This window comes from Dyadobacter sp. LHD-138 (assembly GCF_030929615.1).
GTDB lineage: Bacteria > Bacteroidota > Bacteroidia > Cytophagales > Spirosomataceae > Dyadobacter.
In genome coordinates this window covers 1-57,671 of record NZ_JAVFVU010000037.1, presented here as the reverse complement: position 1 = coordinate 57,671, position 57,671 = coordinate 1, and the positions used below count along the sequence as shown (strand labels likewise).

The following is a 57,671-nucleotide window of genomic DNA, read 5'->3' as shown; positions in this document are numbered from 1 at the left end:
ATCGCTTCCTTTCCATTGACGACCAGCGTCACATCAATCAGCCAGGTTGTTAAATATTTATTGATCAGCAACGCATTGATATGATTATCTTCTGCAATCAAAACCTTTTTGCCAAAAAATGGGCTTAGACTTTTAAATGAGACAACGGGTGCCTTTTCACTCATTTTCTGATTAGCGTCTTTCAGCAACAGGGTAAAATAAAATTCACTCCCTTTTTGGAACTGACTCGTTACCCTAAGATCGCCGCCCATCAACAGCACCAGCTTCTGCGAAATGGTCAGACCCAATCCCGTACCACCATAATTATGTGAAGTTTCCTGCGTCGCTTGTCCATATTCCGAAAAAATCGCCGGGATACGGTCTTCCGAAATACCAATTCCTGAATCTTCTACCGCCAGTCTTATCTTGTGAAAAGAGCCTTCCATACCCTGGTATTCAATTTTCAATCGCACATGACCCGCGTGTGTGAATTTCAGTGCATTACCCACCAGATTCATTAAAATCTGATTGAGGCGCATGCCATCGATCAATACACTTCCCGGTATCTCTTCGTCATATTTCAGGCTCAGTTCCAACCTTTTCTCATCAGCCTTAAAGCGCATCAGGTCAATAATGCCTTTGCCAAGGACAAGCAGGTTCGTGGGCGTTGGCAATATTGAAAACTTCCCTTCATCAATTTTCGAGATATCAAGAATATCATTCAGAATATTTAAAAGCGAGCCCGACGAATTCAGGAGCATGTCCAGCAATTCCCGCTGGTCAGTTTCCAGTTCCGTAGCTTCAAGCAAATTGCCAATCCCGATAATACCATTCAAAGGCGTGCGGATTTCGTGACTCATATTGGCCAGGAAGGATTCCTTGACCTTTCTTGATTTATCGGCCAGACTTCTTGCTTCGACCAGCGCTAGTTCGTGCGCCTTTCTCTTTTCAATATCATGCAGGTTGATAAAAAGAAGCCGATTTTTGTACATAATCCGAAGTTCGAGCCAAACAGGCTGACTGAGTTTGCCTACAAACTGGTCTTCTACCACGATCGTCTCCCCACTCATATAACTCTGGTTCACAAGGACAGTCTGCAAGCCGGAACGGTTTGCTTCCACCAATAAATCCAGCATCGAAATGTTGATCAGCGAGGCTGGATTCAGGCCTAAAATTGTTTGTACAGACGGATTTATTGACAATATCCTTCCTGAATCCGGCGCAACCGTTGCGATAATATCAGGCGAATTTGTGACAATGGTAGCGTAGTTTTCAAGAAGTTTATTTTTCTCTCTTATTTCCCGCTGACTTCTTGCCACACGGATCAAAGAATCAACCTTGGCATTGGTGATATATGGATCAAGAGGTTTGTAAAGATAATCAACCGCTCCGGTCCTCAGACCACGGACGGCGTAGGTCGTTTCTTTTGAAATCGCCGTTACAAAAACGATCAGAATTTCCCTGGTTTTAGGATTTGAAGCTAGCGTTTCAGCAAACTCAAAACCGTCCATCCCCGGCATCTGAACGTCAACCAAAGCCACAGATATTTCATTTTCCCAAACGATACGCAACGCCTCATTGGGTGATGTGGTAGCGAAAATGGTAATATCGTCCCTGCTTAGAATCGCTTTCAGTGATAATAAATTTTCTTCCCGGTCATCCAGCAGCAGAATTTTCGTATTTTCCATTATTTAAGTTGAGTGGCTATATAGGATACTTCTAATTTCTTCAAACAGATTTTCTTCATTCAAAATTTGGTGTTTATCGTATGCATCGATGGCTGCCAAAGGCATTTTTTGTGCTTCCGCGAAATCGGGGTTCTGCACATAGGTACGAAAACCCGCTTCCGCAATTTGTCTGATTCCTTTTGCCCCGTCCTCACTGGCACCGGAAAATAACATGGCTGCCTTGATCGGTATGCCCGACTGGGCTGCGGAAATAAAAGTGGCATCAATGGAAGGACGCGAAAAAAAATCCTTTTCAGCTGCGTCTAAATAAAATCGCTGGTCCGGGCCAATTAACAAATGATAGTCGGGCACGGCGAAATAAATACAGTTTGTATCCAGTAAATCAAGATGCTGCGGTTCCTCCATTCTTACTTTTGTTTTTGAATTAAACAACACCGGAAGCTCTGACAAACTGGATTTTCCACGATGCAAAACAAAGATCAAAGCACAGGGTAACGGTTTTGTAACCAATTTTATTATTTCTTCAAAAAGCGCAAAACTCCCCGATGATCCTCCCATGAGTATCAGATTTAGAGGTTTTTTTTTTGCGGTTATCATTTGATTTTCTGGTAAATGTTTAGTCGGGTATCGATGACACGAAAATGCTCTTCATACCCAGAATAACGCAGGGTTTCACGTTTTCCGAGACATAAAAAACCAAACATAGCCAGACTTTCGTACAATAACCTAAAAACTTTCTGACGCTGTTCCAGGTTAAAATAGATCATTACGTTCCGGCAACTCACCATCTGAAACTCATTAAATACTCCGTCACCGGTCAGGTCGTGGAGCGAAAATACAAGGTTCTTCCGAAGGTCGGGAACCATCACCGCCTGACCATAAGCCACATGATAATAATCTGATAAAGAGTATTTCCCCTCTGCCAACAAATAGTTTTCCGAAAAAGTACGCATATGTCCCAAACTAAAAATGCCCTCGCGGGCGGAAGACAAAACGCGCTCGCTCAAATCAGTGGCGTAGATTAAGGAACGGTTATATAATCCGGTCTCCTTCAATAGAATAGCCATCGAAAAAGCTTCTTCGCCCGAAGCACAACCAGCGACCCAGATCCGGATCGCTGGGAATGATTCCAGATAGCTAATAACCTCGGATCTTAAACTGATAAAGAAATCCGGATCCCGGAACATTTCGGAATAATTGACCGTGAGTTCCTGAATGAAATCGTAAACTACTTTCCCGCCCTGTTCAAGGTGTACAATAAGCTCGGAAAGACTCATGGCATGTTTGGTTAGGTATCTCGCAGCCCGGCGCAGCAACGAGGGCCGCGCATAACCGGAAAAATCAAAGCCCGATATTTCACGAACCCTGACAATCAACAATTCCAGTTCCTGATATTCCAGTACGATCATGAATGTAACCAAACTTTTACTAATGACAATAATTTGTCCACGTCAACAGGTTTCGAGATATAATCGTTTGCTCCTGCTGCCAGACACAATTCACGGTCGCCCTGCATCGCCTTGGCAGTGACGGCGATAATTGGCAAATTGCTCCATTTTTGTTCCTTACGAATCCGTTTCGTCGCTTCGATACCATCCATTTCCGGCATCATGACATCCATCAAAACCAAATCAATATCATCGGTATCTCCGAGTTTCTGTAAAGCCTCGCGGCCGTTCATCGCAATAACAATTGAGAATCCGGCCTCTTCCAGCACAGCGCTCAGTGCAAAAATATTACGCATATCATCGTCGGCCAGCAACACTTTTCTGCCAATAAAAACACGATCGGCATGTACCACCGGGTTACTGAACAGTTGTGTTTTTTGAATCGAAGGCGCTGGCTTAGGCTGTATTTTTTTTAGGAACAGATTAACTTCATCCAGCAGGCGTTCATTCGATTTGCGCGTTTTCATCACCACCGGGTGTGAATACCGCATCACCCGGGTCAGGTCCTCCTGTGAAAGATCCTCCGCAGTATTCACGATCACTGGTATGCCCGCCCATTGCGGTTCAGCCTTGATCTGATCCAGTAAATCCAGACCGTTGATATCCGCTAATCGGATATCCAGAATAATGCCGTCAACAACTTCTCGTTCAAGCAACAGCCGCGCCTCTTCACCTGAATATGCGTAAAGCACAAACAGATTATTTTCTTCGAGAAAATCGCCAAAATGTTTGCTCTGGAACGCATCGTCCTCAACGAGTAAAATACGTTTCCGCTCTGTTTTTGAGCCTTCCAGCTTAAGCAGGTCAAAGATAATTTCCGCCGACTTCTTGTCTACCGGTTTTTGCATAAATCCGATCGCCCCCTCTTGCAGTACCTTCGCGATGCTTTCGTCGCCCGCTGAAACCGTATGGACAGGAATAAGCCGGGTTACAGGATCCGCTTTCAGTTCTTTTAAAACATCGTCGCCCGAAATATCAGGAAGGTGCATATCCAAAATAATCGCTGTGGGTTTGAAACTTTGAACCAAACTCAACGCTTTAAAACCCGTGCCGGCCACAACCACTTCAAAACCATTGTCACGTGCCTTACTGGCCATGTCCTCGGCAAAAATCGGATCATCCTCGATCAGCAACAGCCTGTTTATCCTTACATTTTCCGTGGACACGACGGGTTTTATTGGGGTATTTTTCATCTCCTCAACTTTTACAACCGGCTCAGCGATAACTTCCGGCACCGTATTTAACGCATCCTGCAATGGAATGATCAATGTAAACGACGAACCCTTTCCTTCTTCACTTTTTAAAGTAATAGATCCCTGGAAAATGTTGGCCAGCTCACGGCTTATCGATAAGCCCAAACCAGTTCCGCCATACTTCCGGCTCGTTGATCCATCGGCCTGCTGAAAAGCTTCAAAAATGGCTTTTTGCTTGTTTTCAGGAATTCCAATTCCCGTATCCCGAACCTCGAAATGCAGTTTGCCATCCCATTGAGAAATAATCAGCGATACCGTTCCCGGCGCTGAGGTAAACTTGATTGCATTGGAAAGCAGGTTGCGCAGGATCTGTAATATCCGGACATGATCCAGGAACAGGGTATCGGGGCAGTTTTCACCCCGGACAAGTTCCAGGTCAAGCCCTTTATTTTCAGCAATTTTTTGGAATGTGTTCCTGATCTCAACAATAAGCAATTCTGTATTAATTTCCTCGACATGCAGCTCTATCTTCCCGGACTCAACTTTTGCCAGATCCAGGATGTCGTTGATCAGTGTAAGCAGATCATTCCCCGAATTATTGATAACAGCAGCGTATTTCTGCTCTTCATCGCTCATCCGAAGCCCTTTATTTTCAGATAAAATCCTCGAAAGGATCAGAATACTATTCAAAGGAGTCCTTAGCTCGTGACTCATATTAGCCAAAAATTCACTTTTGAACCGGCCCGTTCTTTCCAACTCATCGGCTTTTCTTTGCACCTGATCGCGTGCTTCCTCGATCGTACTTTTTTGCTCTTCCAGTAAAAATGCTTTTTCTTCCAGCTCGGTATTGATCTGTTTCAGCTCCTCCTGCTGTACCCGAAGCTCCTCTTCTGACACCTGCAATAACGAGGTCTGTCTCGTCAGTTCTTCATTGGTAACCCTTAATTCTTCCTGCTGGCTTTCAAGTTCCTCCGCCTGGAGCTGTGTTTTATCAAGGAGTTCCTTCATCAGCTGACGCTCTCTGGCCGCTGAAAAAGCAATGGCTGCACCATCGGATATTCTTTCCAGTAACTGAATAACCTTATCATCCGATGTTCCCGGATAACCCAATTCAAGCAAGGCAACGACTTTACCGCCCTGTATCAGCGATTTTATCAAAACCGTTCCCGGCATTGCATTACCCAATCCCGTTTTAATTTTAAGATATCCCGGCGCAACTGCAAGTTGTTTAAGACTTCGTTTTTCATAAATTACCTGTCCCAAAACACCCGTGTCCTTTGTGACGGAATGCGGAAGCTCGTCATTGTGCTCCACCGAAAAAGTAGCCGCCAGATCCCAGACACTCCCCAAATGATTGACAACATAGAGCACACCCGTGGCCGCTCCTGTAACTTCGGCAATTCTCTCAATAAATTTTTTGGCCAGTTCCTCCTCCCCAGGCTCCCCTCTTATCACTTCACTCACCTCAACCGCCGCCGATAAGATCCAGTTTTTACGTTGATCTTCGCGTGAAAGAATAGCGAGTTCCTGATTAGCCTTTACGGTTCCCTTTTCCGAACTGATCTGGGCCATGTAGGTCTTCCTGATAAAATAGAAAAGAACAAAAATGACCAGCAAAAAAACAGTCGTTCCGCCAAGGATAATTTGCTTTGCACGGTCTGAACTGATCGCCGCCTCATCCTCACGCAGTTTCAGCAAAGTATTTTCCGTATTTTCTATTCTGTCGAAATAAAATTTCAGTTGTGAGGAAACTCTTTGCCCACTCAAAACCATGGCTTTCAGGGAGTCAGAAGTGTATCGCCCTTCTTTCAGCATTTCCAGCTGTGCGGACATTAAATCCAGCCTGTTTCTTATAATCGGCGATAAAGTATCCAGCCGGGCTGTTTGAGACGCATTATCAATGACAAGTTTCTGCAAAACATTAAACTGGCTCCAAACCTTTTCGCTTGCGTTGCTATGCGTTTTTTCAAAGTTGTCGTTTTTCAACAAGGCGAATCCCCTTAAATTTGTTTCAGCTGTCAGAAGCTGATTTCTGACCTCCGCCGATGCCTTTATTACATCCCGGGTATGATCCACCCAACCGGCATTTTCCTGATTCAGGATAATCGCATTAAAAGAAGTATAACCGACGATTATTACAAGCAGTATGGAGACAATGACGCCTGTAAAAACCTGTTGTTGGAAAGAAAAACGCATAAAACAATATTGGAACGAAGCGTCGTGAAATACAAAATCTCTAATTTTTCGTGAATATCACTAAAAATATGAAGTCGAACTATATTTCATCCGGTTTTCGCCTCATAAAAGCTGTGTTTTTCTGCATTCGCTGATAAGCTAACGTGACATAGAAACCACAGGGCTGAATATCGGAAATATTCTATTAAATGAAATACGCCTGATCATTTCCGGGGTCGGAATAAATCCTCAAAAAGTTAACAACCTAATCGGTTTTCTCCTATTTTTGGGAATCAACCTAATCACCGATCCGACAGATGAAGTTATCCGCCTCTGCTGTTTTCCATATCACGGATGGATATGAAGAATCTTTCAGTAAAAATGAAAATGGTCAAAAACTCACGACCGGCAAATTCTTTATTTTTTATGAGGGTGAGCTATCGGGGGAAAGCGTATTGATGGAACTCAAAAACTATCTGAACGAAAAAAAAGCCTCCGTTTACGGCCTGGAAAGATTTACCGGCGAGCTTGCCGGCAAATCCGGTAGTTTCGTCCTCGAACATTCAGGAATTTTTGAAAATGGGACGCTCACTTCCACAAAAAAAGTCGTTGTCGGAAGCGGCACCAATGAATTGGCCGGACTGCGTGGTGAAGCCGTTTTTAATTCAGGTAAAACCAAGGAATTTCACCTGAAGCTGGATTATTGGTTTATCGAATGAGCATTATTTAATTTCTTTAACCATCCATAACTCGCAGGCGTGATGACCGCTGTTGCCCAACGGCGCATCCAACAAACTGAATCCCAGCTTTTCATAAGCCTTGACCGCTTTTTCAAGCGCTGCCATCGTTTCCAGGTAAATTCTTTTAAAACCTTTGTTACGGGCTTCCTCAATACATTTCAAAATCAGGGTTTTTCCCAGCCCCTGCCCGCGCGCTTCGGGAAGAAGATACATTTTCACAAGTTCCAATGTATCTTCCGGCAATCCATCCGTTGGAAAAATACCGGCACCTCCAAGCACTTTTCCGTCCTGTATCGCCACAAAATACACGCTGTTCGCAACGGTAAACAGCTCACTTAGGTGATCCGTGCTGGCATCGTAATACACGGTACCAGGTTTGTCAGCTTTAAATTCTTTAAGCGTTTGCCTGATAACCAGCGCCAGTTCGGCATCGTCACTTGGTTGAATTTCTCTTATTTCAATATTCATAATTGCAATACATGATTTAAGCTTCATTTGAGGATATCCACTCAACGCCATCGTTTTCTAATGTAATCAAAACCGCTCTGGCCTGTTTTCCTTCATTTGAATATATTTTGACGAGTCTTTTTAAGTGATTGCGCGCCTGGTCGCTCCCGACACCTGCTATAAAAGTCATAAAAACGCAGCTTTCATCCGGCAGCTCGACAAGCCTGTCGACATGCAGCATTTTGCCGCCGGGCAGCAGCAGCTCTTTATTGATCTGCACTTTGGCATTTTCGTCGTACAGGCTGCTTATCGAGTCGTTTTTGAATAATTCGGTAAGTTGTACATACAGTATTTTCGCTTCTTCCCGCGTTACAATCCCGTCACGAACCAACTGACCCGCGGTTTGGGGTAAATCGCTTATCAGATTCATCCTGATCAGCAGGTGACGCATTTTTTGCAAATGATCCTTTTTACGTTCAAAGGTTTCAATATCAAAAATCCGATCGGCCATTCGCCTAAGTCTCAGCGACTCACTCCGGTCATTGCTGATCACTTGATCCATAACAAAAGATTCCGAATTGTTTTTCGAATGGGCATGAAAACATTGATCATCCCCCTGGGAAATAACATACCGCGTTTCGATCTCGTCATAAGTCGGCACTGACTCCGGCACGCTCAGATAGTCGTGCATCCAGGTACTCACCAAAGTCGATTGTTTCCAGTTTTTCTCGCGTTTAGCCAAAACATAAAGCCGCTGCACGGGTCGGGTAAATGCCACGTAAAGCAGATTCAGGTTTTCAACCAGCGTCCTTGTTTTTTCATCCCGGTATTGATCAGCCACCAGCGTATTTTCCAAGTCTTTAACGACGGAGACAAGAGAACTTCGTAATTTTTTATCCGGTAATTCCTCCGCACTATCGTCGGCGAGGCTCAATTCGTCGTAGGAAATCTCATCCAGATCGATCCATAGCCTGTCCAGTTTTGCATTCGGGGTCACTTTCCAGTTCGCATATGGAACGATAACCACGGGATATTCCAGGCCTTTTGACTTGTGGATCGTAGTGATTCTGAGGGCATCCGTATCTGCCGGAATGGTAATGGAAAGCTTATTTTTGGCCGTTTCCCAATGCTGAAGAAAATCACCCAGGTGATTACTTCGTCTCGTTCCGAATTCCAGCACGACGTCCAGAAACCTGAATAAATATTGGTTTTCTGTCTTATTCTCAAAAAGGCCAAAAGTTTGCATCAGCAACTCGCTTAACTCGAAAACGGTTAGCTGGCGCATGCGAAAGGCTGTCAGTTCCATTTCATATTTTGCGAAATAGGATAAAAAACTATCCAGGCCTTTTTGGGTGCAAAGCAAACGAAGCGCTTCATGTTCTTCCGCCGTTGGATTTTCCTTCCTTATGACACGGTGGAACAAATAAGCAGCTTCATAACGTTTCAAACGCTGATCCGTGTGAAGCACTTCCATGAAAGAAATCACAAAATGCACGGATCTTGAATAACCCAACGACAAAGCATCGTCGGAAATTAACGGATATCCGATTTCCTTTAAAGCATTCGCCAGTGACGTTGCTTCTTTCTTTTTCCTGCATAAAATAGCGATATCCCGCCATTGATAACCGCTTGCGCGTAATTCAGAAATCAATTCCAGGCTTCTCGTTACAATCGCATCGTTTTTTGTTTCAACCTCTGAAAAATCATCTCCATAGTCCTGCATATCCAGAAATTCAATTTGAACATGGCCACCTTCGTTAACACCGGGAGGAATTTCCTGTTTGAAATTTTCGTCATAAACCCCTTTGATCAGCGGATATTCCTCCCCTACTGTTTCTGAAATAAATCCAAAAAACTGATTATTGAAAGTAGTGATCTCACGGAAACTCCGGCGGTTGGTTCGCAGGTGATCTATCTCCAAGTGACTGTCAACGCTCCATAATCGCTCTTCATTGTAAATATTATCACCAAGGATTGGAACCAGCTGCATAACCTGATTTTGAGCGAGATGCAGGATAAGATCCATATCACCTCCGCGGAAACGGTAAATGGATTGTTTGGCATCACCCACGATCAGGTTAAAATAGCCATCAGCCAGCGCATTCTCGATCAGCGGCAGCAAATTGGCAAACTGCAATTTTGAGGTATCCTGGAATTCATCAACCAGAATATGATTATACTTTTCTCCAAGTCTTTCGAAAATAAAAGGAACCGGTTCTTTTGATACAATTTCAAGAATCCGCCTGTTAAAATCCGAAATATGGACCTGATTGTTTTGCCTCAAAAGTGCATCAAATTCCTTACGTATTTCCCCAAGCAGGGACAGGTTATACAGATGCCGGTCAAGCTGAAGGTATAACGTTATTTTTTCCGACTCTCCGTTTCTTATATTTTCAATCTCATGATATAGTCGTTCGAGTTCAACCCGGATTGACTCGATTTTATCTTTGATGGGTGCAGCCGCTTTGGCGCCATACCAGTTATCCTCCCCGATGGTTTTTCCGCTGACATAAGAGTTCGGGGCAGTCCATAAGTTTTTACGTTCGCTTCTATCCTTAAAATAACCATATATTCCACGTCCTCCCTGATAGAAATCCTTGTCCAACAGATATTCATTGACGATCAGTTCAAAACCGCTTGTCGCCAGCCTTTTTATCGCATCTTCCCTACCCTTTACAAATGCGCGCATCTGATTCCGGATTGCTACCCAGTCGCCCATTTGAAGCTCCGCCACACGCTGCATTTGCAAATAGCTCTGCTCGCTTAACAAGGTTCCGGCAGTCTCCCGGATCTGCATCGGCAAAGCAGCCCAGCTTTTTCCCTCTTCTGCCTTTTCGCGGTAATATCGCTCGACAATATCCGATAGTACTTCCTCACCCTCCTGGCCGATTCTTGCCAGCACCCGGTCCACGGCCTCGTCCAGCAAATCGCCATCGAGCTGTGTTTCAAAAACAAATGGAATACCCAACTCATCGGTAAAACTGCTGATAAGCCGCTGGGTAAATTTATCAATCGTCATGACCGAGAAATCCGAATAACGATGCAAAATCTGTCTAAAAACCAGCTGGGCCCTTCCTGAAATAAGTTCTTTTGCACCGGCATAAAGTTCCGGGTCTTCCAGGGTAGACGGGTACAATTCCGTAACCACATCACGAAGCATCGGATGTTCGGGATCCGGCGAAGACATCGCGCCCGAAAATATCCTGAGCATCAATAAAATACGCTCTTTCATTTCGTTGGCAGCAGCATTGGTGAACGTTACAGCCAGAATTTGCCTGAAATAGGTATCCGAATTGGAATGCAGGGCAAGTTTGAGATATTCCTTGGTAAGGGTGTAGGTTTTACCTGAACCAGCCGATGAGCTATATACTTTGAACACGTTGGAATTTACTTATTTTGAGGAGTAAAAATGGCATTTATAAATGACCAGAACCAATTTACAAAAAAAGCAGGCTTAATGCCTGCTTTTCCTTTTATCTTATTTAAAAAGTTCAGACGCTACAAGTTAAATCTGATACCTCCTGATATATTAGGACTAAAAAAGAATGGAGCCGGAATGACCTCTACATAGGTACCTCCTTCAAGAAACACCGAAATACGGTTGTTAGGGATAAAATATTCAACACCACCGATCGCCGAGCCGCCTAAAGAAACGGCACCGTTGGTCTTTTCGTTGCGTTTGGTATAACTTCTGCTGTTGACCTGCCCGCCTAAACCGTAATACACGTGAACGGATTCAGAATTAAACAAAGGTGTGTGCCACAAATAGTGAACCTGTACCGACAAGCCGACATTTGGTCTTACTTTGTCATTCCTATAACTTTCTTTCAGCATGCCATAGGTACCAATCGTTACATCGATGGCATTGATGTTATTGAAATATTTACGGATATTCACTCCGGTTGGCTCTCCCAGTTTAAAGCCAACAGCCCAGTTGTCATTTTGTGCCTGTGCGAATCCAAAGCAGAGTGTACAAATAAAGATTAGTGCTAGTTTCTTCATAGTTTAACAGTTGGTGCGGAAAATAATTAGTTATAGTGTGAATGAAAGTGTTTTACGCAATTACGCTATTTTGTTTAAATTTCTTCAAAGATTCCACCAAAAGCTCATTTTCCTCTTTCGTACCCACCGTAATCCGCAAACATCCTTCACATAGATGTACCCGGGAACGGTCCCTGACAATGATCGCCTCATCGATCAAATAAGCCATCACAGACTTTGCATCGTCAAACTGCACAAGCAGGAAATTGGCATCCGATGGAAATACTTTATTCACCAACGATAAATTTTCCAGCATCGTACGTAAATAAGCTCTTTCTTTCAGAATTTCTTTAACCATTTCATCTTTTTTCTCCACCGCACTTAAACCTTCCAATAATGCACGCTGTGCGGGCAGACTGATATTATAAGGCGATTTAATTTTATTCAGAATCTTAATCAGCTCGGCAGAAGCGAAACACATCCCCGCACGAAGCCCTGCAAGTCCCCAGGCTTTAGAGAAAGTTTGCAAAACCACCAGATTCGGGAACGCGTCAAGACGCCCGATCCATGAAGCGGAATCCGTGAAATCAACATAGGCTTCGTCCACAACAACCAGGCCGTTAAAGTTATTCAGGAGCGTTTCGATTGCGCTATCCTGCATCACATTTCCGGTCGGGTTATTTGGCGTGCAGACCCAGATAATTTTGGTGTCCGGTGTAATCGCTTTTAAAACCGCATCCACGTCAATTTGATAATCTGTCGTAAGAGAAACTTTATCAATCTGCACGTTATGGATTGAAGCGCTTACTTCATACATCCCGTACGTTGGCGGCAGGATAATCACGTGATCCTTTTCCGGCGTGCAGGTTGCTCTGATCAGTAAATCGATTGGTTCATCACTTCCGTTTCCAAGAAAAATACGGTTCGTACTGATATTTTTTATCGGGCTTAATTTCGCTTTTATTTCCGCCTGATACGGGTCCGGATATCGGTTATAATGCGCTTCGGTAACAGATCCGTGTGGATTTTCATTGGCATCCAGAAATATACCTGCATGACCGGTGTATTCATCACGTGCAGAAGAATACGGAGCCAACGTTAAAATGTGGGGGCGAATGACCGAGTTCAGGTCGAAAGAGTTATTCATTTGTATTGCTATTTGAGAGCATCAGGCCGGCAGCTGCGGTTGATCTCATTGATTATTAAAACAATCTTTTGTCAAACTGGAAAGGTTCAAGATGGATGACCTTCACCGAAGCGGCCTCGGGATGTGCCGGGTTAATCAGATAATTTTTTTCGGCAGGCACAATAGCTGAGGGCACGCGCATCAGTAACGACTCATTATTCTGAAGCCACAAATCCCCTACTTCCTTGCTCCATTGCTGATCCTGATACCAGTCGGTCGGAGGATATGTCAGGTTGATCACCGATGCCGTATCCGGTACAAATAACACCACCACCACATAACCCTGCGGAGGACTCGGCTGTTGCCAGTGCACAATTATTTCCAGCATTGCCAGCGATCTCCGTGAAGCCGTATACAGCATCGAATTTTGCGGAGTATTCCACCGGCCACCATGATAATATGCCCCGATACCGCTTAAATCATTCTGATACTCCGATCTGGTTATCCTGAATAATTCCATTTATGCAAAAATACCGTGTTCGATACGCCCCAATTCAGTTTTCACCAATTCAATTCCGGCGTGTGTACGGAGGAACTGAATTGGTTTTTCACTGCCAAGAGCCAGAATATCGCGGTTCAGCCAATCCAGAAAATATTCCCTTCCCAGCACCCGGGTGCCTACGGAAAAAAGATCTGCCAGCGCAATAAGATGGTCAGAAACCACATTGCTCAGCAGATCAGTATCATTATAACGTTGCAAATTCCTTGGCGTTACGGGCAGAAGTAAAATAATATCCTTCAATTCCAAACCAGCGGAATCAGCAAGGTGCTGTATTGCCGCTTTGGGAATGCCGTTTTCAGCAAGGTATGCAAGATCGAAATCATTTTTCACAGCATGTTTAAGGACATTATAGCCCCCCAAACGCTCATTAACCATAAATGCTGTCATCTTTTCTATCAATTTAGAAGACGAGAAATTAGTCTTCCAAATATACGACATTTTTCCGTGCGTTATAATTTTTCGAAAATTATAATCACAAAAGGGCATTTAATCTGATGCTGACCGCTCTTTTATGCGCATCCAATGATTCAGCCTCGGCCATCGCTTCGACCGTCGGGCCAATGTTTTTAATTCCGGCCTCGGTAATATGCTGAACCGTAATTTTTTTCACAAAACTATCCACGGAAACACCGCTGTATGCACGGGCATAACCGTTTGTTGGCAGCGTGTGGTTCGTACCGGACGCATAATCACCGCAAGATTCAGGTGTATAGTTGCCAAGAAAAATAGAGCCCGCGTTAAAAATTTTATCAGAAACCAGTTCTGCATCTTTCACACTCAGAATCAAGTGTTCGGCGGCATAATCGTTCAGGATATCGATCGCTTCGTACGCTGAATTAACCAGGATTGCCTTACTGTTTTCAATCGATTTCGAAGCCAGTTCACGCCGTGGCAACTGTTCCAGCTGTGTGGTCAATTCATCATTGACAGCGCTTAAAAATTTCTCACTCGTAGAAACCAGAAGCACCTGACTATCAGCACCGTGTTCGGCCTGAGATAATAAATCGGCCGCTACAAAAGCAGGCACCGCTGTATCATCCGCATACACCGCAACCTCCGATGGTCCCGCAGGCATATCAATAGCAACACCTTCTTTGCTGATCAACATCTTAGCCGTAGTAACATACTGATTACCAGGGCCAAATATTTTATAAACTTTTGGCACACTTTCCGTCCCATAAGCCATCGCTGCAATCGCCTGCGCACCGCCAATTCTGAAAGCAGACGTAACACCGACAAGTTTTGCCGCAAATAAAATAGCCGGATGATTCGAAGGCGTGCAAAGCACCACTTCTTTACAGCCCGCCAATTGTGCCGGAATTCCTAACATCAACACCGTACTAAACAAAGGCGCAGTGCCTCCCGGGATATAAATCCCAACTTTTTCGATGCCCACGCTGCGTCTCCAGCAGGTAACACCTGGCATGGTTTCAATCTTTTCAGCCGGCTGCAATTGCGCCTTGTGAAAAGTATAAATATTCTGATAAGCCTGGCGGATCGCTGTTTTCAGTGTTGAATCCAGTTGTCCCTCAGCCGCATCAAATTCTTCCTGTGAAAAAGCAAATTCTGATAAATCAATACCATCAAATTTCTTCGCCAGCTCACGTAAACCCTCATCTCCACGCGATTTTACCAAATCAAGAATTGGTAAAACCTTCCCTTCAATAGCCAAAGAATCCTGCACAGGCCGTGTCAGTAAATCCGGCCATTCACTTCTTTCAGGATAAGAAATTATATTCATAATTACTAGTATTCATCACCCAGCTGAAAGCCGATTGCTGCCAGCCGACAACATTTTAAAGAATCATTTTCTCAATTGGAATCACCAGAATCCCCTCTGCACCTGCCTGTCTGATCTTTTCGATATTTTCCCAAAAATCATTTTCATTGATCACCGAATGAATCGAACACCAGCCCTCAGTAGCCAATGGCATTACGGTCGGCGCCTTCATGCCCGGTAAATATTTAGTAATTTCATCCACTGCGTTTGTCGGGCAGTTCAATAAAATATATTTGTTATTTTTTGCAACCTGAACCGATTTGATACGGAACAAAAGCTGATCCAGTAACACCTGCTGCTCAGCCGTCAAATGCTTGCTCGCAATCATCACCGCTTCCGATTTAAAAATCGTCTGCACTTCTTTCAAACCGTTGCTCAGCAAAGTACTTCCCGAGCTTACGATATCACAAACTGCATCAGCCAGGCCGATACTCGGTGCGATTTCTACCGAACCACTAATTTCGTGGATCTGGGCGGTAACGTTATTTTCAGCAAGATATTTACCCAAAAGTTTTGGATAAGAAGTAGCAATACTTTTCCCTTCAAGATCCTGAACACCGCTGTAATCGTGCTCTCTTAAAACACCAATCGAAAGACGGCATTTTGAAAAACCCAGCTTATGCACCGTATTTACGTCTCTGTCCGACTCTTCCGAAACATTTTCTCCAACGATCCCCAGATGTGCAACGCCGTCTTCTACATAACCCGGAATATCGTCATCACGCAGAAACAAAATTTCAGCAGGAAAATTAGTAGCAGACGTTTTAAGTTTTCCGGCTCCGTTATCAAAACGAATACCACATTCCTTGATCAGTTTCAAAGAATCTTCACTTAACCGACCTGACTTTTGTATTGCAATTCGTAATATATTATTCATGATCTTTTTAAAATGAGCTGGGGTTTCGGCGGGGCAGTCCCGGCAGTCAGCTTATATGCTATTGTTTATTATTTATAAATCCGTCCGGTTTATTGTACAACCGCTATTAATTCCTCAACAGTTCCCTTTTGCTGCTCCCCTGTCTTCATATTTTTCAAAGTAAGCTGCCCGGTACTGATTTCGTCAGAGCCGATCAGGATTACAAAAGGGATATTCTTGCGATCCGCGTAATCCAGCTGCTTTTTCAGTTTCACCGAATCCGGATACATTTCGGTATTAATTCCGGCCTCGCGCAATTTTGGCAAAATAGACAAACCGTATTGAAACGCCTGCTGATCAAAATTCGAGATCATTACTTTCGTACTGATCGTTTGATTTTCCGGAAAAAGATTTAACTCTTCCATCACATCATAAATCCTGTCCACACCAAAAGATATACCAACACCCGAAATGCCAGGCACACCAAAAGTCCCGGTCAGGTTATCGTATCGTCCGCCACCGCAAATGCTGCCTATCTGTACATTATTGGCCTTCACTTCAAATATCGCCCCGGTGTAATAAGACAACCCTCTGGCAAGTGTCACGTCAAACTGAATGCGGGCATTTTTTAAGCCAAGTGCGTCAACCATTTGCCACACCTGCTCCAATTCGTCAATTCCTTTCAAACCGATTTCAGACGTGGCAAGCCAGGTCCGTAAGTCTGCAAAAGGATTTTCGCCACCGGTTAAAGAAAAAACGGGATCCAGCAACGCGATGCTCTCCTCTGAAAAATTACGCTCACGCAATTCATCGATCACTTTTCCCTTTCCGATTTTATCAAGTTTATCAATCGCAACGCATAAGGTTCCTTCCTGTCCGTGCGCGCCGATCATATCCGCAATACCGGTCAGAATTTTTCTGTTATTAATTTTAACCGTAAAATCTTCAATACCCAGCTGAGGCAAAATATCATGCAGCAGCAAAACAATTTCCGCTTCACAAAGTAACGACTCTGTGCCAACAACATCGGCATCGCACTGGTAAAATTCACGGTAACGGCCTTTTTGCGGACGATCCGCTCTCCAAACCGGCTGAATCTGATATCTTTTAAAAGGCATCACCAGCGTACCACGGTTCATGACGACATAACGCGCAAAAGGGACAGTCAGATCATAACGCAAACCTTTTTCCGAAATCTTGCTTGTCAGTGGCTTGTAACCCGCATGCCAGTCCGCATCCGTAAGTTTTCCGCTAAAATCGCCTGAATTTAACAGTTTAAAAAGAAGCTGATCTCCTTCGTCGCCATATTTGCCCATCAAAACAGAAAGGTTTTCAAAAGCGGGCGTTTCCAAAGGCTGGAATCCATAACGTTGGAAAGAGCGTCGGATGGTATCAAATATAAAGGTGCGTTTCACCATTTGTTCGGGACCGAAGTCACGGGTGCCGCGGGCAAGGCTTGGTTTACTCATTCTAATTTAAAAAATCTTCAAATAGTCAATCGCTGTTATAAATGTTTAGTTCCCGATATTTTCATTTTCCGCTTACTGCTCAGCGCCGAAGCCGAAAATTGTAACGGATAAAACGTATACATTCAGCATTTAAAAATGTAAAGTTAGAGAGGTTATGCAATTTTTATGACTATTCGCTACTTTATTTACGCATTTTTCCTTAATTTTGCGGCTCTTTCACAAAACTATAATTTTAAAAATGGGAGTTACGGAACTAAAACGTAAGAGTCGTAGAAATAAAGCTGTGGCAAATAATCGTACAGCAACAATCAAAAACCTTTTGCGTAAGCCAGAAGTAAGAAATGTCGACGTTGAGGCTATCAAAGCACAGTTTGAAGCTAACAAGCAGTAATCAAACGCCTCTCCGATACTATGTTATCAACAAGTCCCTGTCAATCTGTTTTGGTAGGGCTTTTTGTTTTTTTGTCGGATTTGCCTTTTCGGGCAGGTGCTTTACGGATTTCTTTGGCATTTACTTTACGCAAAAGCTGGCGCATGCTGCGTCTGGTTTCCCGGCGAACATCGAGTAATATACGAAACCTGAGTGCTTCGCCGAAAAAAATCAGTCCGGTGTTAATTAAGCCAAGGCTGTACAACCCGAGCAATACCCAAACCTGCGTTGGCTCTCCGATACGCCGCTGATGGGCCGCTTCGCTTAGTACCCAAAGGCCGCAACTGAATAAAATTAGTCCCAAAGGAGCCAGAATCAGCCACTTGGTACGTGTTGACATTCTTTTTATAAGTTGCTTGCCCGGTGGCTTTGGATTATGTGCTGGAATCATTTTTAGAGATTATTACTGAGTAAGAACATAAAATTATTAATTTTTAATCAATTGGTTTAATGAAAGCCATCATAAGTTTAGTTTTACGTTATATTCCGCGCCCTTATTTACAATTAATTGGTCATTGGGTAGCCCGTTTTCTTAGCGTTTTTTACATGGGCAGCAAAGTAGAATGCCCTGTTTGCAACAGCCAATACCGCCAGTTTTTGCCCTATGGAAGAAACACATCCAGCCGGGATAACGCCCTGTGTCCCCATTGTTTATCATTGGAAAGGCACCGTTTAATGGGACTTTATTTAAAACGCAAAACCAACTTTTTCACAGCCGATCTTAAAGTTTTACATGTTGCGCCGGAGTATTGTTTTATCGACCGCTTCGAGCACATGAAAAATCTTGACTATATCACCGGCGATATTGAATCGCCGCTGGCAAAAGTGAAAATGGACATTCATGATATCCCTTTTCCTGACAATACTTTTGATGTAGCCTTCTGTAACCACGTGATGGAGCACGTTGATGATTATATCAAAGCGATGAGCGAATTACACCGGGTTTTAAAGCCGGGAGGCTGGGCGTTGATCCAGTCGCCGCAGGACATGAAATACGCCACTACCTATGAAGACCCGACGATAACAGATCCGCGCGAACGTGAAATTCATTTCCTGCAAAATGACCACCTGCGTCTTTTTGGAAGAAATTATGGACGTGAACTGGAAAAAGGCGGATTTACTGTTAAGGAAGACCGTTTTGTCATGGACGAACTTACACCCGTCGAAGTGAAACGTTATTCCCTGCCCGGAGAAGAAATTGTATATTTTTGCCAGAAAACGGCATAAAAAAACCGGCAGCTTTTTATAAAACTGCCGGTTAAAATAAATTCATGAAGGATATTCAATCGTCGCGCCGGTTTCCCGGTGCGATTTTTTTTCCCATATCCTCGTCCATCCTTCCTGTATAAACCCAATACCGTAGCCAAAAAGCTGGACAAAAGCAGCCATTACACTCAAAACCGCTACTTCCAGGCTCTTCGTTGTTCTCACCGCATCGATAAATAAAAGAATTACATACACGGCCATTCCTGCAATCCCGAGGTAGAAAAAAGGTTTGAATACAAAAAACCAGACCGGAATACTGCTCACGCCAACTGTAAACAGCAGCGGAAAAGTATGCACAAGCTTTAATTCGTCCGGGTAAAACCGGGCAATATTGATCCTGGCCCGGCCGAAAAATTTCAGCTGCCTGAAAAACTGCGCAAATTCCGTCCGTCTTTTATGATAAATAAATGCTTCGGGAATCAATGCAGACTTAAATCCCAGACGCAAGGCGGCAATACTGAATAAAATATCCTCTCCCATCCGGCTCGTAAGAAAACCGCCCGTACGCTCCCAAACTGCCCGTGAAAGCCCCATGTTGAAGCTACGCGGATGAAAGGTTCCGCCCATGTTGTTCTTTTTCCCACGAATCCCGCCCGTTGTAAAAAAAGACGTCATGGAATAACTGATGGCTTTCTGGATCGGTGAAAAAGAAGGGTGATCCGTATCCGGACCACCATACAGATCAACATAATCCTGGTTCAGCTTCGCATCTACAATCGCCAGATAATCGGGCTCGATCAGCGCATCTGAATCCAGCAGGATAAAATAATCGCCGGATGCTTTTTCAAAACCCGTATTTCTGGCAAACCCCTGACCACCGTTTTCCTTATAAAAGTAATGGATATCCAGTCTGGTTTGAAAAGATGCAACCACCTGGTCCGCTTTGATCTTCGAACCATCTTCGATGATAATAACTTCAAAATTTCTGAAAGTCTGAACGCTCAGGCACGCCAATAATTCCTGCAACTCCTCAGGGCGGTTATAAACAGGAATTATGACCGAATATTTACGCATTATCTTATCCGATTACTTCTTTTAGAGATTCTTCATTGGCCTGTATAATGCGAGCGATGTGGCTGTCTTCCAAAGCTGTGGACAGGAACATGCTTTCAAACTGAGAAGGTCCCATGTAAATACCACGGTCAAGCATCGCATGGAAATATTTCCCAAACAACGGCAGATCGGACGTTTTCGCAGAAGGAAAATCCGTCACGGCTTGTTCGGTGAAGAACAAAGTGTACATCGACCCAATGCTGTTCATGGTATAATTCAATCCCAGTTTTTTCATCGAATTCGTAAATCCATTAACCAGTTTATGGCCCGATGCTTCCAGTTGGGTATATACTTCCGGATGCTCGTCCAGATAATGCAGCATCGTCAGCCCGGCTGCCATCGCAATCGGATTTCCCGATAATGTACCTGCCTGATAAACCGGTCCCAGCGGAGAAACCCAGTTCATAATTTCGGCCTTCCCGCCATAGGCACCTACGGGCATCCCGCCACCGATGATCTTACCGAGCGTTGTCAGGTCAGGTTTGATACCGAAACGCTCCTGAGCCCCTCCTTTTGAAAGACGGAAACCAGTCATCACTTCGTCAAAAATAAATACGATACCTTCCTGGTCACAGATCTTGCGCAGGCCTTCCAGAAACCCTTCGGCCGGAAGTACACAGCCCATATTTCCTACAACCGGTTCAAGGATCAAGGCTGCAATCGCCCCTTTATTGGCATCCACAAGCCTTTGAACAGCCTCCAGATCGTTGTAAGGAGCCGTTAAAGTATCATTAGCCACCCCTTTTGTTACACCCGGACTATCCGGCGTTCCAAAGGTAACCGCACCACTTCCGGCAGCGATCAAAAAGCTATCACCATGCCCATGATAACAGCCTTCAAATTTGATGATCTTATCGCGGCCGGTAAACCCACGTGCCACGCGAATCGCCGACATCGTAGCTTCCGTACCCGAATTTACCATCCGCACCTTTTCAATGGACGGCACCATGGATACGATCAGTTCGGCCATTTCCACCTCTCTTCTCGTGGGTGCACCAAAAGAAAAAGAATGCTGGATTGCATCTGCAACGGCTTTTTGTATCAAATCATGCCCGTGCCCCAAAATCATCGGGCCCCATGAATTGATTAGTTCTATATACTCGTTATCATCTTCGTCATAAACGTACGGTCCCTTCGCGGACTTAATAAAAACCGGAGAACCTCCTACTGCACGAAACGCGCGAACCGGTGAATTCACACCACCAGGAATAAAATTTTGCGCCTTTTCAAATAAGGCCTGACTCGTTGAAATATTCATATTTAAATTATCTAACCGGCACCCATTTGGCACCACTGTACTTTAATAAAGGTGAGATCTGGTTTTCACGTGATTTGGTAAAATCAAAACCTGAAAGGAGGTAGTCATCGTCATACTTTCTCATTTCCAATCCTTTTTTCAGGCCGTCTTTGTATTTGGAAAGCATACGTCCGAAAAACAATAACTGGTCGTATCCCTGATAAGAATATGACGACGGGAATGTATTCGTCTGCGTCCAGTACGCTTTTTGAAATTCACGTACTTTTTCTTTTTCCCGGTCTACATAATCAGTTTCAATCAGATATAACCTCGAACCATATTTGCCCAAACGCGACTGCTGCAAATTGAAGCTCGCAGAGTTAGCCACGACCGGAATGGATGTTAAGGTCCGTGCATTTAAAACTTCAATCAAAGCCGAACCCGCATTGCCGTCAGAAGCAAAAAGTGCCACATGTGCAGGTTTCTCGGTTGCAAATGAGGATATCTTTCCTTCCAGCCACTCGCGTTCTGAAATTATTTTCAACATTTCTATGACTTTACCGCCTCGTGCTTTCAGCTCACTGGCATAAGCAAAAGCCATCACCGAATCCTTCGCGTTGTTTCCGTAATAAATGGCGACAGAAGGGCCGGGAGCAACAGTCCGCATCCATTCTGCTGTCTTTTTGATTTGAAAAGCAATGGACGGATGCGCCAGAAACATATTGTCTCCGTGAGTCAGCAGGTTCCCGTCTGTCGACAAAGGATTTAACATAAACATGCCAGTATTAGCCACGTATTTGGCAGCAACATCGAAAGTGCCGGGATACAAGGGTCCAATAACCAGGTCGGATTGCTGAAAATCGGCGTTGCCTACAATCGCTATCATCGATTTATCGTCATTGCTGACGTCATAAGCCCAAAGATTAACCTTTACACCTTCTGTTTCCAATTGTCGTTTGGCCTCAACAAGCCCCAGATAATAGTCGTAAGCAAACTGATTTGAACGTCTTTTGGATGAGCTGAACTCGTCCAAACGAAATGGCAGCATCACCGAAACGTTCAGATACCCCTTTTCCCATTGGTTGGCTCTCTTGGGAATACTTTTTTGCGGACCAACTGCATTGGTCGCATTTTTCTCCTTGCTGCTCACCTTAAATTGTGCGATAAGCTGATCGGCCTGCATTTCATCGGTTTTCGTTGACGTCGGTGTGCGTTTAATGAACTGAATGAGCTCAATGGCAATGTCACGATCGTCAGGAAACTGCTTCTGGATTTCCTTCAGCTTGGCAAGATCCGTAATGGAACCAAAATAATGCTGTTTTAATCCCTGTATATCTTTGTTGTAGGACGAATCTTTGATGCGCTGTAAAAAGCCAAGCCCCTCCTTATACTGTTCCGTTTCCAAAAGATTCGCCCCCAGCAAATAGTATGCATCGTTGATTTTATTCCAGGCAGGATACCGACTAACCAGCTGAAGAAGCATTTGCTTGCTCTCCCGGTATCTTTTGAGGTTATAAGTCGCCAATCCATAGTAATAATGTGCATATGCCGAATACGGAGCCTGCACACTCGCGTTGGTCAACGGTGCCAGTTTCTCGACGGCCACGTTATATCTTCCCTGTTTAATGTCAGAAACAGCTGCTTTGTATTTGGTTTCATTTTGTGCAGGCGATTGAGCAAAAGATACCCTGCTCAGGCCCAGACAAATGAGTAGTATCAAAATAACGGAAAATCTCATTGGCTTTTCAGTCAGGTTAAATTTGGTGGGACAAATTACGAAAACCGTTTAAAGAGAAAAAGAAACGGGCAATGTTTCCCTTCCGAAACATTGCCCTTCCTCATTTAATAAAATACCTTTATTACTTCTTTTTCGCGCGTTTTTCCAATTCAGCCTGTTTCTTTTTGGCTTCATCAGCAGCTTGCAGCGACTTAGAAAGATATTGCTGGAACTTGGTTTGTTTCTTTTCGCCAGATGCGTTCTTCTTGCGGTTTTCTTCAAGAATATTTCTGATCTTATCTTCGTTCACAAACTTTTTGATCAACAACTGCTGACCGATCGTAACAACGTTCGATACAAAGTAGTAGAATGTCAAACCTGCCGGGAACGAGTTAAGCACGAACATAAACATCAGCGGCATGATGTAACTCAACATTTTCATATTAACCGGACCAGGCTGTGTCGGCGTGATCTGGTTGTTATAATAAGCATATCCGATACTGGAAATCGTCATCATGATCGTAAACAAACTTACGTGATTACCGTAAAATGGCAGAGAAAACGGAAGTTTGATGAATGAATCATAGGTTGACAAGTCGCCCGCCCAAAGGAAAGACTGCTGTCTTAACTCAATTAAGTTCGGGAACAAAAAGAAGAGCGAGAACAAGATCGGCATCGTCGCCAGGACGGGTATACAGCCACTCAACGGGCTCACGCCAACTTCCTGATACAATTTCATTTGATCCTGCTGCTGTTTCGCCATGTCATCAGGATTACGTGCTTTCAGCTCTTCAAGCTCAGGAGCAAGCAATTTCATCTTCGCCATGCTGATGTACGATTTGTAAGTCAGCGGCGTTAACAGCGTTTTTACAAACAATACAAGACAGATGATCAACAGACCATAATTCGAAATAAATCCTTCCAGGAAGTTAAACAACGGAACCAGAAAGAATTTGTTGATCGGCTTTAAGAAAGCATAACCAAGGTAAACGTTCTCTTCAAAATTTTCCGCCTGAATTTTCTGAACGATATGATAATCGTTTGGTCCGATGTAAAATTTGAAATTAGCTTCGTTTTTCTGAACTGCCGACATCGGGATCGATGCTGCCACATTCGCAGTTTTTACGATCGTCGTGTCATTGATGTTAACGTCAGCTTTTACATCAACATCCGTAAATGGATGTTTTTCAGAAATCAAGCCTGCGAGGAAATACTTGTGTTTAATCGTAAACCATTTAACAGGCTCCTCCGCTTTTGCTGCTTCGTTAGCCGTTGGGCTTTGCGTAAGACTGTGAAGTCCGTCCGTATAATAGTTGACCGTGATCGCCTTACGGTTCTCGGTCATATCATTTTCAAGCTTCAAAAGATCGTTTTTCCAGTCAAGCCGGATCGACTTGTCACCAGCCACAAGACTGTTGGATTTAATTCCATAGTCAATCACATAACCCGATCCGTGCACCACGTAAGTTTGCTCAACAAACTGGTTTTTACCCAAATCAGTACGATACGTGATGATCGCGGAATCTTTCTCCGCAAGGGTCTGGCCCGTTGCTGCGGTTGTGAAATATTGATTGGCTAAGTTGATATTTCCCGTTTGTGTAGGGAAATCAATTTGAAATTTATTGTGATTTTCAAGAATCAGGTAAAGCGGTTTTTTATCAAAAGTTTTGTATTTTTTCAACATCACTTCTTTCAAAACGCCACCTTTATTGGTAAAAACAATACGGGAATCAGTTGTTTCAATCACTAAATCCTGAGGGGTCATTTTAACAGCAGTCGAATCACCATTGGCCGAAATTACCTGAGCGGAATCCGTAACTGTTTCTGCTTGTGCTGTGGTCGCCTTGGCTGAGTTCGTACTCACTTGTTCTACCGGCGCAGGTTCAACTGGTTTCGGAACCAGAAACTGATAGCCTACCAGCATTAGCATGATGAGTACTAAGCCGATTACAAAATTTTTATCCATTCTTAACTTAAAATTATTGAGATATTAACCCCATCGGGAGGGCAAATGTAATAAGTTTTTCCTGATTGGCTTTCCTGCATGGCAGGAATAGATCAAATCAGGACACAAGCGAACGTTTTTCCTGAGAATAAGCCAACGCTGCTTTTACGAAATTGACAAAAAGCGGATGTGGGTTCATGACAGTACTTTTTAATTCCGGGTGAAACTGTACCCCAACATAAAACGGATGTCCAGGGAGTTCAACCATTTCAACCAGATTATTGTCCGGATTGATACCAGTAGCCAGAAGACCTTTTTCCTCAAAATCCTTCAAATACTTGTTATTGAACTCGTAACGGTGGCGGTGACGCTCTTTGATGTTCAATTTTCCGTAAATCCGGTTGGCAAGGGAATCCTTTTTCAAACGGCAGGGATAGGCTCCCAAACGCATGGTACCACCTTTATTGGAAACATCTTTCTGATCTTCCATCAAATGGATTACAGGAAATTCAGTAGCAGGGTCCATCTCAACAGAATGCGCACCTTCGAGTCCAACAACATTACGTGCATACTCAATAACGGCCATTTGCATACCCAAACAAATTCCAAAGAAAGGAATTCCGTTTTCACGAACGTACTGGATTGCTTCAATTTTACCGTCAATTCCTCTCTCTCCAAAACCTGGTGCAACCAAAACGCCATCCAATCCTGAAAGTTTTTCAACTACATTTTCAGGTGTCAGGCTTTCGGAATGGATCCATTCGATGGTTACCTTACATTCGTTTGCAGAACCTGCATGAATAAATGATTCAACGATCGATTTGTAAGCATCATGTAATTCAACATACTTTCCAACCAAGCCGATTTTAATCGCATCGATAGGATTTTTAAGTCTCGAAAGGAATGTTTTCCAGGCTTCCAGATCCACGTCTTTGTCATTATATATGTCAAGCATATACAACGCGCGCTGATCCAGTCTCTCCTTAAGCATTAACAAAGGCACCGCATAAATAGTGTCTGCATCCATTGCTTCGATAACCGAATTGATCTGTACGTTACAGAATAACGCAATTTTTTTACGCAGATCCGTTGGCAAAGGATGTTCGGTACGACAAACCAGAATATCCGGCTGAATACCAGACTCCTGCAACATTCTTACCGAGTGCTGGGTTGGTTTGGTTTTCAATTCGCCCGCCGAATTCAAATAAGGAATCAGGGTCAGGTGAATAATTAACGTATCGTTATGTCCCCGTTCAAATTTGATCTGACGCACGGCTTCAAGGAAGGGCAAAGATTCGATATCCCCTACGCAACCGCCTATTTCAGTGATTACGATGTCATAATCGCCGCTTTGTCCCAACAGCAGCATGTTTCTTTTTAACTCATCGGTAATGTGCGGAACCACCTGAACCGTTTTACCAAGGAAATCACCGCGTCTTTCAGCCGAGATTACATTATGATAAATCCTTCCGGTCGTAACGTTGTTTGCCTGAGAAGTGCGAACGTTCAAGAAACGCTCGTAATGACCTAAATCCAAATCCGTTTCAGCACCATCGTCCGTTACATAGCATTCACCATGCTCGTAAGGATTCATAGTCCCCGGATCAATATTAATATATGGATCAAATTTTTGAATTGTAACTGAAAGCCCTCTGGCTTGCAGCAATTTAGCAAGAGATGAAGCTATTATCCCTTTACCTAATGAAGATGTAACACCGCCCGTAACGAAAATGTACTTAGCGGTCTTTCGTGCTTTGGAAGCCATAAGACTTTGCTTTTTTTCTATGATTACGGGATACAAAAGTACAGCAAAAAAGGCAGAATTTAACATCAATGGCTTTAAATATTTCTATTCCTTTTCGTAAGCGATTGTAAGTCTATACGATTAACTGATAAAAAAATATTATTTGAACATTTCCGCGAATGCGTTTAACCGCATAAATAACCCACAAAATGCTATTTTTTGGATAACGATACCGATTTTGATGATGTTAAAAATGAATTAAAATCACTATTTTAGCAACCTGCTAAACCATATCTTAACCAAAAAATAATTTATGAAAAAATACCTGCTGCTCTGTTTCGGCTGTTTTTTATTCCAATTTACCCAGGGACAAGTGCAAAAAACAGAACCTTCACCCCCTATACGTGTTATTGTTTTTGGCGCACATCCCGACGATTGTGACCTAGGTGCTGGGGGGATTGCCAGCGTATATTCGTCCATGGGTCATAAAGTTAAATTTGTTTCACTCACGAACGGGGATAAAGGACATCAGGATATCGGCGGCGGAGAATTATCCAACCGGCGCCTGAAAGAGGCAAAGGAAGCCGGGAAGCGACTGGGTATTGCGTATGACGTGCTAGATAATCATGACGGAGAGCTGTTGCCAACTTTGGAAAACCGTTTGGCGGTTATTCGCCTGATCAGGGAATGGAATGCCGACATTGTGATTGCACCTCGTACCAATGATTACCACCCCGATCACCGCAACACCGGTGTGATTGTTCAGGATGCTGCTTATCTGGTAATTGTTCCCAATATTTTAAGCAGCGTTCCCCCACTAACCAAAAATCCACTATTCCTTTATTTCAGAGACCGATTCCAGCGACCTAATCCGTTCCGCCCGGATATCGCAATCGACATCACGACCGTTTTGCAAAAGAAAGTATATGGACTGGATGCGCATGTTTCGCAGTTTTACGAATGGCTTCCCTGGACCAGCCAGGATCTTGACAATGTCCCAAAGGATACTGAAGAGCGAAAAAAATGGCTTTTAACGGGCATGGAAAGAAGGTCATCCGTAACCCCCGAAATAAAAGTATCCCTGGATAAATGGTATGGCAAGGAGAAAGCGGAACAGGTGAAATACGTGGAGGTTTTCGAGATCTGTGAGTATGGAAAGCAACCATCCAACGAAGAAATAAGGCGGTTGTTTCCGATGATCCCTTAAATAAAAACTGACCTTACAGATGCAGATAACACCTGTAAGGTCAGTTTTTACTATGATAAACGGTCTTTAAAACTTTCGTAGCCGTAAGCGCGGATCAGCCGGAATGTTTGGTCCTTTTGCCAAATACCAATGGAAGGAAGGTTAACACCGTTAAAAGTGGTCGTTTTTACCATGGTATAATGGATCATGTCTTCAAAAATGATCTGATCGCCAATTTCCAGCGGTTTATCAAAAGAATAATCCCCGATAAAGTCACCAGCCAGACAAGTCATCCCGCCCATCCGGTACGTTGGTTTTCCCGGTTGCGCTTCATGATAAGCACCGCGAATCACCGGCTTGTAAGGCATTTCCAAAGTATCGGGCATGTGTGCGGCAAAAGACGTATCCAAAATGGCAACATCAATTCCCTGGCTATCCATGACATCCAGAACCGTCGTCACAAGCTCCCCGGTGCGCCACGCAATGGCCGAACCCGGTTCCAGAATAACCTCGATGTTATATTTCTCACGGATCTTTTGAACAAGGCTGATCAGTTTTTCAATATCATAACCTTCCCGGGTCATCAAGTGCCCACCGCCCATATTCAGCCATTTGGCCTGATGCAACAGATCCGCAAACCGTGATTCAAGCGCTTCCAGTGTCCTTTCCAGTGTTGACGAATCATTCTCGCAAAGTGAATGAAAATGAATGCCGTCTATTCCTTCCGGTAAAACATCAGGCAGCTTGTCGCGCGTTACGCCTAAACGGGAACCCGGTACGCAAGGATTGTACATATCCGTTTCCACCTCGGAATACTGCGGATTTACCCGAATCCCGCAAGATAAAGCATGATTTGGGTTCGTTGCCTTAAAATCCTCAACCCTTGATTTAAAACGCTCGCACTGACTGAAAGAGTTGAAAGTGATATGGCTGCTGCGCTCCATGATCTCCGTAAATTCCCGGTCCAGATAAGCCGGCATATAGGTATGGGCCCGGTATCCCATAAAATCGTTGATCAGCTTCACCTCGTTCAGAGAGCTGGCCGTTGCGCCGCTCAGATACTCCTTTACTATCGGAAACGCACTGTACATCGAGAACCCTTTCAGCGCAAGAATAATTTTGCAGCCGGCCGATTTCTGTACATGATCTATTAAGGTAAGATTTTTGCGAAGGAGCTCTTCCTCTAAAACAAAACAGGGAGATGGGATATTGGTGTAATCAATTAACATTTTTATATACAAATGAACGATGAATCAATGAGCTAAAAGCAATGTTTTTTTACATTTGCACACAAAAGTAAAAGATTGAATTGCCAAAAACGCATTTTACAATTTTCATTTCAAATTAATAATACAGAACTATGTCCTTCCTTGTACTTGATATTGAAATGACCGGCCCCGAGCCAGGCTGGAATGAAATCATACAGATCGGCGCCGAATTATTTGATGATCAGTGGCGTTCGCTCGGCACCTACCTGCAAAATGTTTATCCTGAAAACGAGGAAGCCTTCACGGCAAAGTCGGAGGAGGTGCACGGATTATCCATCGACGACCTGGAAGATGCCCCGATGATTTATGAGGTTATTCCCGAGTTTGAAAAGTGGATCAAGAAACTGAATGCCGGGAAACCGAATTTGTCCAACGTCATTATTTGCGGACAAAGTGTGATATACGACATCAATTTTCTGCGTTTCGCCTACCGGAAGGAGAAAATAAACTGGCCATTCTCCAATAAAATGATTGATTTGCACACGGTATCCTATTTATTTTTCATGATGCTGGAAAAAAACAGAAAATCAGTTCCGAGATCATTAAGTCTGGGTTCAGTAGCCAGCTATTTCGGTTTCGAAAGAGAAGACGAAACCCACAACGCTTTGGAAGATGCGCAGTTGACAGCAAGATGTTTCAAAGAATTCTTTAAATTGATAGACCAAGTCAAACTCATATGATCGATTACAACCCCAAGGACTGGCTTAAATATATATTTTACTTTCAAAAAGCTGATACGGTCAGGAAGCTTATGCCGCTCATTTTAGGCATTGGTGCTTATTCCACCGTTTTAGCCTATCTCATTCTCGTCGTGTGGCGGATTGGCGAAAACACGGACCTGAAGAATATTTCCTTAATGCATTCCCTGCTCGGGTTTGTTATTTCCATGCTGCTCGTTTTCCGGACCAATACAGCCTACGACCGCTGGTGGGAAGGGAGGAAACAATGGGGAGGGTTGATGAATTCCAGCAGAAATCTTTCTCTGAAAATAAGCGGACTGGTTGGAAAAGAGCACCCGGAAGAACTTGAATTTTTCAGAGTTATGATCCCCAACTATGCTTTCGCCTTCAAAAATCATCTGCGGGGCCGCTTCATTGCCAATGATTTTACGGAATTGCCTGAATTCAGACAGTCGGACCTACACCTGGACGACCATATCCCCAACCAGATTGCGGCCGCGCTTTTCAAAAAATCCATTGAATTACAGCGCAAAGGAATCATTCTGCCCGAACATGTTTTACTCTTAAACACCGAACTGGAATCCTTTACCAATATCTGCGGCGCCTGTGAAAGGATCAAAAACACTCCTATTCCATTATCTTATAGTTCTTTCATCAAGAAATTCATCTCGATGTACTGTTTAACCCTGCCTATCGGGTATGTTTTCAGTCTGCATTTTCTGGTAATTCCTTGTGTGATGTTCGTTTTTTACGTACTGGCTAGTCTTGAAGTAATTGCCGAAGAAATTGAAGATCCCTTCGGTGTGGATGCAAACGACCTGCCGATTGACCGGATATGCCAGGGTATACAAGCCTCTGCCAACGCATTGCTGAAATAACTTCGGTTTTAGTACAATTTCATGATCAATTCTTAAAAACTCATTAGAATTTCAGTCATTTTCACCTACCCTCCGAAGTGTTCTTTAAACCGAAATTCTCGGATTAAAACTTTTTTTTTACATTAATGGTAGTAAATCAAAAGACACTTCCGGTAGTTTTGCAATTTTCCGATAATTATTGCATTATTCTGTATCCAGTTATTTGAAATTTATAAAAAACCTCGATTCTGAGCAAATTAGGTACTTTCTAAAAGATAGTGTTACTTGCATATGATCCTTCGGGGTTGTTATTTATTATTCATCAGATAACCATCGATTCATATGTATAAGTCACCCTTCATCATAGCTTTTTTGTTATCGGCAGCATTAATTTTTAACTCTGCCAATGCACAATCGTCTAATCAGGTTGATCCGGGTATATCAACGCATAATTATAAACATCCTAATAAAGCGGCGAAAGCCAAGGCTCAGCGCACAGATGAAATTGTTGTGTCAAACATCAATACCATCGAAACGTACAGCAAGCAGCAAAATAAGCGTTACGTGAGCAAAACCCCTAAGTACGCTCCCCGTGCTACGCCATTGGTTATAAACAGGACCTATCAGAAAGAAGGTGTTGAGATTAACCCGCTGACATCCCCTAGAAATTATAAAACGACGAATATTTCAGATAAAAATCAAGAATCGTCTGTGCCTGATTTCGATAATAAAGCGGATTCACTGCTTAGCTCGACACAGAATTAAGGTCTGGAAAACTACAAAAAAACCGGTTCCGAAAGGTTCCGGTTTTTTTTGTGCCCTTATGGTTTGGGTGTCACTTTTCTATAAAATGTTCCCTCAAAACGAAACTTCTTTAAAAAGTACAAAATGTACCTTTTTTTATTATTGAAATAATGCAAAACAATGAAATTAAATTTGAACCAATAGCGTTTATTAATCAAGCAGAGGAGAATATAGCACTGAACCCTGATTAGATTAACACCATAAAGAAATTAACACCTTCTGCGAAATATTATATTTAAGAAGTATTCGCAGATAAACTTTAATACACATGTCATTTACTATTTTAGCGCCGTCCCAATCCCAGTCCAAAAAATATCTCCGGCTTGCCGTTGCTGCTTTTTTCTTTGTTCAGGGATTAAGTTTCGCCGCCTGGGCGAGCCGGATTCCGGATATCAAAAATATGCTGCACCTGACCGAAGGAGGTTTGGGAACTGTTTTGCTGGCCTTGCCACTTGGACTTATGGCCAGCTTGCCAATTTCCGGATGGATGGTTACCAAATACGGCAGCAAAAAGATGGTTCTGTTCGGAGCCATTCTTTACGCCATAACGCTGACCTTTATCGGTTTTGCCACCAGAACAGAACATCTGGTCATTGTACTTTTCGCTTTCGGTCTTTGGGGAAACCTCTGTAACATCGCCGTGAATACTCAGGCCGTTGCCGTTGAACAGGTTTATGGTAAATCGATCATGGCTTCATTCCACGGACTCTGGAGTCTGGCGGGGTTTGTGAGCGCAATGATCGGAACGTTCTTTATTTCGGTTAATATCCCACCACATATTCACTTCATGGTCATTGCAGTAGCTGCGTTTGCGATCATTTTTACTGCCTACAAGCACACGATGCCCGACAGCGAAAAAGGTCAGGGAGAAGAACAGCCGATGTTTGTAAAACCCGACCGTGATCTGTTAATGTTAGGCTTGATTGGTTTTTGTGCCATGGTTTGTGAAGGTGCGATGTTCGACTGGTCAGGCGTTTATTTCATGGAAGTGGTAAAAGTGCCGGCATCTATGAAAACCATGGGGTATGTTGCATTCATGGGCACCATGACGGGTGGCCGTTTCGCCGGTGACTGGCTTGCAAATAAAATCGGTAGAAAGAAAATGCTTCAGATAAGCGGCTTGTTCATGGCCAGCGGCCTGGCCACAGCGGTATTGTTTCCACACATGGCAACAGCCACTTTTGGATTCTTGCTGGTAGGTTTCGGGGTTTCGTCGGTTGTGCCGTTGGTTTACAGCGCGGCAGGGAAATCAACAACAATGTCGGCAGGTATGGCCCTTGCAGCTGTATCATCCATCAGCTTCATCGGTTTCCTGATCGGCCCACCGTTAATCGGGATTGTCGCTCAGTTTGCTGACCTACGTTTCTCTTTTGCTGTTGTGGGAGTCCTTGCTTTCTGTACAACGTTACTATCCTCAAAAGCAAAATTAATTCAATAGTATAAGGCGGGTTTAATATTAAGCCCTGGTTTGGTATATTTTTAGTAGCCGGAATGAGAACTTTTCATTCCGGCTACTTTTTTTAAACGAGGATATGAAAACGATACTGCTGACAACCCATGGCTAAAAATCATGTTGTGGTTTTCCTGACAGTCTCGAAAAATTCGTGTATTCCTGGTACGTTGACTAACATTTTTTGATTATCTGATTTGATTGGCCTATTTTTAGAATGGCTTTTCTTACCGCGATAACATCGGGGAGACAATCAGGTATGCACTTTTCTTTAATTTTGTACTTTTTTAAATATAGATACCTGCTTCATCACACCCATAAAATAGCCAGATCAACCTGACAAACCTCAACCTGTGCATATTCATTACCCTCTTTATGATTCATCATTTATATTTTAAGTTTTCCATTTTTCTTGCTTTACTCGTTATCAGCAGCTGTTTGGCAAAGTTTTACCTATTACCAAAAGAGACTAAATCTACTTCCTCACGTCCAACAATTTACCTGTTCTTTTTGCTGGCGATAACATTTTTGATCCGGCTTCCCTATGTTGTGGATGTCGAGCTCAATATTGATACCAGTACCTGGCTAAGTGCTGTAATCGCTATCAAACACTATCCAAACTGGCTCTGGACCTTCTTAAATTATACAGATTCCCGCCCGCTAACCGTTCTGCCGCTGCTGATCCTCTCATTTTCAGGCGTACATACAGGATATTATGTTTCTGAATGCCTGGGGATACTATGCTGGCTGGGTTCGATATGCTTCCTTTTTAAAACACTGAATCTGTTTCTCACAAAAAAAGCGAGTTTACTGGTTTGCTGGGGCCTATGCCTGTTGATCGGAACGATGTATCTGTCCGATTATACATCCTACAATTCCGAACAATTGGGCATTTTGATGTTGTCGGTGGCAATGTACGGCTATGTTAGTTACCTTAAAAAAATCCGGAATAACAATCTGTTGGTTTTAGGAACGGGTTTTATTTTAGGGAATCTGCCTTTCGTAAAATTTCAGAATGTACCCATGGGATTGTTGATAGCCGGATTTTTCCTATTGGAAATCATAAGCCGAAAAGAGTGGAAAAAGGCAATGCTGCTCGTTATTGGCGGCATTTTACCCGCCCTACTGATCAATATCTATTACATTTCACAAGGAAAACTGGGAATGTTCTGGAATAACTACTTTTGGAATTACTTCTATTACTCGTATACCACCCAATTTTCGAGTTTGTCTATCGGCGAGCGTTTTAACCCCATACGAATCGTTAAATTCATTTACAATTCGCAGAATTCCAGGATTTATCTGCTAACGGTTAGCACGCTTATCATAGCCTGTTTGTTTGCAGGTTATAAATCTGTTTTTTCTGCTAAGAATCCGACCAGAAAAGCACTACTTTTTGGCTTTCTTTTCATTTTAGTGAGTTTGTATTCCCTGTTTCAATCGGGTAATTCTTTTCAGCATTATCGGCTCTACCTTTTTGTACCGCTGACGTTATTCCTCGGCATTCTGGTTAGCATTTTATCGTACAACCGTCAGAAATTAATGCTTTTGATATTTCTGTCTTTATGTACCTTGATGGCCGGTATAAATATTTACGTCCGACCCGAAACCGTGGATATGTCACACGATGATCTGGACCGAAAAATTGTGCAAAGTATCCAAGCAAACTCTACCGAAAAGGATCCTATTGTCGTTTGGGGATGGCGCGACCAACTTTATGTCCGGGCAAACAGGCCCATGGGTTACCGCGATGCCCATACTTTTCACTTTTCTTTACAATCAGAATTAATCCCTTCATGGACAGCCGATTTGCTGGCCGACATGAAAACCAATAAACCGCTGCTATTTATCGACACCACCAAACCTGATGATTATTCTATATTCAGCCAAATTTTGGTTACACACGAAAAAATACCCACTGTCGGACAGCATGTTAGCCAGTTTTACCATTTAATAGAAACAATTGACGGAGCACGGATTTACAAAAGAAATAATTGATCCTTTCAAAAAATATAAATCCGCAATAACGGATTTACATTTCACTTTTTCCAACAGCGCTTCTTATCCCAAAAACTGTTTCAAGTAGTTCCGGCTGGTTAAAATCGCCGATTGAACATCCTGAATACTAGACTCATAGGCCTTATCCTCCACTTCAATCACAACCGGTCCTCTGTATCGTACATCCGTTAAAGCACCGAAAAATCCGCGCCAGTTAACATCCCCTAAACCCGGTAGTTTTGGAGAATGATATTCCAGCGGATTTGCCATAATACCGACACGATCGAGCTTGTCTTTATACAATTTCACATCTTTCAAATGAATGTGATGCAACCGGTCCTTGTAACCATAAATCGGTTTTATTTCATCCATCATCTGCCAGATCATGTGTGAAGGATCATAATTCAAGCCAAAAATACGGCTCGGAATGATTTCAAACATGCGATCCCAGACCGCAGGACTTATCGCAAGGTTTTTCCCGCCCGGCCATTCATCGTCGGTGAAAAACATCGGGCAGTTTTCAATACCCAGTTTAACATTATTTTCCTCAGCGACTTTCACGATCGCAGGCCAAACATCCGCAAACGTCGCCAGGTTATCCTTGATGCTCTTTGAAGGATCGCGGCCGATAAAAGTGGTGACAACCGGGATATTTAATTTGGCTGCCCCGCGGATAACCTGTTTGATGTGTTCCAGATAAAACTCAGACTTAACCGGATCCGGATCCATCGGATTTGGGTAATACCCCAGCGCCGAAATACTTATCTGCGCCTCATTCAGCGTATATTTAATTTCTGAAACCTTTTTATCGGTCAGATTATTGACATCAATATGTGTAACGCCGGCATATCTTCTGCTGTCAGCATTGTCGGCCGGCCAGCACATCATTTCCACACATGCAAAGCCATTGTGACTTGCAAATTTAACGACGTGGTCAAATCCGAAATCGGCTAATATGGCACTATTGAAACCTAATTTAAGCATAACAAAAGGGATTAGTATATCTCAAAATCTTATGGCCGTGAAATTAAGGATTACCTTTTAAATTTACGCCGATTACCGACACATTCCAGGCAAATACCGCAAAGGTTTTTTAGTAAACCTCCGGTTTCGTACATTTCAGAAAATTGACACCGATGAAAATATCAAAAGTCAGGATTCTCAGCCATATTTTTCTCATGATTGCTTTCCTGGCATTGCCCTACATCTTTGCTCCGACAGGCTTCCCCACTTGGGCAGAACTGGAAAGAAATGCCCATGAAAGAACCAACCTGGCTTCTTACATCCTGATGCTGGCATTTTTCTATTTACATTATTACGTGTTGCTCCCAAAATATTACTTCAATAAAAAGTATGTCATCTATGCGACCACCATTGTTTGTTCTTTTGTTGCGCTGATCCTGTTCATCCACCTGCTGGATAAACCACATGGTATGCCAAAGCCATTTCCCGGCCCTCCGCCACATGTAATGAAATTTGATAAACCGCCAGGTGCTTTTGAAAATAGCCAGACCATGTTCCTGTTTCTCGTTGGACTTTTTGTTTCATTCGCCCTGCGTATCAACGACCGGCTGAAAAGAGCAGAACGGGAAAAACTTCATACGGAATTGTCGTATCTTAAGGCTCAGATTAACCCACATTTCCTTTTCAATACCCTAAACAGCATTTATTCGCTGGCAATAGAAAAGTCGGACCGGACTGCCGACGCCGTTGTGATGCTCTCATCGCTCATGCGTTATGTGATACGGGATGCGAGTGAAAGTCTGGTGCCGCTGAATAAGGAAATCGAATACATCAGAAACTATGTATCACTCCAGAAATTCAGGTTGGACGATACCGTTTTGATCGAATTTCAGGTCAATGGCCTCCTATCAAACAAGCAGATTGCGCCACTTATATTGATATCCTTTATCGAAAATGCGTTTAAATATGGCGTTAACCCGGAGCAAAAGTCGCTGATTGAAATTTTCATTACCTTAAACAACGGACATCTCTTCATGCATGTTGCCAACAACAAATTGCGGGTGAGCAGCACCGACGAAGAATCGTCCGGCGGTATTGGCATTGGAAATACCCGTACAAGACTCGCACTGCTGTATCCTGCCAAACATGAACTGACCATTCACGACAATCCGGACAATTTCATCATTGATTTAAAACTTAACCTGTCATGATCCGAGCCATTGCCCTGGACGACGAGCCGCCAGCACTGCGCATTCTCACGAATTTCAGCAGCCGTATTGATTTTGTGGATCTTCAAAAAACATTCAGTAGGACAGACGACGCCATGCATTATCTTAAAAATTTCCCGGTAGACCTGATTTTTCTTGATATCAATATGCCGTCCATGTCCGGACTGGATTTTTATCAGGCCATTCCGCATGAAGCCATGGTGATTTTCACGACCGCCTATGCAGAACATGCCGTCGAAGGATTTAACCTGAACGCAGTCGACTATTTATTGAAACCTTTCACATTTGAACGTTTTCAGCAAGCTGCGAACAAAGCAAAAGATTATTACAGTTTTAAAAATCCATCTGAAACAGCAGCGTCCAAATTTTTGCTGGTCCGTGCGGATTATAGTCTGCACAAAATTGCGTTCGCTGATATATTGTTCATCGAGGGACTGGATGATTATCTGAAAATCCACATCCAAAATTCAAAACCGCTGGTGGTCCGCATGACGATGAAATCCATGCTTCAAAAACTACCGGAGCAGGATTTTATCCGCGTGCACCGTTCCTTCATTATCCCTTTTGACCGGATTGAAAATGTCCGGAATAAAACAATCAGCCTCGCTGGTGAAGAAATCCCTGTCGGGTCCAGCTACGAGGAAGCGTTTAGCAAACGATTTAAGTCATAACTTCCACAAGATTAACCTGCTAAATTGAGTAAATCTGACTTTCAAAAATGCCCGGGATTTTTTTGCCGCAAAATAAATTCATCAAGGAAAAATAACCTCCATCAATCCCCGCTACCATTTGTAACTATACTGCACTGATAAATCACCCGAATTTTAGTAATATTGACATAAGAAAGCGGAAAACCGGCGAAAATCCTGCCTTAAAGCGCTTTCCATAACGAGTGTCCACTAACAAATTTCAATTGAAACATGGCAGATTCTGAACCTGGTATCGGTAAAAAGATACTGAGCTTTTTCATCAATGAAAGTACAGAACCTACACAAGTTACACCGGTTCCTGAGCCCCAGGCCGAGCAGCCGAAACCGGCTGTGGCGCCAACCGTATCCAATGTTGCCGGAACGGCAAACATTGACCGTAAATTCGTCGAGCATTTTGTGGATTTGCTGGAAAAAGCCAACCTGTCCGGACCCGATTATTTCGAGTTCAAACAGGCACTTCAAAGCATGGACAGTCTGGGATTGGGAGAAGAAAAACAGTTTCAGGCGGCTTGGGCCAGCTTTAAAGCGATGGGCGGTATTAAGGATAATACCATTCTTAAAACATCGGCGGATCAATATCTTGCCATTTTAAATAAAGACCGGGAGTCGTTTTTAAAGGATGTCGAAAAGGCAATCAAAGAAAGAGTAGGTTCGCTGACGGACGAAGTGAAAAAACTTGAAGACAATAACCTGGCTTATGCGCAGGAAATTGCGAATCTTCAAAAAAAGATCGACGATAATAAAAATCGTTTGGGGCAGATTTCGGGTGAGGTCTCCGAACAAAGTGCCAAACTGAATGCCAACCGTGACAGCTTTGAGATTACCTATCAAAGCTTCGTGGAGCAAATAAATGCTGACCTCAATAAAATTAACCAGTACCTTAAATAGATACCTTCAACCATGGCATCACCAGACTTTACTCAAATCGGCGGCTCACAAGAGGACATTTCCAAGCGGTCATATTGGAGCAAACCGGAGGGGATTACTTCGCTGCTTTTTCTCGGCGGCCTCGGAGCCGCAGGGTTATATTATTGGAATAAACTCGCTGCATTTTTAATTGAGGTAACGCAAAACACGTTGTATCTCGGTGCCTTGCTGGCACTGCTTGCAGTTTTGGTCTTTCTCTTTACCAGCAAAGATGTTCGCACCGCAGTTTTCTTCCTGTTTAAAACGCTGATGCGTAAAATTACAGGCCTTATCATCAAACTTGATCCGATTGCGATCATGAAGATTTACATTGATGACCTGAAAGAGAAACGGGAAAAAATGCAGGGACAAATCAATATTCTGGCAGGACAACTGGTAAAACTGAATAGAAAAATCACCGAAAATAACGAAGAGATCAAGCAGAAATTTGCGGAAGCCAATAAGGCAAGTCAAATGACAGACCGTCCGGGTATGAAGGAAACGGCTTCATTGGCCACCATTGAAGGCGCCGGCTTGCAGGAAATGAACGAAAAGTTATTCCCGCTTCAACGCAATATGAAAACGATTCTTGAATTCATGGAGAAAGTGAACAAGAGTGCTGATTACATTATCAAGGAAACCGAAATCAAGGTAAAACTGAAAGAGGCAGAATACCGGATTGTTAAAGAAAGCTCTAATGCCCTGAGAACTGCGGTGAGTATTTTCAAGGGTAATCCTGATAAAAAGTTCTATTTCGACGAATCGATGGAATATATTCAGGATGATATGAGCCTCAAACTGGGTGAAATGAAACGCGCCATGGATCTTTCGCTTGACTTCATCAACGGCGTGGATGTGCAGAACGGGTTATTGTCCGACAAAGGTCAGGCGATGCTCGAGGCGTACAACAAGGGAGATTTTAAATTGATACAGCTGGACACGGCACCAAATCAACCTGCCCGTTCGATCGACCCGCCGAAAGGTTCCAGTTATAAAGGCTTGCTTGATTAACCCAATTCTAACCATTACATCTTTCAATTTACTAAAACAAACAATGAAAAGACTAACCGTTGCCGGAAGATTATTAATTACAGCCCTGGTTATAGGAGCCATTTTTGTTGGCTATAAATATTTTGGCGGCCAGCAAGCACTCGAAAAAGTAGCGCAGGAACAAAAATCAGAAGCTGGTGTGGCTGCTACAACTACGGAATCTACCGAAAGTTCAGAAGCCGCTTCAACAGACAATCAGGCTACTGACGCCGCAAAAGAAGCATTCAGCTATACCGCACCGGATCCTGTTGATGGGAAATTAAAAGGTGTTGTGGAACTTGGTGCCAGTGGATTTAACTCGTTCATCATCAAAGTTGACAGCCAAAAACGCTGGAAACTGGAAAAGTCAGAATTCGGGAACAGCCTTGTGACCGAAAACATGGCTACGGACGAAGATGTACGTATCGGTTTGAAAAAATACATTGGAACCATGCTTGATTTCGGTGTTGGCAAGAAAGATATTCACTTCGTGGTAAGTTCAGGCGCAGCCAAGGCCGATGTAACGAAGAAAATCACGGCTGCTTTGAAATCCCTTGGTTATGTAGTGAACCAGGTAACCGCCGAACAGGAAGGACAGCTTGCGCTGAAATCTGTGTTGCCAGCGGAATATGCCAGCAAAGCATTTGTCGTGGATATTGGCTCAGGAAATACAAAAATATCATGGATTGAGGGCAGCGGTATCAAAGCGATTGAATCTTATGGCGCCAAATATTTCCAGGACGGAACGGAAGACAAAAAAGTTTATGATGAAGTAAACGCTAAATCAAAACAAATCCCTTCCGACTTACGTAAAACTGCATTTATCATTGGTGGTGTTCCGTTTGAAATGGCTAAGGAAGTGCGTAAGGATAAGGAACGTTACACGGTTTTGAGCGCGCCGGCATATTATGCCAAATTGTCCAATGCAAAATCAAAAGCCGGGGTCAACATTTACAAGGCCGTAGGCGATGCCACAGGCTGTCAGCAATTTGTTTTCGACTGGGATGCCAACTTTACAATTGGTTTCTTATTAACTTTATAAAAATTATCACAATAAAGTGAAGGGAGGAATGGAGAAAAGGGTTGTCCCCTGCCCCATTGCTCCCTTTTCGTTTTTAAAATATACATGACACTTCGCGATTTATTTGAACAGGTTTCTTCCAATTACTGGCCGCTGGCTTCGTACTTTATCCTCCTGCCCGTTATTGCATGGCTCGTCGGACAGCTTGCGAACGGAAGCCGGGATGTACAATTCTGGGGTATTGTTTATGCGGTACTCGTTTACGCGGTTTGTATACCCGGGATTTTTGCAGTCACACTTAATATTTATCTTTTCCTGTTTGAAAGACAAAGTATCTGGCAAGCCAATATCATCATGCAGTTTCTGCCTGTAGTTTCAATGGCGCTCACATTGATGATCATCAAACAAAAAATCCCTTTTTCGGTCATACCGGGTTTCGGAAAACTATCCGGATTTTTAACGTTGATCACCGCACTTATTGGCGCGATGTGGTTTCTCGACAGAATACATCTGGTTGCGTTCACCTACGTACCTTTCGTCTATATCGTCGTTGGTTTTGTCGGCACTTTACTGCTCATTAGATTTGCGTGGAGCAAACTGTTTTGAACAATCGCTTTTACATACAAATCTCAGTCACTGACGAACAGAAGCAATATGCGCGTCAGCTGGTTGAGTATTCCCTCAAAAACCATCCGGTCGCCAATATCTGGGACCACCACGCCGACCGGTTATCCCAGACCAGAATGCTCCGTTACACAGGAACACTCGGTGAAGTTATTTTCGCGGACCTTTATCACCTGCCGCGCCCGCTCAAATCTTTTGGCGCCGTCGACGGGCAGGACTGGGGCCAGGATTTTCAGATCAAATCAGAAAACGAATCTTTTTCGGTCGATATCAAATCCATGAAAAGACGCTCCGGCAATTTGGCTGCCGATTTTGTTCTGAATATTCCCGCTCATCAGCTGCGCAAAACCGGCTCAAAAACATCTCACTATTTCTGTATATCGTTTCATCAGTCTGAAACGCGGGGCACGATCGCTTCGCTGATCGGCTTTTTGGATAAACTGGCTTTGGAAAAAGGGGAAGCTGGACAGCTTTACAAAGCAGGAACAAAACGAATCCGGCATGATCAAACCTCTTTTACCTTCTACGAAGACACGTATGAAATTTTACTGCAAGATATTGATTCACCGGTTGTAACGGATCATGTCCGGCGTGCGGAAGGATATAGGCTCTGTCATTTGATTACTTAAAACAAATTCAAATTAGCTTTTTAGAAAAAATGTAATTATTTCGCCACTTCAAATATTATTACCTTTAAGGCAAATAAATAGGATAAAAATTTACCGATACCCCCGGGGTAATTTTGTTAAAAAAGTTCTGGGCAAGAAAAATGGAATTGATTACTAGCAGTTAATGGCATCTCAAACCCGCACTTACGACAAAAAAAAATTACTCGGACAGGTATACACGCCGCTCCATATTGTAGAAAAAATCCTGCAAGACACCGGTTTTCATCAAATGGATTTCGGTAGACAGACGATTTTGGATCCGGCGTGCGGCGATGGCCGTTTCCTGATCGCGATCGCCCAATACATTATCGACAATTCCGCACCCGAAGATTTAAAACAAAATCTTGAAAATATAAATGGCTGGGATATTGACGAACAGGCCATAAATTTTTGCAGGCATAATCTCAACGAGCTGGTTTCGCCGTACGGACTGGAAATAAACTGGCAGCTCCGCCACCTGGACGCGCTCGAACAAATAGATAGCGATGAAAGGTTTGATCTCATTATCGGAAACCCGCCTTACATCAGGATACAGAACCTTCCCGCGTCCCAGCGCCATTTTGTTCAGAAAAAATATTCCTTTTGCTTTTCCGGTTCTACGGATGCCTATGTCGCATTTTTCCAGCTCGCAGGTTGTTTGCTAGCTAAAAACGGCATATGCGGACTTATAACACCCAATTCCTTTCTCAGTTCAGAGGCCGGAAAACCGCTGCGCACTTATTTTGTCGAGAACAAGAATCTGGTCCGGATTACCAATTATCGTTCGGTACGTATTTTTGGAAATACCGGCACTTATGCCGCTATAACCCTATTTGGAAAGCAGCCATCAAACACGTTTCACTATGAACTCAGCGATTATGAGTTCCAGTACGGGGGCAGGGACATTCCGTTTTCTGAACTCGAAGCGGACGGGCAATGGCACTTATCGATTTCCAAAACTTCGGTGCCCGATGGTATTGTCCTTGGCGAACTATGCCAGATTTCCGTAGGGATTACGACACTCTCCGACAATTTGTTCCTTTTCAAAATTCTCGGAGAAAACGGTAAGCATGTGGACGCATTAAGCAAAAAAGGAATAGTCAGCAAGCTTGAAAAGAGTATTTTGAAACCGGTTGTCAAGGGGTCAAAATTAAAAAAATCCACAGATCCAATTACCGAATACATCCTTTTCCCCTATGAAAAAGATGAATCCGGGAAACACAAAATCATCCCTGAAAAAGAACTCAGTGCTAAATATCCAAACGCGTACAGGTATCTGAAAAGTGTAAAGTCAGAACTTTTGAAACGGGACAATGGAAAAATAAACCCGGTTGGCTGGTACGCTTTTGGTCGCGCACAGGGGCTGGATTCGTCATTTGGCAGAAAGATCATTTTCTCGCCTATGAACCGTTTCCCGAATTTTGTATTGTATGACAATCCAGACTGCACCGTCTATTCGGGTTATTTCATCAAATACGACGGCGAATACGAATCGCTTTTATCGCAGCTTAATTCCCAGCGCATGGCTGATTTCATAGCCATAGCCGGACGGGATTTCCAGGGCGGATATAAAGGTTACAATAAAAAAGTCGTCGAAAATTTCATTATAACGAATATCACACAATGATCATCGTAACGGAATCACTCGAAAGGCTTCGCCATTTATGTGACATCATTCCTCCACGCCTGGAAAAAATTTCAGAGTCTGAGTTTGTATTTCAACCTTCTCCCGAAAAGTGGAATAAAAAACAAATTCTTGGCCACCTGATCGATAGTGCCGCCAACAATCACCAGCGTTTCATCAGGATTCAATACGAAAACGAACCCATTATTTTCTACAATCAGAACCAATGGGTCGACCTAAGTCACTACAAGGATATGGATACCGACCATCTCATCAGGTTCTGGACATCCTATAATCGCCATCTTGCAGAATGTATTAAATTTATTCCAGAGGAAAATCTGCGATTAAAGGGTGTCGGCGGTGACGGACGAAAATTCCCGCTGCATTTTTACATTCACGACTACGTTACCCATCTTGAACACCACCTTAAACAGCTGGTGACTTACTAGGCTTTTTCTTCCAACTCTTTTATGGTGCATTGGATCGCTTTCGGCCCGGTGCAAAAATATTTTCGATATATTTTATAAAAGAACGAACGTTCATTTATATTTGTATCCACTATGAGAAAAAGAGACATCAATAAGGAGATAATAATCAGAGAAAAAGCGATTGAAATGATTGTCCATCAGGGCTTTGATGGCCTGAGCATGCACAAGCTTGCCAAGGCATCAGGCGTGTCGGTAGCCACGATATACATTTATTTCAAAGACAGGGAAGATTTAATCCAGTCATTGTATACCGAGGAAACGAAGAAGATGGCGGAAGCTACTTTGGTAAACTTTGATCCCGAAAGTCATTTTGATATTGGTTTGAAAGTTCAGTGGCGCAACAGATTACAGTATTGCCTGAAAAATCCTTACAGCATGACTTTCATGGAACAGGTCAAACATTCACCATTGATCGACCGCTCCGTGATGGATCGAAGGTTTTTAGATGCCATGTCCACGTTTGTCCATACGGCGATTGAAAGAAAAGAACTGATCCCGCTGCCTGTTGAAATCTATTGGTCCATTGCTTTTGCTCCGCTATATCAGCTGGTCAAATTTCACATTTCCAAAACGAGTATGCCGGGCAGGGCACCGTTTGTATTCAACGAGGAAAGAATCGACCAGGCGCTGTCATTGGTACTAAAAGCACTAAAACCCTGAATATTATCAACTTGTTTAAAGTAATATGCCTCCTCATACGTCGTCCGGTTAAACGTTAATAATCTTCATTAATTTTTAAACTCATCAGTCATGGAAACGCAATATCAGGATAATAAACATGTGCTTGTATTTAAAACAAATCTTCATTTCAGGGATATGAAACGAATCGAACCGGTTTTAAATGCCGAAAGCATGATCATAAAATGGAATGTCGACCTAACAGATATAGATAATGTACTTCGGGTTGAATCGCATGTCCCACACACGGATCACGTGATAGCAATTCTTACAACCCAGGGATTCCATTGCGAAGAACTTATTGATTAAATATTCTAAAATCAGATGTATGCCAGAAACTTCGCCAAACACATTTACAGGTTACCAAAAATTCATTATTGCCATTCTTGCAATAGTTCAATTTACCGTTATTTTGGATTTCATGGTTCTCTCGCCTTTGGGAGCCATTCTGTTGAAAGAACTTTCCATCACAACCGCGCAGTTTGCTCTGGTCGTTTCCGCTTATGCGTTCAGTGCCGGCGCCGCCGGATTACTGGCAGCCGGATTCGCCGACAAGTTCGACAGAAAGAAGATACTGCTTTTCTTTTACGCAGGTTTCATTTTCGGCACCTTGCTCTGCGGTATCGCGCCCGACTATGAATTTTTGCTTATGGCCCGAGTCGTCACCGGTATCTTTGGCGGGGTTATGAGCTCGATCAGTTTCGCCATTATCACCGATTTATTTGCCATCCAGTTTCGCGGGCGCGTGATGGGATTTGTACAGATGGCTCTTGCCAGCAGTCAGGTTTTTGGCATTCCGCTCGGATTATTCCTGGCCAATTTGTATAACTGGCACGCACCGTTTCAGATGATTGTGGGACTGAGCATTGTCGTTGCGGTTGTCATTTTCATGTACATGAAACCGATCGACGCACACTTAAAGCTGCAAAACAAGGCCAATGCTTTTCAGCATTTAAAAGCAATATTCTCCAATCCAAACTACCTGAAAGCCTTTGCGGCAACGACCCTCCTGGCAACAGGCGGTTTTATGCTGATGCCCTTCGGCAGTGCTTATGGTGTACACAACCTCGGTATCGATATCACCCAGTTACCCTATCTGTACATGGTCACTGGCGTTTGCATGCTGTTTACAAGTCCTATGCTGGGAAAACTCAGCGATCAGATCGGGAAGTTTAAAATGTTCATCGCTGGTTCCGTCATCACGTCGATCATGACCCTCATTTATTGCAATCTTGGCGTTACCCCGCTTTGGGCAATCATGATCCTGAATGTATTATTGTTTGTAGGTATAACGGGACGAATGATTTCTGCCAGCGCCCTGATGACGGCTGTTCCTGAACCGAGGGATCGCGGCGGGTTCATGGGTGTCAATGCATCCGTGCAGCAAATTGCCGGTGGAGTTGCCTCCATTATTGCCGGACTTATCGTCAAAGAAACAAGTTCGGGATACCTTGACAACTACGACACTTTGGGAAATGTTGTGGTGCTTGCCGTTTTCCTTACCATTTTTTTAATGTATAACCTGCATAAATATATCCTGACCAAACCAGTTGCTGTTGTAACTGCTGTGCCAGAAACCAGGGAAACGGTATAAGCTAAGATTGTGATCGTATGAATGCATTAATCAAAATGTCTGTACAACTTATCCGGATTCTTGTCACCTTACTTTTTGTCAGGATCATGAGAAAGTGGTACTGGCAAAACGCAAAGAGCTAATTTCTGAAAAATATTTTCCTTAAAACACCTTCACTTCGGAGGTGTTTTTTGTTTTTAGCCAATACAAACAAAATCATAATTGACTATTTATCAGTAAACTACAAATCAATAATCGAAAATACATTTGTTACTTATTATATTTTTTATACTTTTTAATTATTTAAAACTTTAAAGACTTTTTATTTATAATGATTAGTTCTATCAATATTTTACCTTTATTTACAGAGAAAACAAATCATTAATTCTTAACTTTTAATACATATAATACTTTTAAATGAAAATCATCAGTATTGTTAACAACAAAGGTGGTGTTGGAAAGACGACTTCCGCACAGAGTATTGCAGCGGGTCTTGCTAAATTTGCTAATGCCCGTGTGTTGGTCATTGACCTGGACGCGCAGGCCAGTTTGACAAAAAGTTTTGGGATTACACACAGTGGTTTAAAAAAAGACAGCGGTTCATTTATTACCGGCGAATACACTTTTGACGAGATCGTGAACAAAGTAGGCGAAGTAGATATCTTACCGGGATCGGCTGAAATGAGCCACAAGGAAGATACCATCAAATCTGCTCCGATATTTCCGTTCAATTTAAAAATAGCACTGGAAAAGGTTAAGGATCGTTATGACTTTGTGATCATCGACTGCCCTCCTGCACTGAACGGGAACACCCGAATGGCGCTGGTTTCCTGTCATCAGTATTATGTTCCGCTTCAGGCAGAATTTTTAAGTTATGAAGGGCTCCGCAACTTCCTGGTTTATTCAGCCGAGATAAAAAAAATCAGCCCGACAACAAACCTTGGCGGCGTGTTTGCAACACGGTATAATCCAAAAATCAGAAAGAAAATCAGTCACGAACTTATCAGCGCCACGAAGGAGCAACTTGGTGACGTATTTATGAATAGCTATATTCGTGACAATATTGCTTTGTCTGAAGCGCAGGCGGGCGGAACTAATATCTTCGACTATGCCCCAAGCAGCAACGGAGCCGAAGATTATTATAAGTTAACCAAGGAAATTCTTGAACGTATAAACAATTAAAATATGGCAAAGGACAGGAAATTTGATTTTGCACCTCTTCCCATTGTCTCTGACATCAACGACGATTTTGAAGTAAATTCATCACTAACTGAAAGTAATTCCGCTCCCACTAAAGTCACATTTGACTGTGACTATGTTCTTCTGGAAAAAATGAAGGACTACGGTTATTGGGAGGGATTGACGCAGAAAGACATTATTCTCGAAGCGCTTACCCGCTACTTCGACTCAGCAGAAATCCGCCCACGTCCGGACAAGATCCGTAACAAGACGAAAGTAGGACGAAAACCCAAGTCACTGGTAGGCTGATAAACCCATCACTATTGCTGGAAACTTATTCCAGCAATAGTTTTCCAGCAGTTTCATTTTTCCCGTTCGACAGACTGTATACATAAATGCCTGACTCCAATTTGTGCAGGTTAATTTCTGTTGCCTGCACAAAAGTCTTCCTCAGCAACTCCCTTCCTGCCACATCATACAAGATAAAATTTGACGGTCCTGTTGGCTTTACTTTAATAAAAATACGCCCCTTTGCCGGATTGGGAAATACCTGAACGGAACTATGCAGATCATTGTCGGCAACCGGCAGCGCGTCAATAATGACCTGGGTAGACGCTGACGCCACGCAACCGGCCCAATTTCTTGTGGTCACGGTATAAATTCCCCGATTAACCGTGTCGGCGTTTTTAATAACCGGGTTTTGTAAAACCGATTTAAAATTATCCGGTCCCGTCCAATCATAACTGTCCGTAGCGTTGGCTTTCAGCTCTATCTGCGCACCTTTGAAATACGGTCCGGTATTTGAAGCTGAAACGATGGGCAGCGGACTTACAACGATCGTGATCCCGGCGGGATGTATATTATCCGTCCCGCGCTCATAACAGCTGACCGTAAAATCAGTGGACAATCCCGGCGTGGCCGTAATAACCTGAGTACTTTCCCCAGTTGACCAGTTTAATGTACCCAAACAGCCCTGCGCCGTAAGGGTGGTACTTTCACCTGCGCAAAGCGTATCCTTTGCGGCAACGATATGAAAATTCATCGGAATATCTTTTCGTTCCAGTTTCCATGTAACCGTTTTCGTCCGCCTGACCTTCCTGTCGTCCTGCCTGCTGATCAAAGTTGAATCAAATATCGAAGCCGTTAAATCCGTAATCCGGGTCGTTAATGCAGCAGAAGGAATATCGACATGATCCGTTTTTACGTCAAGCGGCTTCCCGCCCAGGCTCCATTCGACCATCAACGAATTTGGGACCGGTGCCAATAACCTGACCGCAAAAGACATGCCTTTTTCATGCATCACCACCGCTTCTGCATTGTCCGGGCTAAACTGCTCCACAGGATTGACCAACTCCAAAATCCTCTCTGCGGTAGCTTCCCTGCAAACCTTACAAAATTCCCTATGCAATACCTCCATCAGGCAATTCGTAGCTGTTGGTTTATACCAGTTTGACGCTTCACCATTACCATGCCTGAATACACCGATGTCGGGAGTGTTAAGCCAGTTTCTCCATTTTATCGTAGCGATATTGCTATTGGCAGTCATATTGGGCGCTTCCCAGCCGTATCCCGAACCTGCCCAGTACTCATCATTCAAATGCGTTAAGGTATGTCCTATTTCATGAACACCGATTTTATTGGCCTGTTCATGTAAGGTATGCACCGCAAAAGAGCCGCCCGAACCGCCATACCAGGGAGAATTGACCAACACCACGACGAGATCATAGGAAGGTAAATTCACGGCAAGTAAATTTGATAATACGGTGTAATTGCTAATGGTTACCAAACGATGCACACTGTTCCCGAATGACGCACCAAAATAAGTATCTTTCGCTTCCACCGGCTGGTCGGAATAAGCATCGAAAGCGGTTCCCGGATTGGTGATTCCACTTTCCTTCGACGGCGTACCGATTGAAAAAATATTGAAATAATTCCTGTAACGATTATACGGAGAATAACTCAGGAAGAAATCCGCAAATTTTTTCGATTCATTTAAAAACTTGGGGAGCTCCCCCTGCGTAAAACCGTCACCGAGGATCACGATATTGACCCGGTTGTCAATTGACCCGGCTTTGTAAATGGTATCCACAGGAAATTTCTGAGCCAATGCGCCAATGCTTACAAGCAACAAAGCTGTTATTGCGGTAAAAGATGTCTTCATTTTTTTACCAGCAGGCTATAAATTTTCACTGCTCCCTGATCAGGAGTAACGCTGTACAATTCTATTTTCTCCCGGGCCTGATCCTCCTGAAAACGGATGGAAAGAGTTCCCTGGCGGGCCGTATGCGTGCTTTTACCTAAGTTACCATCCTGACTAAAAACCTCGACCGTTCTAGATAACGGGTGCTCATAAAACATTTCTACCGGCGTTCTCCGATCACTGAAATAATGAACCGCTTTGATCTGATCGGGATGACCCCTGCCCGATCCCAAATCTTTCATTTTTCCGTTTCCCGCAATGGCGTTGATAAGTTCCGCTTTTACTGCCCCGTTTTCTTTCTCCCGTGTGATTTGAAAATCCAGAAAAAGAATGTGATTAATACTGTTTTTATCGTAATTGGGAAGCTCATGCGTTCTGACATACGACTTCGCCTGCCGGCAATGCACCAGCTGGGAACAAAAAATGAGCAGTAATATCGAAGAACGTCTTAGCATGTGTGTTACTTTTTTGAAGGTCTTTCTTAACAGACACTAAATTACAAAAAAGCGTTGCGATGTTCACGGATATTTTACCAAAATCCAATAAAGGGTTACAGCAGTTTTAAAGTTTCTTCCAGTTCCCGAATGGCAATATCTTTATCAGATGTCCTGTAATTTACAAAAGCGGTACGGATACACATTTCGCCGTTTAAAACCGTGGCTGTCATAAATACCTTTCCGCGTTTATTGTAAACATCTAAAAATCGGGCTGTTTTCTCTTTCTCGTTTAACCTGAAACAAACGACATTTAAACGCACCGGCGCAGTCAGTTCAAATTCAGCGCTGTCAGCCAGATAACGGCCAAATTGCTGCGCACAATCGATATTGTTTTCGACAATCCATCTGAAACCGGCTTTACCGTAAGCCATCAGACTGAACCAGGCGGGCAATGCCCGAAATCTTCTAGAATTTTCAGGGAGGAAGTTCAGGTATGAAAAATTTTCATCCGGATTTCCCAGATAAGGCGCGTTCGAATTCTGGAAAGTTTGCACCTGCAACTTCTGATGCGCCTTTTGCACGAGAAAAACGGCGCTGTCGTACGGAAGATTCATCCACTTATGGCAATCGATTGTAATACTGTCGGCAAATTCCCAGCCCGACACCAAATGTTTATAATGTTCAGAACAGGCAGCAAAACCGCCAAAAGCCGCATCCACGTGCATCCAGAATTTATACTTCTTTTTCAGCGACGAAATGGCAGCCAGATCATCAAAATCAACCGTATTCACCGTGCCGGCACTACAATTCAAAATGACTGATCTACCTTGCAGATCGATCAGTTTTTGTTCCAAGTCATACAGATCAATGGCTTCACGTCCCGAAAGGTTATTGACTGCAACGATGTTATTACTGCCAAAACCCAGCATTGACAACGATTTAATCACCGAAGAATGCGGCGTGGCGGCTAAAACGACAATTTCCTTGTCCATGCCGTCTCTTGCAATATCTTTACCCAACTGCATACCCGCCCATTGCCGCCCCACCGCCAGACATGAGAAATTCGACATCGTTGCGCCCGTTACAAATCCACCGTGGAAAGTATCAGGAAGTCCTAACAGCTGCGCCATCAGACGAATCGTTTCTAACTCTACAATCGCCGAGATGTCGCCGTTGCCCTGTGTGCTCTGCGTATTTTGGTCAAAAACCGGCGTTAGCCAGTCACCAGCCAGGGCCGCGGGAGTAACCCCGCCTACCACGAATCCCCAATAACGCGGCCCTGCGCTTGACACCATTAATTTCCTGCGATTATCGTTGAATAATGCCAGTGTTTTAGATGTACCAAGCCCGGCTTCATGCAGCGTGGCGGGCTCCACTTGCTGATCAATCCGCGTGGTCGGGATTTCATTAATTTCATTCAGATAGTCAACGCTGCTTCTTTTGATTTCTTCCAGGATTAAAGCAATATCATCCAGATCCGTTTTTAATGCGTCGTTCATTCCCCTAATTATAATGCGCTCTTACAAAATTTATTTTTCCTGCCTCATCAAACTGCATGAACTCGGCCGACTTTTTTTTATTGATGCTTGTGTAATACAAATCACGGAATTTGTCCCCGACAACACCTCATGCAGGTCGAAAAACAAATCGGGATACAGCGCCAACGCCTTTTCGAAATAACTTCTCAATTCGGTCTTGTTTTTTAAAACACCTTCCTGATTCACACCCAGATTCTGAATGACGGGCGAATAAAACTCGATATCTTCGGCATAATGTTTCATGATTTTGTCGATTTCCTGACTATTCCAGGCGCTAATCCATTCCTCTGAAAATTCTTTGGCGTTGACCATAACAGTTCTATTTAGCGTTGATAATTTATTATTGCTCACCCAGCATTTACAATTCTGCGGTGATAATTAATCTGTCCCGTGTGCCAGGCAAGGTGCATAGCCAAATGCGTAAGTTGCGTTGATCGTCAAAATATCGTGCGGATATTCATCCGACAATCTACCGTCAGACAACTGCCGGATCGAATCGGGAATGATTTCCAATAATACATCCAATTCGTTTACCAATTCTTCCTGTGAAAAAAGCCTTGCCGAAAATTCTGCATCCCGGTCCCGGACATAGGGATACCCGCCAATAGGCAGTCCGATATAAGTCCTCAAATTCCCGATCAGATGCTGGCAGATATTACCGCCGGAATTGATTGTCCCCGGAATTTTCACCCAAAGTGAATCCTCCGATGTATAGGCCATGGTCTCGTTTTTTAACTTTTTCAGGTCCCGTGTATAAAGAAAATCGAATACTGAAATCTCCATTTTTATAGTTCTTTTTGTAATTTTCGTTGTTGTAAAACGTAACCGGATTTCACCAGAAAAACGCCGCCCATGGTCACAATAAACGCTGCTGCTGTAAACCAGGTTAACTTTTCATTTAAAATAATAAATCCAAGTAAAATGGCTACCAAAGGATTGATATAGGCATACACTGAAACCAGCCCGGCCGGCAGTTTCGACATCGCGTACAGATAAGAAGCAAAAGCCAGAATTGAGCCGAAAATAATCAGGTAAAGCAATGCCAGAAAAGAGGTGTTATTCATTTCAGGAATATTATGCCAATCTTCATTCAGGATACTTAACCCCAAAAGTCCTAAACCACCCGTTAACATTTGTACGCCGGCATTGAAAAAAGCGTCCGACCCCGACCGGTACGTTTGGGTATACATGCCGCCAAGACACCAGAAAATACAGGAAACCAGCGCGACGATAATGCCTTTCAGCCCATTGGCATCGTGAACAAATTCCAGATTATCACCAAAAATCAGGGCTACACCGCAAAAACCGAGCAGCATACCCCCCAAAATCTGCCCGTTGACCCTTTCGTTCTTTTTAAACGTTAGATTCAGGATAATCGTGAAAATAGGTATCATCGAACAGATCAGGGCCGCCAGTCCGCTTGGGATAAACTTCACTGACCAGCCAACAATGCCGGTCCCAAACGTGATCATGCATAAACCAGGCACCACCTGTAAACCAGCATCGCGCCAGTTCAATTGCGCCCGCTGTCTGGTTAGAAACAGAAAACCCAAAAGTAAACTTCCGGCTGTTGTATTTCTGATCCCCATAAACATAAAAGCCGGAAAACCAGCCACGCCGATCCTGGCGACCAAATAGGTTGTTCCCCAGAAAAAACAAACCAAGACCAGTGCTGCATAAGCTTTAAAATGTGAATTCATGTGATATCCTTCAAAACCGGTGATAAATGATTTTGCAAAAATTCTGCATTTTTTAGTTTAAAAACAGATTCACTTTTTTAAATTATCAGCATAACAGATAACTTTACTCTGCTATACTGAAATTCAAGAACCCATGCAGGATACATTTACCAAAGAGGATTTTCTTTACACCGTCGTTGCAGAACGGCTTGAAAACCAGATTGAAAACAATATACTAAAAACGGGAGACAAACTGTTATCGCTGCGTGCGCTGAGTAAAGAACAGGGCATCAGCATCAGTACGGCCTACAAAGCTTATATCGAACTTGAAAACAAAGGGCTGATCGAAGCACGGCCCAAATCCGGGTATTTCGTCCGTTTCAGTCCTTCTCAATATCCAAAGACACCGCAAGCGCTTAAATCTGATTTTGTTCCTGTTAAGGCAAGTGTCGATGACATGTTAAGGGTTGTCTACAAGTCCATCAACCAGGAGGGAATCGTAAAGTTGTCGAGAGCTACGCCTTCGGGAGCACTGATACCAGAAGCCAAACTCAATAAAGCGATGATGGAAGCGATACGGCGGAGTCCGAACAGCTGTACCGGTTATGAAGAAATCCAGGGCAACCCGATCCTGAGAAAACAGATCGCGAAGCACGCCTTTAACTGGAATGGGAATATCAGGGAGGACGACGTTGTGACGACGCAGGGGTGCATGGAGGCGCTGATATTTTGTTTGCAGGCGGTGACAGAACCCGGCGATACGGTCGCGATTGAGAGTCCGACGTATTTTGGAATTTTTAACGTGATGAAAAGTCTGGGATTAAAAGTGCTGGAAATCCCAGCCGAGCCGGAAACGGGTATTAATATTGCGTATCTTGAAAAAGCGCTGGAAACGATTCCGGTAAAAGCCTGCCTGTTTGTACCCAATTTCTGCAACCCCGCTGGCGGTCTGATGCCCGATCAGCGAAAAAAACAACTGGTCGAACTGTTAGCAAAACAGCAGATTCCGCTGATCGAAGACGACATTTACGGCGAAATGTATTTTGGCAAAAACCGTCCGAAAACCTGTAAAAGTTATGATAAGGAAGGATTGGTGATGTTATGTTCGTCGGTATCCAAAACGCTGGCGCCGGGATATCGTGTGGGCTGGTGCATTCCGGGCAAGTTTATCGACAAGGTGATCAGTCTGAAACTGAATCACACGGTTTCTTCGGCAACACCCACACAAGCGGCGATTGCTCTCTTTTTTGAAACCGGACGCTATGATCTGCACATGCGCAAGCTTAGAAAAGCCCTGCACACACAATGCCTTCGTTACACCCAGGCCGTTTCCGATTATTTCCCCAAAGACACCAAAGTGAGCAGACCGCAGGGAGGTTATGTTTTATGGATTGAAATGAACCCGAAAATTGACGCGTTTGTGCTATTCGAAAAAGCTATCAAAGAAAAGGTTAGTATAGCGCCCGGGCAGATTTTCAGCACCGACGGCCGTTTTACCCATTACATAAGGATCAGTTTTGGCGCACCTTACGATGAAACGATTGATAAAAGTCTGAAAAAACTCGGAGCACTCGTTGCTGAAATGTATTGAATTGAACAATCTGAAAAACTGCTTTTAAAAAAAAATCAGCGAGGTCAACAATCCGTCGGCAAGTTTAACCCGCTCTGCATTAAATTTTTAAAGCCAATTTCAGGCGCAGAAAAACATTGCAACAATAGTGCAACTACTTGATTTTCAGCACATGTAACCCTGTTGCACGCATTTACCCGTTATCTTTGTCAGGCGTTAACCAATTGAAGTTATCAACATTAAACTAAAAATCAGATTGACATTTAAATCATTCCGATTTTTAATCCTGCACATGAAAAACGAAAGTAATCTTAAACCCGTCCAAGAGGGAGACAGCTGCTGCGGTTCCGACGTTGCTGCACCCCACAACCATACGCATAAACATGCTTCCAGCCATAGCCATGACCATGGTGATCATGAGCACGACCATGATCACGACCACGGAGGTGATCAAACCGGATTACTTCAAAGTCGCTGGACTTTATGGCTAAGCTTGCTCATACTGGCGGTTTTTCTGATAAGCAGCTTTGTCCTGCATATTGAGATCAATCGTTATGTGGAAATTGCACTTATGCTTTCCGCCTATCTTCTGGCAGGCTACAAAACGGTGATCAGGGCTTTTCAACGTATTGGTCGCGGGGATTTGTTTAATGAATTTACCTTAATGACGATTGCCACTTTTGGTGCTTTCTACATCGGTGAATTCAGCGAAGGTGTTGCCGTGATGATCTTTTACGAAATTGGCGAATTGATTCAGGATCTGGCTGTCAGCAAATCGAAACGTTCCATTAAAGCACTTTTAGACATTCGCCCCGAGGCAGTCACGGTAATCCGCGATCACAAAAATATTGTCGTTTCTCCCCTGGACGTGTTACCCGGTGAAAGGATACTGGTCAAAGCCGGTGAAAAGGTGGCTTTGGATGGCATTATGGTTTCGGATTCCGGGACATTTAACACCGCTGCGCTTACGGGTGAGTCAAAACCAAGTGTCAAAACCAGGGACGAATCGATTTTGGCCGGTATGATCAATGACGAAAAAACCGTCGAAATTGAGGTTAAGTCACTCTTCAAAGACTCCAAGCTATCACGTATATTGGAGATGGTTCAGGAAGCCACAGCAAGAAAGGCCCCTACACAACTACTAGTCAGCCGGTTAGCAAAAATATACACCCCAATTGTCTTTGGTCTGGCACTGCTCATCATCCTTATCCCCTATTTCTTCGTCCAAAATTACGACTTCCAGCAATGGCTATACCGTGGTATGGTCTTTCTGGTGATTGCCTGTCCCTGTGCGCTGACAATTTCGATTCCGCTGGGATATTTTGGCGGTATTGGACTCGCCTCAAGAAACGGAATTCTGGTAAAAGGCTCCAATTTTCTGGACGTTGTTACCAATATCAATACGGTTGTTTCTGATAAAACAGGGACGCTAACCAAAGGCGTTTTTAAGGTGCAAAAAGTTGAGACAAATCTTGACCGTGAGCAGTTCCTGACTTTTGCGGCTTCTCTGGAAAGTTATTCCACCCACCCGGTAGCCAAAGCCGTTGTGCAATATACGGATCACAGCTTACTGGTAAAACCTGTGGATGTGGTAGAATATGCAGGATTAGGACTAAAAGGAGTAGTCGAAAGCAAAATAGTACTTGCCGGCAATGCCAAACTGATGCAGAAGTTTTCAGTCCTCTATCCCGAAACACTGGAAAAAATTATCGAAACGATTGTTCTCGTAGCTGTGGATAACCAGTATGCCGGGTATCTCACCATCGCAGATGAAATCAAAGAAGATTCGACACAAACGATAAAAGACCTGAAAGCGCTGGGCATCGAAACCATCATGCTTTCAGGAGACAAACAGGCCGTGACTGCTGCCGTTGCTGCCCAACTTTCGATCGACAAAAGTTACGGTGATTTGCTGCCCGAGGATAAGGTGAGAATTGTCCAGGAATTAAAAGATCAGGGTAAGAAAATTGTATTTGTCGGTGACGGTGTTAATGACGCACCTGTGATCGCGCTGGCGGATGTGGGGATGGCCATGGGAGGACTGGGCTCTGATGCAGCCATTGAAACCGCGGATATCGTGATCCAGAACGACCAGCCTTCGAAAATCGTTTCGGCAATCAAAGCAGGAAAAATAACCAAATCGATTGTTTATCAAAACATTGGCCTGGCTATGGGTATTAAAATCCTCGTCATGATACTTGGCGCCGGGGGAATTGCTACGCTTTGGGAAGCGGTATTCGCCGATGTCGGGGTGGCGCTGCTGGCAATTTTGAATGCATTCCGGATTCAGGGAAAACGTTTGTAAGCGTTTCGCTTAAAAACAATTTATCAAAAAAACTACGCTCGAAGGTTGCTTGCAAGGTTTGAGATCTGGATTAGAGATTCTGTGTTAATAACCAATCACTTGTTAATTTATTTTTATAAATTTATGTTTTAGGCGGCACTATGTCAGCCTGTTTAGGGGTGGTCCATCGGGACTGCCTCTAACTTTTTAAAG

The 57,671-nt window shown here is 43.5% G+C and carries 51 protein-coding genes (1 of these 51 running past the window's edge); 24 read left to right on the top strand and 27 right to left on the bottom strand.

Annotation, left to right across the window (positions count from 1 at the left end):
* The 4 genes in view from RB622_RS23930 to RB622_RS23915 are tightly spaced (at most 35 nt apart) and all read right to left on the bottom strand, a layout consistent with a single transcriptional unit that may run on beyond the window.
* A protein-coding gene (locus tag RB622_RS23930) for a response regulator (protein WP_308049251.1) crosses the window boundary here: on the bottom strand, positions 1–1,667 show its 5' portion. Its footprint begins 259 nt before the window's first position; the window shows 1,667 of its 1,926 coding nt (coding positions 1–1,667); it begins with the start codon at positions 1,665–1,667; its stop codon lies beyond the left edge, outside the window.
* Between the two features lie 3 nt (positions 1,668–1,670).
* The gene (locus tag RB622_RS23925) at positions 1,671–2,225 is read right to left on the bottom strand and encodes a chemotaxis protein CheB (RefSeq protein WP_308049250.1); all 555 of its coding nucleotides are present in this window, start codon (positions 2,223–2,225) and stop codon (positions 1,671–1,673) included.
* Between the two features lie 35 nt (positions 2,226–2,260).
* Positions 2,261–3,076 carry a CheR family methyltransferase gene (locus RB622_RS23920; protein WP_308049249.1) on the bottom strand — a complete coding sequence of 272 codons (816 nt, stop codon included), beginning with the start codon at positions 3,074–3,076 and terminating at the stop codon, positions 2,261–2,263.
* Positions 3,073–6,504: a response regulator gene (locus tag RB622_RS23915; protein WP_308049247.1), complete on the bottom strand. Its 3,432-nt coding sequence runs from the start codon at positions 6,502–6,504 to the stop codon at positions 3,073–3,075. Before RB622_RS23915 ends, RB622_RS23920 begins: the two co-directional genes overlap by 4 nt.
* 296 nt (positions 6,505–6,800) lie before the next feature.
* On the opposite strand from RB622_RS23915, the gene RB622_RS23910 reads away from it, so the two are divergent.
* Entirely contained in the window at positions 6,801–7,202 is a 402-nt protein-coding gene (locus RB622_RS23910; protein ID WP_308049246.1) for a DUF3224 domain-containing protein, read from the top strand.
* A 3-nt stretch (positions 7,203–7,205) separates the two neighbouring features.
* Here RB622_RS23910 and RB622_RS23905 read toward each other — a convergent pair whose 3' ends face one another.
* From RB622_RS23905 to RB622_RS23860, 10 genes are all read right to left on the bottom strand, one after another.
* Complete coding sequence (locus tag RB622_RS23905; protein ID WP_308049245.1) at positions 7,206–7,691, bottom strand: GNAT family N-acetyltransferase; 486 nt, start codon at positions 7,689–7,691, stop codon at positions 7,206–7,208.
* 16 nt (positions 7,692–7,707) lie between these two features.
* A complete protein-coding gene (locus RB622_RS23900; protein ID WP_308049244.1) occupies positions 7,708–11,049 on the bottom strand; it encodes a UvrD-helicase domain-containing protein in 3,342 nt (1,113 codons plus the stop codon).
* 119 nt (positions 11,050–11,168) lie between these two features.
* Positions 11,169–11,672 (bottom strand): hypothetical protein, encoded by a 504-nt coding sequence (locus tag RB622_RS23895; protein WP_308049243.1) that lies wholly within the window; start codon positions 11,670–11,672, stop codon positions 11,169–11,171.
* A 52-nt stretch (positions 11,673–11,724) separates the two neighbouring features.
* On the bottom strand, positions 11,725–12,798 hold the full coding sequence (gene hisC, locus RB622_RS23890) for a histidinol-phosphate transaminase (protein WP_308049242.1): 1,074 nt from the start codon (positions 12,796–12,798) through the stop codon (positions 11,725–11,727).
* 55 nt (positions 12,799–12,853) lie between these two features.
* Positions 12,854–13,297: an RES family NAD+ phosphorylase gene (locus RB622_RS23885; RefSeq protein ID WP_308049241.1), complete on the bottom strand. Its 444-nt coding sequence runs from the start codon at positions 13,295–13,297 to the stop codon at positions 12,854–12,856.
* Positions 13,298–13,726 carry an antitoxin Xre/MbcA/ParS toxin-binding domain-containing protein gene (locus tag RB622_RS23880; protein ID WP_308049240.1) on the bottom strand — a complete coding sequence of 143 codons (429 nt, stop codon included), beginning with the start codon at positions 13,724–13,726 and terminating at the stop codon, positions 13,298–13,300. It lies immediately after the preceding gene.
* 85 nt (positions 13,727–13,811) lie between these two features.
* Positions 13,812–15,080 carry a histidinol dehydrogenase gene (hisD, locus tag RB622_RS23875; protein WP_308049239.1) on the bottom strand — a complete coding sequence of 423 codons (1,269 nt, stop codon included), beginning with the start codon at positions 15,078–15,080 and terminating at the stop codon, positions 13,812–13,814.
* Positions 15,081–15,135: 55 nt separating this feature from the next.
* Positions 15,136–15,996, bottom strand: a complete 861-nt coding sequence (gene hisG / locus RB622_RS23870; protein ID WP_254560389.1) for an ATP phosphoribosyltransferase — start codon at positions 15,994–15,996, stop codon at positions 15,136–15,138.
* An 89-nt stretch (positions 15,997–16,085) separates the two neighbouring features.
* On the bottom strand, positions 16,086–17,444 hold the full coding sequence (gene hisS, locus RB622_RS23865) for a histidine--tRNA ligase (protein WP_308049238.1): 1,359 nt from the start codon (positions 17,442–17,444) through the stop codon (positions 16,086–16,088).
* Positions 17,445–17,875: 431 nt separating this feature from the next.
* A complete protein-coding gene (locus RB622_RS23860; RefSeq protein ID WP_308049237.1) occupies positions 17,876–18,214 on the bottom strand; it encodes a hypothetical protein in 339 nt (112 codons plus the stop codon).
* A 110-nt stretch (positions 18,215–18,324) separates the two neighbouring features.
* Between RB622_RS23860 and RB622_RS23855 the strand changes: the two genes are divergently transcribed.
* A complete protein-coding gene (locus tag RB622_RS23855; protein WP_308049236.1) occupies positions 18,325–19,101 on the top strand; it encodes a class I SAM-dependent methyltransferase in 777 nt (258 codons plus the stop codon).
* Positions 19,102–19,143: 42 nt separating this feature from the next.
* Here RB622_RS23855 and RB622_RS23850 read toward each other — a convergent pair whose 3' ends face one another.
* The 5 genes from RB622_RS23850 to RB622_RS23830 form a co-directional block, all read right to left on the bottom strand.
* A complete protein-coding gene (locus RB622_RS23850) occupies positions 19,144–20,154 on the bottom strand; it encodes a glycosyltransferase (protein WP_308049234.1) in 1,011 nt (336 codons plus the stop codon).
* Positions 20,155–20,158: 4 nt separating this feature from the next.
* The gene (hemL, locus tag RB622_RS23845; RefSeq protein WP_308049233.1) at positions 20,159–21,451 is read right to left on the bottom strand and encodes a glutamate-1-semialdehyde 2,1-aminomutase; all 1,293 of its coding nucleotides are present in this window, start codon (positions 21,449–21,451) and stop codon (positions 20,159–20,161) included.
* A 7-nt stretch (positions 21,452–21,458) separates the two neighbouring features.
* A complete protein-coding gene (locus RB622_RS23840; protein ID WP_308049232.1) occupies positions 21,459–23,168 on the bottom strand; it encodes an ABC transporter substrate-binding protein in 1,710 nt (569 codons plus the stop codon).
* 121 nt (positions 23,169–23,289) lie between these two features.
* Entirely contained in the window at positions 23,290–25,113 is a 1,824-nt protein-coding gene (gene yidC, locus RB622_RS23835) for a membrane protein insertase YidC (RefSeq protein ID WP_308049231.1), read from the bottom strand.
* A gap of 97 nt (positions 25,114–25,210) precedes the next feature.
* Positions 25,211–26,857 (bottom strand): CTP synthase, encoded by a 1,647-nt coding sequence (locus RB622_RS23830; RefSeq protein ID WP_308049230.1) that lies wholly within the window; start codon positions 26,855–26,857, stop codon positions 25,211–25,213.
* 292 nt (positions 26,858–27,149) lie between these two features.
* On the opposite strand from RB622_RS23830, the gene RB622_RS23825 reads away from it, so the two are divergent.
* Entirely contained in the window at positions 27,150–28,043 is an 894-nt protein-coding gene (locus tag RB622_RS23825) for a PIG-L family deacetylase (protein ID WP_308049229.1), read from the top strand.
* 50 nt (positions 28,044–28,093) lie between these two features.
* Here the strand turns inward: RB622_RS23825 and nspC are convergent, their stop codons facing one another.
* Positions 28,094–29,251 carry a carboxynorspermidine decarboxylase gene (gene nspC, locus RB622_RS23820; RefSeq protein WP_308049227.1) on the bottom strand — a complete coding sequence of 386 codons (1,158 nt, stop codon included), beginning with the start codon at positions 29,249–29,251 and terminating at the stop codon, positions 28,094–28,096.
* A 131-nt stretch (positions 29,252–29,382) separates the two neighbouring features.
* Between nspC and RB622_RS23815 the strand changes: the two genes are divergently transcribed.
* The 5 genes from RB622_RS23815 to RB622_RS23795 all read left to right on the top strand — a co-directional run bounded on the left by RB622_RS23815 (position 29,383) and on the right by RB622_RS23795 (position 35,079).
* Positions 29,383–29,970: a 3'-5' exonuclease gene (locus RB622_RS23815; protein ID WP_308049225.1), complete on the top strand. Its 588-nt coding sequence runs from the start codon at positions 29,383–29,385 to the stop codon at positions 29,968–29,970.
* Positions 29,967–30,848, top strand: coding sequence for a bestrophin family protein (locus RB622_RS23810; protein WP_308049223.1), 882 nt, complete (start codon positions 29,967–29,969; stop codon positions 30,846–30,848). Before RB622_RS23815 ends, RB622_RS23810 begins: the two co-directional genes overlap by 4 nt.
* Before the next feature lie 321 nt (positions 30,849–31,169).
* Positions 31,170–31,592, top strand: coding sequence for a hypothetical protein (locus RB622_RS23805; RefSeq protein ID WP_308049222.1), 423 nt, complete (start codon positions 31,170–31,172; stop codon positions 31,590–31,592).
* Positions 31,593–31,899: 307 nt separating this feature from the next.
* On the top strand, positions 31,900–33,069 hold the full coding sequence (locus tag RB622_RS23800; protein WP_308049220.1) for an MFS transporter: 1,170 nt from the start codon (positions 31,900–31,902) through the stop codon (positions 33,067–33,069).
* A gap of 387 nt (positions 33,070–33,456) precedes the next feature.
* Entirely contained in the window at positions 33,457–35,079 is a 1,623-nt protein-coding gene (locus tag RB622_RS23795) for a hypothetical protein (RefSeq protein ID WP_308049219.1), read from the top strand.
* 63 nt (positions 35,080–35,142) lie between these two features.
* Here RB622_RS23795 and RB622_RS23790 read toward each other — a convergent pair whose 3' ends face one another.
* Positions 35,143–36,063, bottom strand: coding sequence for a sugar phosphate isomerase/epimerase family protein (locus RB622_RS23790; protein ID WP_308049218.1), 921 nt, complete (start codon positions 36,061–36,063; stop codon positions 35,143–35,145).
* 152 nt (positions 36,064–36,215) lie between these two features.
* On the opposite strand from RB622_RS23790, the gene RB622_RS23785 reads away from it, so the two are divergent.
* The 14 genes from RB622_RS23785 (at position 36,216) to RB622_RS23720 (ending at position 48,059) form a co-directional block, all read left to right on the top strand.
* The gene (locus RB622_RS23785) at positions 36,216–37,253 is read left to right on the top strand and encodes a sensor histidine kinase (RefSeq protein WP_308049217.1); all 1,038 of its coding nucleotides are present in this window, start codon (positions 36,216–36,218) and stop codon (positions 37,251–37,253) included.
* Complete coding sequence (locus RB622_RS23780; protein ID WP_308049216.1) at positions 37,250–37,942, top strand: LytTR family DNA-binding domain-containing protein; 693 nt, start codon at positions 37,250–37,252, stop codon at positions 37,940–37,942. The genes RB622_RS23785 and RB622_RS23780 overlap by 4 nt, the downstream gene beginning before the upstream one ends.
* Positions 37,943–38,191: 249 nt before the next feature.
* On the top strand, positions 38,192–38,869 hold the full coding sequence (locus RB622_RS23775; RefSeq protein ID WP_308049215.1) for a hypothetical protein: 678 nt from the start codon (positions 38,192–38,194) through the stop codon (positions 38,867–38,869).
* A 12-nt stretch (positions 38,870–38,881) separates the two neighbouring features.
* A complete protein-coding gene (locus RB622_RS23770) occupies positions 38,882–39,898 on the top strand; it encodes a hypothetical protein (RefSeq protein ID WP_308049214.1) in 1,017 nt (338 codons plus the stop codon).
* Positions 39,899–39,941: 43 nt separating this feature from the next.
* Positions 39,942–40,958, top strand: coding sequence for a hypothetical protein (locus RB622_RS23765; protein WP_308049213.1), 1,017 nt, complete (start codon positions 39,942–39,944; stop codon positions 40,956–40,958).
* Between the two features lie 84 nt (positions 40,959–41,042).
* On the top strand, positions 41,043–41,543 hold the full coding sequence (locus RB622_RS23760) for a hypothetical protein (protein WP_308049212.1): 501 nt from the start codon (positions 41,043–41,045) through the stop codon (positions 41,541–41,543).
* Positions 41,540–42,190 carry a hypothetical protein gene (locus RB622_RS23755; protein ID WP_308049211.1) on the top strand — a complete coding sequence of 217 codons (651 nt, stop codon included), beginning with the start codon at positions 41,540–41,542 and terminating at the stop codon, positions 42,188–42,190. Before RB622_RS23760 ends, RB622_RS23755 begins: the two co-directional genes overlap by 4 nt.
* Before the next feature lie 163 nt (positions 42,191–42,353).
* On the top strand, positions 42,354–43,835 hold the full coding sequence (locus RB622_RS23750) for an Eco57I restriction-modification methylase domain-containing protein (RefSeq protein ID WP_308049210.1): 1,482 nt from the start codon (positions 42,354–42,356) through the stop codon (positions 43,833–43,835).
* Positions 43,832–44,281: a DinB family protein gene (locus tag RB622_RS23745; RefSeq protein WP_308049209.1), complete on the top strand. Its 450-nt coding sequence runs from the start codon at positions 43,832–43,834 to the stop codon at positions 44,279–44,281. Before RB622_RS23750 ends, RB622_RS23745 begins: the two co-directional genes overlap by 4 nt.
* 111 nt (positions 44,282–44,392) lie before the next feature.
* Positions 44,393–44,980: a helix-turn-helix domain-containing protein gene (locus RB622_RS23740; protein WP_308049208.1), complete on the top strand. Its 588-nt coding sequence runs from the start codon at positions 44,393–44,395 to the stop codon at positions 44,978–44,980.
* Between the two features lie 90 nt (positions 44,981–45,070).
* On the top strand, positions 45,071–45,307 hold the full coding sequence (locus RB622_RS23735; protein ID WP_308049207.1) for a hypothetical protein: 237 nt from the start codon (positions 45,071–45,073) through the stop codon (positions 45,305–45,307).
* A 19-nt stretch (positions 45,308–45,326) separates the two neighbouring features.
* Positions 45,327–46,592, top strand: coding sequence for an MFS transporter (locus RB622_RS23730; protein WP_308049206.1), 1,266 nt, complete (start codon positions 45,327–45,329; stop codon positions 46,590–46,592).
* 396 nt (positions 46,593–46,988) lie between these two features.
* Positions 46,989–47,753 (top strand): ParA family protein, encoded by a 765-nt coding sequence (locus RB622_RS23725; protein WP_308049205.1) that lies wholly within the window; start codon positions 46,989–46,991, stop codon positions 47,751–47,753.
* A 3-nt stretch (positions 47,754–47,756) separates the two neighbouring features.
* Complete coding sequence (locus RB622_RS23720) at positions 47,757–48,059, top strand: hypothetical protein (RefSeq protein WP_308049204.1); 303 nt, start codon at positions 47,757–47,759, stop codon at positions 48,057–48,059.
* 25 nt (positions 48,060–48,084) lie between these two features.
* Here the strand turns inward: RB622_RS23720 and RB622_RS23715 are convergent, their stop codons facing one another.
* The 6 genes from RB622_RS23715 to RB622_RS23690 all read right to left on the bottom strand — a co-directional run bounded on the left by RB622_RS23715 (position 48,085) and on the right by RB622_RS23690 (position 53,625).
* A complete protein-coding gene (locus tag RB622_RS23715; RefSeq protein ID WP_308049203.1) occupies positions 48,085–49,911 on the bottom strand; it encodes a M64 family metallopeptidase in 1,827 nt (608 codons plus the stop codon).
* A complete protein-coding gene (locus RB622_RS23710; protein ID WP_308049202.1) occupies positions 49,908–50,405 on the bottom strand; it encodes a hypothetical protein in 498 nt (165 codons plus the stop codon). The genes RB622_RS23715 and RB622_RS23710 overlap by 4 nt, the downstream gene beginning before the upstream one ends.
* Before the next feature lie 95 nt (positions 50,406–50,500).
* A complete protein-coding gene (locus RB622_RS23705; protein ID WP_308049201.1) occupies positions 50,501–51,886 on the bottom strand; it encodes a pyridoxal-dependent decarboxylase in 1,386 nt (461 codons plus the stop codon).
* Between the two features lie 30 nt (positions 51,887–51,916).
* On the bottom strand, positions 51,917–52,237 hold the full coding sequence (locus tag RB622_RS23700) for a nuclear transport factor 2 family protein (protein ID WP_308049200.1): 321 nt from the start codon (positions 52,235–52,237) through the stop codon (positions 51,917–51,919).
* A gap of 66 nt (positions 52,238–52,303) precedes the next feature.
* Complete coding sequence (locus RB622_RS23695; protein WP_308049199.1) at positions 52,304–52,708, bottom strand: DUF1572 family protein; 405 nt, start codon at positions 52,706–52,708, stop codon at positions 52,304–52,306.
* 2 nt (positions 52,709–52,710) lie between these two features.
* The gene (locus tag RB622_RS23690; RefSeq protein WP_308049198.1) at positions 52,711–53,625 is read right to left on the bottom strand and encodes an EamA family transporter; all 915 of its coding nucleotides are present in this window, start codon (positions 53,623–53,625) and stop codon (positions 52,711–52,713) included.
* Between the two features lie 133 nt (positions 53,626–53,758).
* On the opposite strand from RB622_RS23690, the gene RB622_RS23685 reads away from it, so the two are divergent.
* Together RB622_RS23685 and RB622_RS23680 are read left to right on the top strand one after the other, a co-directional pair.
* Complete coding sequence (locus RB622_RS23685) at positions 53,759–55,195, top strand: PLP-dependent aminotransferase family protein (RefSeq protein ID WP_308049197.1); 1,437 nt, start codon at positions 53,759–53,761, stop codon at positions 55,193–55,195.
* 271 nt (positions 55,196–55,466) lie between these two features.
* Positions 55,467–57,479 carry a heavy metal translocating P-type ATPase gene (locus RB622_RS23680; RefSeq protein ID WP_308049196.1) on the top strand — a complete coding sequence of 671 codons (2,013 nt, stop codon included), beginning with the start codon at positions 55,467–55,469 and terminating at the stop codon, positions 57,477–57,479.
* Positions 57,480–57,671: the final 192 nt, after the last annotated feature.

Excerpts from the sequence above, each read along its gene's own strand:
- hisS (WP_308049238.1), bottom strand. The coding sequence starts at position 17,444 with ATGAGTAAACCAAGCCTTGCCCGCGGCACCCGTGACTTCGGTCCCGAA.
- RB622_RS23830 (WP_308049230.1), bottom strand. The coding sequence starts at position 26,857 with ATGGCTTCCAAAGCACGAAAGACCGCTAAGTACATTTTCGTTACGGGC.
- RB622_RS23700 (WP_308049200.1), bottom strand. The coding sequence starts at position 52,237 with ATGGTCAACGCCAAAGAATTTTCAGAGGAATGGATTAGCGCCTGGAAT.
- RB622_RS23770 (WP_308049214.1), top strand. The coding sequence starts at position 38,882 with ATGGCATCACCAGACTTTACTCAAATCGGCGGCTCACAAGAGGACATT.
- RB622_RS23800 (WP_308049220.1), top strand. The coding sequence starts at position 31,900 with ATGTCATTTACTATTTTAGCGCCGTCCCAATCCCAGTCCAAAAAATAT.
- RB622_RS23840 (WP_308049232.1), bottom strand. The coding sequence starts at position 23,168 with ATGAGATTTTCCGTTATTTTGATACTACTCATTTGTCTGGGCCTGAGC.
- RB622_RS23680 (WP_308049196.1), top strand. The coding sequence starts at position 55,467 with ATGAAAAACGAAAGTAATCTTAAACCCGTCCAAGAGGGAGACAGCTGC.
- RB622_RS23905 (WP_308049245.1), bottom strand. The coding sequence starts at position 7,691 with ATGAATATTGAAATAAGAGAAATTCAACCAAGTGACGATGCCGAACTG.
- RB622_RS23805 (WP_308049222.1), top strand. The coding sequence starts at position 31,170 with ATGTATAAGTCACCCTTCATCATAGCTTTTTTGTTATCGGCAGCATTA.
- RB622_RS23775 (WP_308049215.1), top strand. The coding sequence starts at position 38,192 with ATGGCAGATTCTGAACCTGGTATCGGTAAAAAGATACTGAGCTTTTTC.
- RB622_RS23725 (WP_308049205.1), top strand. The coding sequence starts at position 46,989 with ATGAAAATCATCAGTATTGTTAACAACAAAGGTGGTGTTGGAAAGACG.
- RB622_RS23810 (WP_308049223.1), top strand. The coding sequence starts at position 29,967 with ATGATCGATTACAACCCCAAGGACTGGCTTAAATATATATTTTACTTT.
- RB622_RS23695 (WP_308049199.1), bottom strand. The coding sequence starts at position 52,708 with ATGGAGATTTCAGTATTCGATTTTCTTTATACACGGGACCTGAAAAAG.
- RB622_RS23920 (WP_308049249.1), bottom strand. The coding sequence starts at position 3,076 with ATGATCGTACTGGAATATCAGGAACTGGAATTGTTGATTGTCAGGGTT.
- RB622_RS23690 (WP_308049198.1), bottom strand. The coding sequence starts at position 53,625 with ATGAATTCACATTTTAAAGCTTATGCAGCACTGGTCTTGGTTTGTTTT.
- RB622_RS23880 (WP_308049240.1), bottom strand. The coding sequence starts at position 13,726 with ATGACAGCATTTATGGTTAATGAGCGTTTGGGGGGCTATAATGTCCTT.
- RB622_RS23915 (WP_308049247.1), bottom strand. The coding sequence starts at position 6,504 with ATGCGTTTTTCTTTCCAACAACAGGTTTTTACAGGCGTCATTGTCTCC.
- hisG (WP_254560389.1), bottom strand. The coding sequence starts at position 15,996 with ATGAATAATATATTACGAATTGCAATACAAAAGTCAGGTCGGTTAAGT.
- hisC (WP_308049242.1), bottom strand. The coding sequence starts at position 12,798 with ATGAATAACTCTTTCGACCTGAACTCGGTCATTCGCCCCCACATTTTA.
- hisD (WP_308049239.1), bottom strand. The coding sequence starts at position 15,080 with ATGAATATAATTTCTTATCCTGAAAGAAGTGAATGGCCGGATTTACTG.
- RB622_RS23710 (WP_308049202.1), bottom strand. The coding sequence starts at position 50,405 with ATGCTAAGACGTTCTTCGATATTACTGCTCATTTTTTGTTCCCAGCTG.
- RB622_RS23885 (WP_308049241.1), bottom strand. The coding sequence starts at position 13,297 with ATGGAATTATTCAGGATAACCAGATCGGAGTATCAGAATGATTTAAGC.
- RB622_RS23735 (WP_308049207.1), top strand. The coding sequence starts at position 45,071 with ATGGAAACGCAATATCAGGATAATAAACATGTGCTTGTATTTAAAACA.
- RB622_RS23685 (WP_308049197.1), top strand. The coding sequence starts at position 53,759 with ATGCAGGATACATTTACCAAAGAGGATTTTCTTTACACCGTCGTTGCA.
- RB622_RS23825 (WP_308049229.1), top strand. The coding sequence starts at position 27,150 with ATGAAAAAATACCTGCTGCTCTGTTTCGGCTGTTTTTTATTCCAATTT.
- RB622_RS23750 (WP_308049210.1), top strand. The coding sequence starts at position 42,354 with ATGGCATCTCAAACCCGCACTTACGACAAAAAAAAATTACTCGGACAG.
- RB622_RS23780 (WP_308049216.1), top strand. The coding sequence starts at position 37,250 with ATGATCCGAGCCATTGCCCTGGACGACGAGCCGCCAGCACTGCGCATT.
- RB622_RS23760 (WP_308049212.1), top strand. The coding sequence starts at position 41,043 with ATGACACTTCGCGATTTATTTGAACAGGTTTCTTCCAATTACTGGCCG.
- RB622_RS23720 (WP_308049204.1), top strand. The coding sequence starts at position 47,757 with ATGGCAAAGGACAGGAAATTTGATTTTGCACCTCTTCCCATTGTCTCT.
- RB622_RS23715 (WP_308049203.1), bottom strand. The coding sequence starts at position 49,911 with ATGAAGACATCTTTTACCGCAATAACAGCTTTGTTGCTTGTAAGCATT.
- RB622_RS23790 (WP_308049218.1), bottom strand. The coding sequence starts at position 36,063 with ATGCTTAAATTAGGTTTCAATAGTGCCATATTAGCCGATTTCGGATTT.
- RB622_RS23925 (WP_308049250.1), bottom strand. The coding sequence starts at position 2,225 with ATGGGAGGATCATCGGGGAGTTTTGCGCTTTTTGAAGAAATAATAAAA.
- RB622_RS23705 (WP_308049201.1), bottom strand. The coding sequence starts at position 51,886 with ATGAACGACGCATTAAAAACGGATCTGGATGATATTGCTTTAATCCTG.
- RB622_RS23765 (WP_308049213.1), top strand. The coding sequence starts at position 39,942 with ATGAAAAGACTAACCGTTGCCGGAAGATTATTAATTACAGCCCTGGTT.
- RB622_RS23795 (WP_308049219.1), top strand. The coding sequence starts at position 33,457 with ATGATTCATCATTTATATTTTAAGTTTTCCATTTTTCTTGCTTTACTC.
- RB622_RS23740 (WP_308049208.1), top strand. The coding sequence starts at position 44,393 with ATGAGAAAAAGAGACATCAATAAGGAGATAATAATCAGAGAAAAAGCG.
- RB622_RS23895 (WP_308049243.1), bottom strand. The coding sequence starts at position 11,672 with ATGAAGAAACTAGCACTAATCTTTATTTGTACACTCTGCTTTGGATTC.
- RB622_RS23785 (WP_308049217.1), top strand. The coding sequence starts at position 36,216 with ATGAAAATATCAAAAGTCAGGATTCTCAGCCATATTTTTCTCATGATT.
- RB622_RS23745 (WP_308049209.1), top strand. The coding sequence starts at position 43,832 with ATGATCATCGTAACGGAATCACTCGAAAGGCTTCGCCATTTATGTGAC.
- RB622_RS23860 (WP_308049237.1), bottom strand. The coding sequence starts at position 18,214 with ATGTCAACACGTACCAAGTGGCTGATTCTGGCTCCTTTGGGACTAATT.
- RB622_RS23815 (WP_308049225.1), top strand. The coding sequence starts at position 29,383 with ATGTCCTTCCTTGTACTTGATATTGAAATGACCGGCCCCGAGCCAGGC.
- RB622_RS23910 (WP_308049246.1), top strand. The coding sequence starts at position 6,801 with ATGAAGTTATCCGCCTCTGCTGTTTTCCATATCACGGATGGATATGAA.
- yidC (WP_308049231.1), bottom strand. The coding sequence starts at position 25,113 with ATGGATAAAAATTTTGTAATCGGCTTAGTACTCATCATGCTAATGCTG.
- RB622_RS23850 (WP_308049234.1), bottom strand. The coding sequence starts at position 20,154 with ATGCGTAAATATTCGGTCATAATTCCTGTTTATAACCGCCCTGAGGAG.
- nspC (WP_308049227.1), bottom strand. The coding sequence starts at position 29,251 with ATGTTAATTGATTACACCAATATCCCATCTCCCTGTTTTGTTTTAGAG.
- RB622_RS23730 (WP_308049206.1), top strand. The coding sequence starts at position 45,327 with ATGCCAGAAACTTCGCCAAACACATTTACAGGTTACCAAAAATTCATT.
- hemL (WP_308049233.1), bottom strand. The coding sequence starts at position 21,451 with ATGAATATTTCAACGAGTCAGGCCTTATTTGAAAAGGCGCAAAATTTT.
- RB622_RS23855 (WP_308049236.1), top strand. The coding sequence starts at position 18,325 with ATGAAAGCCATCATAAGTTTAGTTTTACGTTATATTCCGCGCCCTTAT.